Genomic DNA, 56,801 nt, shown 5'->3' on the forward strand with positions numbered 1-56,801 from the left:
CACGATCGACCATCCGAATCATCTCCCTCTCTTCCTTACCCCCGGAATCATCAATCCGATTCTGTGCAAAGGCCTCCAAGTGGGGGAGATGTCCGGCAGGACAGAGGGGGGCGCGAAGGATTGCCAACCTTTGAAAACTTCTTCTACCCCATGGCGTGGCGAATGGTCTTGGACAGACGGCTCAGGAATGCCGGTCTAGACGAGGCGTCGAGCTTCCACGACAGCACCGCCGTCGCCAGTTTCCGCGGCAGCACCCCGACCGACAGGAACCAGGCGGCAAGGACGGCGCGCCGGCGCAGGGACGCGGTCATTTCGAGGCTGGCGACGGCGCCCGCCGCCCCAAGCGCCAGCCGGGAATCATTGGCCACTGGGTGCCGGCGCCTGTCCGCGCACAGCGACGCCAGCCGCTCTTCCAGGTGGACCGGATCGTGGCGGACAGCCTCCGACGGGACGATGGTCAGGCCGATCCCGGAGGCTTGGTCCGACAGCGCCTGCATGCGGCGGAAGTCGTGGGTTACCCGCCAGCGTGCCCGCTCGGCGAGCTTTTCACCGAACACCGAATGGTTGGCGCCGTGGATCCGGTAGGCGCCGACGCATTCGTCGATGGACCGGACGTGTCCGTACATGGGCGCCAGCGTTACAAGGTAGCCATCGGCGCCCTGGCGGAACTCCGCCTCCGGTATAGGCATGATCGATTCGAGGGTTGTGCGATCAAAGGCCAGCCCGCTGGTCACAGTCGTCTGATAGCGGCCCTTGTGCAGGAGTTTCGGCATGACGTCACCGCTGTCGAAGGGCAGTTCGGGCGGCGGAAAGACGTCCTTGATGCATTGTCGTTCGTCGACGATATGCAGCCTTGACTGCACCTGGGCGGTTGCCGCATCCCAGGTGTCGACGATCCTGGAAACGGCGGCCGGATAAAGAAAATCGTCGGCGTCGAGGAACAGGACGATCTTGCCCGAGCTTGCCGCGAACCCGGTGTTGAACGCCGCCGCATGCCCGCCATTTTGCGCGCGCGGGCAGGCTTGGATCCTGTCCCCATATGATTTCATGATTGTCGTGGAATTGTCCTGCGAGGCATCATCGACGACGATGACTTCGACATCCGCGTAGTCCTGCTCGAGGGCGCTATCGATGCTGCGTTTGAGGAAACGCGCGTAATTGTAGTTCGGAATGATGATGGATACCGGAATCCTCGGGACAGACTGCATCGCATTTGACCTCGCATCTTGCTTTGGTTTCAGCAAACCCGCGCGCGGGCCTGGTTCCTCCTCAAGCGCGTCCCACGAATTCCTGGGAGAAGGCTCGTGCCTTTCGTCAGGACGGGTCACGTCTCTTGCTTTGCGACTTCATGCTGAGGCCGCCATTGCCTTCAAGAGCTGCCGCCGAGATCATGGTCGACGGCAGCAAGGGCTCCGACGGTTCGGCTCGGATGACACGACAACCGAGCCTGACGGAAAGGCTTGGGTCGCGATCAGGTCGGGACCGAAGCGGACAGGCACTTTGAAGGCATGGCGGATACTGACCCGCAAATGCGGCTGGAGCAAGCCCCGCGCCAAGACCAAAGGCTCACAAGCCTGTTACATCTCAGGCAGCAGCGTTGGAATGGCGCTGACATCCACTTCGCGCTCCGCGTGCCAGGCATCATACGCGGCTGCACCCTGAGCCAGATCGCGGCACCGTCGCCGAACATCTTTCCAAGGCGGGCGGCGACGGCCGGCGACACCGGCTTCTTCTCGCGGATGATGTCGTAAAGCTGCTGGCGCGAGATTCCGAGCAGATTGGCGATTTCCACCTTGGTCTTTCCGGTTGCCGGGATAATGTCGTCGAGCAGCGCTCCAGGGTGGGAGCGCTCCATCGGACGCGTCGGCTCATACACGCTCATATCCGATTTCTCCAATCGATCGCGCGGCAACCGGCAGGATACGACCTGCGACCATCGGCTTACAAGGCCGATGGTCTTTCCCGGAGCCGGCGAGCCGGCTCCGGGCCCTTGCGATGGGATAGCCTGAACGGTTCAGGCGGCCTGCAGCCCCGGCAGCGACAGATCGGCTTCCTCCGGCAAGTCGCCGGCCATCGCGGCAGCGAACCTGGTCTGGTCGAGTTCCCCTTCCCAGCGCGCCACGACCACGGTCGCCACCGCATTGCCGATGAAGTTGGTCAGCGCCCGGCATTCCGACATGAAGCGGTCGACGCCGAGGATCAGCGCCATGCCGGCGACCGGCACTGCCGGCACGACCGAGAGCGTCGCGGCCAGCGTGATGAAGCCGGCGCCGGTGATGCCGGCGGCGCCCTTGGAGCTCAGCATGGCGACGGCGAGCAGCAGGATCTGGTCGCCGAGGGTGAGCGGCGTGTCGGTCGCCTGGGCGATGAACAGCGCGGCCAGCGTCATGTAGATATTGGTGCCGTCGAGGTTGAAGGAATAGCCGGTCGGGACGACCAGCCCGACCACCGAGCGGTTGCAGCCGGCGCGCTCCATCTTGGCCATCAGGCCCGGCAGTGCCGCTTCCGAGGACGAGGTGCCGAGCACCAGCAGCAGCTCTTCCTTGACGTAGCGGATCAGCGCCAGGATCGAGAAGCCGTTGTAGCGGGCGACCGCGCCCAGCACCACCAGCACGAACAGCAGCGAGGTCAGGTAGAATGTGCCGATCAGCATGGCGAGGTTGGCGATCGAGCCGATGCCGTATTTGCCGATGGTGAAGGCCATGGCGCCGAAAGCGCCGATCGGCGCGGCCTTCATCAGGATGGCGACGAGGCGGAAGATCGGCGTGGTCAACGCCTGCAGGAAATCGACGACCGGGCGGCCGCGATCGCCGACCGCGGCAAGAGCGAGCCCGAACAGCACCGAAAAGAACAGCACCTGCAGGATGTCGCCCTTTGCGAAAGCGCCGGTGATCGTGTCGGGGATGATGTTCATCAGGAAACCGACGATGCTGGTGTCGTGCGCTTTTTCGGTGTAGGTCGCCACCTTTGTGGCATCGAGCGTGGCCGGATCGATATGCATGCCGGCGCCCGGCTGGACGACGTTCGAGACGACGAGGCCGACGACCAGCGCCAGCGTCGAGAATGCCAGGAAGTAGATCATCGCCTTGCCGGCGACGCGGCCCACCTTCTGCAGGTCGGAAACGCCGGCGATGCCGGTCGCCACCGTCAGGAAGATCACCGGCGCGATCACCATCTTCACCAGCTTGATGAAAGCGTCGCCGAACGGCTTCATCGCCTCACCGATTTCGGGATAGAAGTGGCCGAGCAGCACGCCGGCGGCGATCGCCGCCAGCACCTGCACATAGAGATGCCGGTAGAACGGAAGTTTGCCGCGCGGCGCGGCGGCAGCGAATGGTGTCTGCATGACGTCCTCCATTGTGCTCCGATCGAAAGCTCGACCTCCCGGAGCGTTTGCATTTGACCCAGCAGCCTCGTGACCGCTGAAGTCGTATTTGCAACTGCCGTGCCAGACTGCGCTTAAGAGGCTATCGATTTGATTTTGTTGGGTATCCTCAAACTCAAGCTTTTGGCTTTGCCCACACAGAGTGCGGATGTTCGCATGGTCGAATTGTGCTTTGTGCGAAATCATGCACAAATGGGCGATGCTGCAACGACCCGCCGCTGCCTTGCCGTCGACGCCCGAGCAACTCGGCAGGCGAGCGCGCCGTGCCTGGCTGCTGTTTGCGGTAATCGCCCTTGCGACGGCCACGGCCGCACTTTACGGCGCCGGTCTCTATGGCCGCATCACCGAGCTCGGGACACTGACGGCGCAGGGCCGCACCGACGCCAATCTGAAGGTCGCGCTATTGCGCGCCGTTCTGGAAAGCCCGCGCGCCCTGCCCCTGCTTTTGTCGGAAGACCAGCAGGTGCGCGATGCGCTGGCGCAGAAAAGTGCTGCTGCAATCGATGTGCTGAATCGCAAGCTTGAAGGGCTGGTCTCCGGCACCAAGGCCTCGGTGCTCTATGTCATCGGCAGCGACGGACTGGCGATCGCCTCCAGCAACTGGCGCGACCCGATCAGCTTTGTCGGCAACGACTACCGGTTCCGCGACTATTTCTCCGCGGCGATGCAATCTGGAACCGCCGAATATTTCGCGCTCGGCAATGTCAGCAAACGCCCAGGCCTCTACATCTCGCGACGCGTCGGCGATGCTGCCGCACCGCTCGGCGTCGTCGTCGTCAAGGCGGAGTTCGATCAGCTCGAAGCCGACTGGCACGAGGTGAACCGCCCGGCCTATGTCAGCGACGAGCGCGGTATCGTCCTGATCACCAGCGTGCGGTCCTGGCGCTTCATGACGACGGCGCCGCTTGCCGGGCCTGATCGTGCCGCGATCCAGAACAGCCAGCAGTTCGGCGATGCACCGCTGATGCCGTTGCCGATCACGCGCCCACAGGCGCTCAGCCCGGACACATCCATCGTCCACGCGGTGACGCCCGGCGGCAGCGACGCGGAATATCTCCGGCTTTCAGCCCCGGTTGCTTCGACCCCCTGGCGGCTCGACTATCTCCTCCCGGCCGAGACGCCGATCGCCGCCGCGGCCCGTGAAATGCGGCTCCTTGCGCTCGGCGTCTTGGTCCCGTTGCTCGGCCTTGCTGCGTATCTGTTGTGGCGCCGGCAGTCGGGACAAATGCGGATCGCCGCCGAACAGGCGGCGCGCACCGAACTCGAGCGCCGCGTCGTCGAACGAACCGAGGATCTGAGCCGTGCCCGCGATCGGCTGCAGGCGGAGATATCAGACCATCGCAGCACGGAAGCCAAGCTGCAGGTGGTGCAGCAGGATCTGGTCCAGGCCAACCGCCTCGCCATCCTCGGCCAGGTCGCCGCCGGCGTCGCCCATGAGATCAACCAGCCGGTTGCCACCATACGCGCCTATGCCGACAACGCCCGGGTCTTCCTCGACAGGAAGCAGACCGCGCCCGCCGAGGAAAACCTCGGCGCCATCGCAGCATTGACCGAGCGCATCGGCACCATCACCGAAGAATTGAAGGCCTTTGCCCGCAAGGGCCGCACCGCCGCCGAGCCTGTCGCATTGCGCGGTGTCATCGAGGGCGCCGTCGTGCTGTTGAGAAGCCGCTTTGCCGGCCGGCTCGACGCACTGGCGATCGACCTGCCACCGCCGAGCCTCAAGGTCATGGGCAACCGGGTCCGGCTCGAACAGGTGCTGATCAACCTCTTCCAGAACGCGCTTGAAGCGCTGGACGGCCGCAACGACGCTCATGTGCGGGTTTCGGTCGAGGAGACCGCGGACGGCGTGACGGTCGGCGTGTCCGATAACGGACCTGGCATTCCGCCAGGGATTCTCAAATCGCTGTTCACGCCGTTCAATACATCCAAGGAGAAAGGCCTCGGTCTTGGCCTTGTCATCTCGAAGGATATCGTCGCCGACTACGGCGGACGCGTCGAGGTTTCGAGCGACGGCAGCGGCACCCGCTTCACCATCCATCTCTTGAAAGCAGCATAGTGGCCAAGGCAGCATGACGAACGACGACGCAGCGCCGGTCATCTTGGTCGATGACGACAGCGATCTCCTCAAGGCCACCGCGCAGACGCTCGAGCTTGCCGGCTTTTCGGTCTCGGCTTTTTCGGTGGCGGCCGAGGCGCTGGCCAGGCTCGACACCGGTTTTGCCGGCGTGGTGGTGTCGGATATCCGCATGCCTGAGATTGACGGCTTGCAGCTTTTCGACCGCATCCTGCGGCTGGACCCGGACATCCCGGTCATCCTCGTCACCGGGCATGGCGACATCGCGGCTGCCGTCAAGGCGATCAAGGACGGTGCCTACGACTTCATCACCAAACCCTTCGCCGCCGACCGGCTGGTGCAGAGCGTGCGCCGCGCCGCGGAAAAGCGCCGCCTGGTGATGGAGAACCGCGCCTTGCGCGAGGCGGCCGGAGAGGCGCAGGACGGCCTGCCGCTGATCGGCCAGACGCCGGCGATGGAAAGGCTGCGCCGCACGCTGCGCCAGATCGCCGACACCGATGTCGATGTGCTGGTGACCGGCGAGACCGGTTCCGGCAAGGAAGTGGTGGCCAGCCTTTTGCATCGCTGGAGTCGCCGCGCCAAGGGCAATTTCGTCGCGCTGAATTGCGGCACGCTGCCCGAGACGGTCATCGAGAGCGAATTGTTCGGCCACGAGGCCGGCGCCTTCACCGGGGCGCAGAAGAAGCGGATCGGCCGTATCGAGCATGCCAGCGGCGGCACGCTGTTCCTCGACGAGATCGAAAGCATGCCGGTCTCGACACAGGTGCAGATGCTGCGCGTGCTGGAAATGCGCGAGGTCACCCCGCTCGGCACCAACGAAATGCGGCCCGTCGACCTGCGCGTCGTTGCGGCCGCCAAGGTCGATCTCGGCGATCCGCGCCAGCGCGGCGCTTTCCGCGAGGATCTCTATTACCGGCTCAACGTGGTGACGATCTCCATTCCGCCGCTGCGCGAGCGCCGCGACGACGTCGCACTGCTGTTCTTCTACTTCGCCGAGCGCGCCGCCGCCCGCTTCCGGCGTCCGCTGCCGGCGGTGCCGGCCGCGGTGCACCGCCATCTGAGCGACCATGACTGGCCGGGCAATGTGCGCGAGCTTGCGCATTTCGCCGAACGCTTTGTGCTTGGACTGGAGGAAGACGCAGGAGTGGCATCCCCCGCCCCAGCCCAGCCGGATGCCGCCATGAAACTGCCGGAACGGCTGGAGCGCTACGAGGCCGACATCATCCGCGAGACGCTTAACCGCAACGAGGGCGACGTCAGGCGCACCATCGAAGCGCTGGGGATTCCGCGCAAGACCTTTTATGACAAGCTGCAGCGCCACGGCATCGTGCGCAGCGAGTTTTCGAGGTAAGGGGGCCGATCGCTTGTGCTGCCCTTCGGGGCGGTCAGATCATCCCTGCCCGTTCGGCGCTGACGGACCCTGAGATTGACGACATCGTCGCCTTCCTCGGCACGCCGACGGATGCGGATCAGGCAAGGCAGTGAGGCGGCCACGCCAGCCGCCACTCGATGACCGATTCACGGCGCAACCAGTGATTGCTCTCTGAAATCGGTTGGTTAGAATGCGCCACGCGTCGCTTGCGGCGGCGCCGAGGGCTTCGATTGGCGGGGTGGTGAAATTGGTTCGAGTGTGGCTCAAGCCCTCATGGTGGGCGCTGGCCGCCGCAATCGTCCTGACGGTTTCGGCCTTCCCGGCGTTCGCGGCCAGCAGCGATTGCATCAGCGATGACGAGGTCGAACTGGCGGTGCGAATCGCCGCCTGCACGCGCATGATCGAGGATACGACGGAGCCGGCCGGCGATCGACAAATCGCGTATGGCAAGCGTGGCAACGCTCTGGTGGAACTTGGCGACTACGACCGCGCCATGGCGGATTTTGATCAGGCGATCAGCCTCGATCCGAACCAGGCCAGAGCCTACAATGGTCGAGGCTGGGTCTGGTTCAGCAGGGGCGACTATGACCGCGCTATCGCCGACTACAACACGGCGATCAAGCTCGAACCGAAAAAGGCGGCGATCTATGTCAATCGAGGACTCGTCTGGAAAAGCAAGGGCGACCTCGACCGTGCTATGGCCTATTTTGACCAGGCGATCCGTCTCGATCCGAAGCTCGCCAGTGCCTACATCGGTAGAGGCATAGCGGGGGCCGGCAAGGGGGACAATGACCTCGCCATGGTCGATTTCAACCAGGCGATCAGCCTCAATCCCAAAAATGTGGATGCCTACAACAGTCGAGGCGTCGTGTGGGCCAGGAAGGGTGACTTTGACCGTGCCATCGCCGACCATAGTCAAGCGATTGCCCTCGATCCCAAGAATACGCTCGCATATTCCAACCGAGGCCTCTCTTGGGCCGCCAAGGGTAATGAGGCGCTTGCGATAGCCGATTGCTCGCAGGCAATCAGCCTCAGTCCGAACGTCGGCCACACCTATGGAGACCGGGGGCTCGTGGAGTTGCTTTTCGGCTTGCTTGCGAAAGCACAGGCCGACATCGAAAAAGCTGCGGCGCTCGAGCCTGGAAATGCCTACCTCGCGATCTGGAGGCATATCCTGGAGCGCAGCAGTGGCGATGACGGCCATTTGCGCGAAGCAGCCAAAACGCTCGACATGACGAACTGGCCGGCACCGGTAGTGCATATGTTTCTTGGTGAACAAACCCCCGCCGAGGTACTGGCAGCGGCTGGCGGAGCGAGCATGGCCACGAAAATCGTACAGCGCTGTGAGGCGAATTTTTTCGTCGCCGAGTTCAACCGACTACAGGGACACACCGAAGGCGCATTGCCGCTTTACCGGCGCGCGGCCAGCGAATGCCCTCAGGACCACATCGAGCGCCATCTCGCCGCCGCCAGATTACGTGCGCTGGTCGTTATGCCGTGACAGAAGAATGAGTCCCAGCCGAGACTTGGGATCGGAAAGACAGACGCATCTCCTGCAAGGCGCGCAAGCGCATTGAAGTCCGGGCCGTGGTGCTTGCCTGGCACATTCTGTCACATTGGTTCAGGCTTGGCCGCCCATCTGTCAGGATGATCGCGCGACCAATTACAGTCTTCGCGGCCCTGCGCTAGACTGAGCAACCGCAACCGGACCACTCTCATGATTGTCCAGACCTGCATCAATGGCGCGCGCAGCGCCGATTTCCATCCGCAGCTGCCGCTTGACGCGGACGCCATGGCGCGTGACGGCGCGTCCTGCGTGGCCGCCGGTGCGGCCGAGCTGCATGTCCATGCACGCGGGCTCGACGGCCGCGAAAGCCTTGCCCCGGCGACGATGGACCGTACCATCCTGACGCTGCGCCGAGCCTGCCCGGGCACGCTGATCGGCGTGTCGACCGGCGCCTGGATCGAGAACGACGACGAGCGGACGCTTGCGGCGATCGCCGGCTGGAGCGAGCTGCCTGACTACGCCTCGGTCAATCTGAGCGAGAAAGCAGCGCCCGAGGTCATGCAAAGCCTGCGGCAGCGCGGCATCGGTATCGAGGCCGGGCTCGCCTCCGTCGCTGATGCCGAGCGCCTGGTCCGCCTAGACAATGGCAACCAGGTGCTGCGCATCCTGATCGAGATTTCCGAGCAGGAATTGGACGAGGCGCTGGAAGCCTGCGACGGCATCGCCGCCGTGCTCGACCGCGCCGGACTGCGTCGCGCCATCCTGCTGCACGGTGCCGACGCCACGGTGTGGCCGTTCGTGCACCGGGCGGCGGAACGCAACTGGTCGACGCGCGTCGGGCTGGAAGACGGCAAGGCGCTTCCGGACGGCACTACGGCGTCCGGCAATGCCGCACTGACGGCTGCTGCGGTTGCGATTTTCCGGGCCGGTCGTTGATTCATCCCGTAGGCTTCGGGCGCCTTGCCGATCTTCTCGGGATGCTGCGTCAGGCCACGTCCCGCAAAGTCGAACGCGGCGTAGCCGATTTCGCGGTTGCGCGATCCTCGTGAAGCGCGAACCCTGCTGCGCCCGGGTCGCCCAGCTCAGAGCGGAGCTGCATGCTCGGGATGTGGTAGTCGCCGCCATTCTGCTGCCGGTAGGGAATCGGTCGGGTTGTCTCGAGCGTCCGCATCCTTTCGCGCAGCCGCTCCGCGACAGGCTCGAAATCGGCCTCGCCGAAACGATCCACTCTGTAGACGACGAAAGGCGGAAGCACGTCATAGCCCGGATAGTAAAGGATCCCGTGATTGATCGGGAACAGCAGGTCGTCGATCGGGCCGTTGACGCCGCGGGCGGAGTAATGCTCCTCCCAGCCGCCGGCGGTCACGATCAGCATCGCGCGCTTGCCGGCGAGCGTTCCCTCGCCAAAGCGGTCACCCCACCGCTTGTCGCTATGCTCGCCGACACCATAGGCGAAGCCGTAGGCGTACACCCGGTCGACCCAGCCCTTGAGGATTGCCGGCATGGCATACCACCACAGCGGGAATTGGACGTGTCGGCCCACAGCAGCTTGTCGATCTCTGCTTTAACATCTTCGGTTAGCGTGTTGGTCCCAAATGCTTTTTTGGATGCCACAGCCGGCAGGAAGCGTTCTTCGGGCGGCCACGACGGAAAGTCGGCACGGTCCACCTCGGATTTCCAGCCATCGGCATAGAGGTCCGATATCAGCACTTCATGGCCCTGGGCCTCGAGTTCCCTGATGGCGACGTCACGCAGTGCTCCGTTGAGCGAACGCGGTTCAGGATGAGCAAAAACAAGCAGGACTTTCATGGGGCCACTCCGAAGAAGGATGATGGCACTGAAGGTAGCTAGGCCAGAGATGATCCGCTACATCTGAGCAATGCATAAGATTATGCCGAATAATGGATAGATCTGATGTGACCCTCGAGCGCATGCGCACCTTCGTTCGCGTCGCCGAGCGCGGCAGCCTGTCGGCGGTGGCGCGCGAACTCGGGGTTGGGCAGTCGACGGTCACACGGCATTTGCGCGAGCTCGAAGACGCCGTCGGGGTGCCCTTGATCAGCAGGACCACCCGGCGTGTCACGATGACCGATGAAGGCAGCCGTTACTATGCCGACAGTGTCCAGATCCTGCGCCTCGTCGAGCAGGCCGGCGACGAGGCGCGGGGCACGCGCGGCGCGTCGGCCGGCACGATCCGGATATCCTGCACGGCGGCGCTCGGGGTCTTGCACGTCAGCCGGCTGATCTTCGCCTTTCGGACCGCTATCCCGACATCGGTGTCGATCTCAGCCTCACCGACGAGCGCATCGACCTTGTGCGGGAGGGCGTCGACATCGCGCTTCGCCTCGGTCCGCTCACCGACAGCTCGATGAAACTTCGGGCGCTCGGTCAGTCCCGGCGTCTGCTGGTGGCGGCACCGGCCTATCTGGCGGCGCGGGGCAGACCGGCCGTCCCACAGGACCTGCCTGGCCAGGAAGGCATCCGGATGTCGAACATCGCGGGAAGCGACACGCTCGCCCTGGAGGGGCCGGGCGGCGAACGCCACGCGGTGCCTTTTGGCGGCCGGTTTCGGGTCGACCATGGGCTTGCCGTGCGCGAAGCCCTCGTCGCCGGGCGCGGTATTGCACCTGCCCATCACTGGCTTGTCGACGATCTCCTCGCCGCCGGCCGGCTGGAAGTGATCCTGCCGGACTACGCCCCGCCTCCCATTCCGCTGAGCATGCTGATCGTCCCGGAGCGCGCCGGCATTGCCAGGGTCCGGCTGCTGGTCGATTTTCTCGCCGAGCGGATCGGCGGCATTCCAGGGATCGAGAAACCGCGTTAGTCGGCATGCCCTCGGTCGGCTGCGGCTGGCAAAACCCTCCCGTCTTCCGGGATGCGGCCTTGTTGACAGCGCCGAACGCTCTTGCGATTTAAAAAGATACACCCTAAGTTGTTTTCATATCAGAAAGAAAATTCGATAAATTCTTTCCATTTATGAAAGCCTGAGTTTTTGCGGGAACATCTCGATCAGACCGACCGGCGACTGGTCAAGCTGCTGTCGCAGGATGCGCAGCTTGGCGTCAATCGCCTCGCCGAGAAGATGGCCGTCTCGGTGCCCACGGTGCGCATGCGGCTGCGCAACCTGCTTGACCGCAACCTGCTCAAGATCGTCGGGCTGCTCAACCTGACCGAGCGCCCAGAATTGATCTCGGCGATCGTCGGCATCAATGCGCAGGGGCGCGGCCGCGCCCGGGAACTGGCGCAGCGCATCGCCGAACTGCCTTTCGTGAACTCAGCCTCGGTGGTCACCGGACGTTTCGACATCATCGTCGACGTGACGGTGGCCGGCGATGTCGCCGATCTCTATCGCGTTACCAGCGAACTGATCCCCGGCGCCGGCGAGCCGGGCGAAGTCGTGCGCAGCGAGACGTTCGTCGTCATGGCCTCCTGCAACAAATGGGTCAGCCTGCCGGAAGGCTGCTGGTCGGACGAGATCAAGCGCGACGAAACCGGGCGCGACGAAACTGGGCGCGACGAAACTGGGCGAAAGGAAACACCATGAAGATCGCGGTTCTCGGCGGCCTCGGCCTGCAAGGCCGGGCGGCGATCGCCGATCTTGTCGCCAGCGCCGGTGTCGAAGAAGTCGTCTGCGTCGATACCGCCCGGGATGGCGCAGCCCGGCTTGGCGGCCTGACCGACCTTGCCCGCGTGCGTTTCGTCGTGCCCGAAGGCGCGATCGCCCCTGTGTTGGCGAATGTGCTGGCGGGTGTCGACGCCGCCATCGATCTGTTGCCGCAGCCGCTGATGCGCGAGGCGGTGCAGGCCGCGATCGCGACGCGCACGCCGCTGGTCACCACCAATTACGGCAAGACGATCGCCGACCTTGCCCCCGCAGCGGAAGCGGCCGGCGTTTCGATCATGACCGAATGCGGGCTCGACCCCGGCATCGACCTTGTGCTCTACGCGCGCGCCGCCCGTCAGTTCGACGCCATCACGGCGATTGATTCCTATTGCGGCGGTATCCCCGAGCCGAGGGCGATGGCCAAGCCGCTGTGCTACAAGGTGAGCTGGAATTTTGACATGGTTCTGATGAGCCAGAACCGCGACAGCGTGCTGGTCGAGAACGGCAAGCGGGTCGATGTGCCGGCCGGCCAGCAACATGAAAATCGCTTTATCCACGAGATCGAGATCGCGGGGCTCGGCAGGCTGGAAGCCTTCCCCAATGGCGACGCGCCGCATTATGCCGGCATGCTTGCCGCCGCCAAGGGGTTGCAGCGCTCCGGCCGCTATTCGTTGCGCTGGCCGGGTTGGTCGGCGTTCTGGGCGCCGCTGAAGGAGCTTGGCTTCCTTTCCGAAGACAAGGTGCCCGGCGTTGGCGCCAGCCCACGCGAATTTCTCGGCCGGCTGCTCGGCCCGCAACTGCAATACGGCGCCGGCGAGAAGGACCTTTGCGTGATGCGCAATGTCTTTACCGGCACCCAAGATGGCCGCCGCAAGACGATGATGTCGGACCTGGTCATCGAACGCGACCTCGCCTCCGGCCTGTTCGGCATGAGCCTCGGCGTCGGCTATCCCGCCAGCATCGTGGCGCAGATGCTGGCGCGGGGCGAAATTGCCGAGCCCGGCCTGCTCAACCCGCTGTTGCATGTGCCGGACGGCCGCTTTCTCGATGAACTGGCCAGACGCGGTATACGGGTATCCGAAACGATCGACTGGGACTGAAAGATTTTCGAACGGTGGTCGCCGCCGGCAACGGCGCTGCCGCTCAAAAAGCACCCCAAAGGGGTGGAACAACAAAGTGAAAATAACAAACGACAACAAGGAGGAATGCCCAATGACCATTGCCAAGCTTTTCATCGCCGGCCTTGCGCTCGCCGGTCTCACTGCCGCGGCCAGTGCCGGAACGCTCGACGAGATCACCAAGCGCGGCGAGTTGCGCGTTGCCGTGCAGACGCAGGGACCGCCCTTCTCGCTGGTCGGCGCTGCCGGCGAGCGCACCGGCAGTTCGGTCGAACTTGCCGAACTGATGGCCAAGGAAATGGGCGTCAAGATCACCTTTTTGGATTTCGATTGGGACGGCCTGATCCCGGCCCTGCTGTCGGGCAAGGCCGATCTTCTGGTCGCCGACATGACGCCGACGCTGGCACGGGCGATGAAGGTCGCCTTCACCAAGCCCTATATGTACACGGGCAGCACCGTCTTCACCAAGGCCGACGGCAAGTTCAAATCCACCGAGGATTGCAAGGCCAAGGGTACCAAGATCGCCGTGCTGCTCGGCGCCACCGGCGAGAAGGAGGCCAAGAAGGCTTTCCCGGACGCCGACATCAAGAGCTACAAGGGCGGCGGCCCGCTGCTGCTTGACGCCGTCAACAACGGCCAGGCCGATTGCGGCGTCAACGACGTCTCGGCGGTCAAGGGCCAGTCGACCGCCTACCCGGCCGGCAGCTTCACCATCATGCCGGACATGCTGTCGAAGGAGCCGCTGGCCTTCGCCACGCGCTATGACGAGCAGGACCTGCTGACCTGGATGAACCTGTTCCTCGACCAGGTCAGCCTCGACGGCCGCCTGCAGAAGAACCTCGACTACTGGGTCAATTCCGACGACTGGAAGAAGGATCACTGAGTAGAGTGAGTAGTGAGTAGTGAGTAGTGAGTAGTGAGTAGTGAGTAGTGAATAGCCTCTAGGCACTATTCGCTATTCACATTCGCTATTCGCTATTCGCTACTCCCTACTCCCTACTCCCTAACTATTAACCATTCACTATTCACCATTCACCGCCCACCCATGCTCGAAAATTTCAGCTTCCGCACCATTGTCGAATATCTGCCCCTGTTCGGGCAGGGCCTCGTCACGACCGTGTGGCTGTCTGTCCTCGCCTTTGCCGGGGCGCTCGCCGTCGGCATCGTGCTCGCCGCCATGAACCTTCAGCGCGGCTGGCTGTTCCGCATCCCGGCCAAGGCCTATATCGACGCGGTGCGCGCCACGCCCTTGCTGGCGCAGCTTTATTTCCTCTATTTCGGCCTGCCGCGGCTCGGCATCATCCTGCCTGAGCTCGTCGTCGGCATCCTTGCTCTGTCGCTGAACAGCGGCGCCTATGTCGCCGAGATCATCCGCGCCGGCATCCTGTCGATCCCGCGCGGCCAGGTCGAGGCCGGCGTCGCCTCCGGCATGACCTACATCCAGCGCATGCGCCTGGTCATCCTGCCGCAGGCGTTCAAGGTGACGATCCCGCCGCTGCTCGGCCAAGCGATCGTGCTGGTCAAGGATTCCGCCCTGCTGTCGCTGATCGCGGTCGCCGAACTGACGCGCGCCGGGCAATTGCTCGCCTCCGACCGCTTCATGCCGGCGGAAGGTTTTATCACCATCGCCGCCTTCTACCTCCTGCTCTATTACGGGCTGAAGGGACTGGCGGCGCTGTCCGGGCGCTGGCTCGGCCTCGCGGGGGCACGGACATGATCTGGCAGCAGCTGCAAAGCCTCGCCGGCAGCTATCCCCTCGCCTTGCGCGGCCTCGGCATGACCGTGATGCTGTCGCTGGTCAGCCTGGTGCTGGGCACGCTGATCGGCTTTGGCCTCGGCATTCTGCGGACCGGCGGCAACCGGCTGATCAGCGTTGCGATCGGCGCCTGGGTCGACCTGATCCGCGGCACGCCGTTCCTGGTGCAGATCTTCCTGATCTTCTTCATCCTGCCGGAACTCGGCATCGAGCTCGACGCCTTCACTGCCGGCATCATCGCGCTGACCAATCTGGCCGCCTGCTTCATCTGCGAGATCGTCGTCGCCGGCATTCGCTCGGTGCCGACCGGCCAGGTCGAGGCGGCGCTGGCGTCCGGTCTGTCGCGCTGGCAGCGCATGCGCCAGGTGGTGCTGCCGCAGGCGATGCGCATCGTGCTGCCGCCGCTGGTCGGGCAATATGTGCTGCTGATCAAGGATTCCTCCGTCGTTTCGGCCATCGGGCTCACCGATCTCACCCGCGTCGGCTGGCTGGTGGTGCAGCGCGTGCCGAACGGGCTGCTGGTCTTCTTCCTCGTCGGCATCGGCTATTTCATCGTCTGCTATCCGCTGATCCTGCTGGCGCGCCGGCTTGAGCAACGCATGGGTGCGGCCCATGGCGAGGTGCAGTTGTGACGTTGAACCTCAGCAAAAATGGTACCGGCATGATCGAGTTTCGCGGCGTCAACAAATGGTTCGGCACGCTCAATGTGCTGAAGGACATCAAGCTCAGCGTCGAGCCACGCGAAGTGGTCGTCGTCTGCGGCCCGAGCGGCTCGGGCAAGAGCACGCTGATCCGCTGCATCAACGGACTGGAGACGATCCGCGACGGCGACCTGGTGGTCGACGGCCAGCGCCTCGGCGACCCCGCCACCAACATGACGCGGCTGCGCACCGAGATCGGCTTCGTCTTCCAGTCCTTCAACCTCTATCCGCACAAGACCGCGCTCGAGAACGTGACGCTGGCGCCGATCCATGTCCGCAAGATCCCGCGCGCCGAGGCCGAGAAGGCCGGGCGCGAGCTGCTTGCCAACGTCGGCCTTGCCGACAAGGTCAATGCCTATCCCGCACAACTCTCCGGCGGCCAGCAGCAGCGCGTCGCGATCGCCCGCTGCCTCGGTATGCGCCCCAAGATCATGCTATTCGACGAGCCGACCTCGGCGCTCGACCCTGAGATGATCTCGGAAGTGCTCGACGTCATGGTCGCGGTCGCCGAGGAGGGCATGACCATGATGGTGGTGACCCACGAAATGGGCTTTGCCCGCAAGGTCGCCCAGCGCGTGGTGTTCATGGATGCCGGCGCCATCGTCGAGAGCGGCACGCCGGATGAATTCTTCTCGCACCCCAAGACCGACCGCAGCCGCGCCTTCCTGAGCAAGATTCTGCGGCATTAGAGTCAAAACTCAACCAGCTGGCTGTCGCCAATGGCCGAGACGGGTGGAATGCTGCCATCCGTCTCGTCGATGGGAACGAGCAATTAGCGCCATGTTCAGACATTCGGGAACGGCGTGACCCCCATGCGATGAAACGGCGGTAGGCCGCCGCTCCGAATTTGAGCGGCCCGTCCGGCAACGCTATAATTGACCGGCAGGGGACGTTATCGATGATGCAAATCAGAGCCATGACTGAGCAGGACGTGCCGTCGGTATCGCTGCTCATTGGAGAGTCTTGGCGCAGGACGTACTCGCCAATCATGGGTGCCGAGACCGCGGCCCTGATTTCGGATGAAGATCACACGCTGCAGCGGATTGCGGCGGAACTGACAGACACCAACAAAATGTCGTTCGTGGCAGAACGGCCAGACGGCTCGATTGCCGGCTACGCGATGGCTAAGGTGAATGAAGCCGGCGACGTCATGCTTGACCGGCTCCACATCGATCAAAGCGAGTACGGCACCGGGCTAGCCGCTAATATATTGCACGCTGACTTTGCCGCCCATTCCGGCATCCTGAGCATCGCACTCGAAGTGCTCGAGGGAAACGACCGGGCAATGGCCTTTTACCGCAAACATGGTTCGAAGTGGCCGCGTTGCACGGTGCAGAAGGCCATGCATCGTTGATTATGCGCAAACTGCTATCGCGCGCCTAGTCGGAACTCGCGCATCGAACAGTACATCACGTCTTCCGTCCCCAGCGCACCGGCGGCCTCCCCGTTCGCAATCCAAATAGACGTCTTTCAGCTGTTTGATTGGCATGTCAGCGTGAGCGAGCGCGAGGGACTTAACAACTGACATGATCATTTTGAGATCCTCCCCAGTTCCCGTCGGTCAACATTCAGTACTTGGGGTCGCAGGTGTAGTGCCGTTCGAAGGTCCCGTCCGCGCGCCGCTGCTTGTCGAAGCCGCGATGTAAGGCTCGATCGCGCGCTCGTGGACCAGCCAAAGGGGATCTCGGCCGAGGCGTAGCTACTGCCGGCGGCCAACCGTTTCGGGATCGAGGCCGAAGCGATCCTGGTGCGCTCGACCGTCGTGCCGGCCGCGCCTGCCTCCGCATGACGGATGGCGCGGCTTCGCAAAGCGCATATGATTTCGTCACGTGAGATGCCGATGTCGCCAAGAACGTCATCGGGTAAACGGCTCAACTGGTCCGTTGCCGACAAGAGAGCTTTTCGCTCGGCGCGGAGGCGTAACCACCTGCGAAATGGACCGATGGCGGCAGCATGAATTATAACCATGATCAGATCGTACCTTCATTGATCTGAATTGACCGGTACGGAACGGCGCGAACGGCACTCCGGGCGAGAGCTTCAGCCGTCCGCGAGGCAAGTTAGGCGTGGTCGATGGATTGGTTTTGCCGCGGCGTGCCCATACGGCGGGCGGTGGCTGGCCCCGGGCCACGCATGTAATAAAGCTCCGGGCGGTAGCGCGGCGCGACGAATTTGCGAAACCCCGCAGCAAGTTTTGTGACGGGAGCCAAGAATTTCATGACCGTTCCCTTTCCCTTCGCCGGCTTGAACACGAGCCGGCGGGCCTGGATGTTGCAAACAAGGATATGCCAGTCGAACCAGGCTCGGCTGTGGGAATTCCCACACCGGGGAAAACATTGGAAAAATCCGCTCCCAGTTTTGCTTTCCGGAAAGCGGGGCCTGCGGCCATCAAATTTCCTTGGATAGGGAGTAAGGTGAAGTACACCTGATTGAACAAGAGGCTGTTGTGACAGGCTCTCCGGCCTTCATCTCAAGACTTTGCGATGCCGACCTCGCCGCGCTGACCAAACGGTGGCACGAGCGCAGCTATCGACACAACGAGCTGATCATTTCCCACGGCGACACTGGTCGCGATGTCTTCTTCCTGCTGGAAGGACGGGCTCGCGTGACACTGGTTTCAGCGGACGGCAGGGAGATAGCGTATCGCGATGTCGAACCGGGTGACATTTTCGGGGAGCTCGGAGGCATTGACGGGATTGCACGCTCTGCCAGCGTAGTCGCGCTGGAGGCAACCCGCGCTGCACGGCTGTCCGGCACAGCATTCCGGGATATCGTGATGACCCACCCGACTTTTGCCTGGATGCTGCTTGAGCATCTGTCTGCCCAGCTCCGGCGCATGACCGAGCGGGTATTCGAATACAGCACTCTGGTCGTGCGAAAACGGCTGATCGTCGAGCTCCTGCATCGGGCGGAGAAAGCCGCACTCGTGGACGGCGAGGTGTCCATAGGTCCGGCACCGACGCATTCCGAGCTGGCGGCAACGATGAGCACGCACAGGGAAGCGGTTTCGCGCGAAATGAGCGACCTCGCCAAGAGAGGCCTGATCGAAAAGCGCGGCAGCAGGTTATTGCTGCATGACGTCTCGGCACTACGGGCGCTGGTCGACAAGAAGGAATAGCGAAGGCTGTTGCTGCGGCGGGGGGGCACCGCACGTTTCATACTCCTCGGCCGCAAGTGATTATTCCTTCCGGCAAACCGGGCAGCCTAGCGTGCCAGCGCGCGGGTCGGGCTTGATCGCTTCACCCCTTGCAAGAATCATGACTCGGCTTCTTAGAAGTTCTCCGAACGAAGGGCAGACAAGGATTGAACTCGGTCGTTCAGAGTGATTGGATTCTGCCCTAGTCTGGAAAGAGCCGGCCGGCGTCTTCAGCCGAATGTCGCCAGAGTCTCAGTGCGAACCTCAACCCACTTGCCGTCCTAGTTGGCCTGCTAGCCGGCCTGCCTGCATCCCTCAGAGCGTTGCCAGCCGCGAATTTGTCATGGCCGTTCCATAGGCTTGCCGCAGCGTCCGCTTCTCCTCCAGCGCAATGATGACGCTTGTGGCAAAATCCGTCTTGTACATGACGGCGAGCCGTGTCAGCCCGCCTGGCGTGAAGACGTTGATCTCCAGAAGCTTGTCCCCGACGATGTCAAGCCCAACCAGAAACATGCCGTCATTGATCAATTTGGGGCGCACCATCTCGGCAATGCCCAACATCGTGCCTGTTACCTTGACTTTGCGGGCTGTTCCGGCGGCATGGATATTGGACCGGACGTCGCCCTTGGCTGGAAGGCGGCGAAAGGCTGCGTAATTGCCGTCGCGCACCAGCGGCAGACCGTTCATGAGGAAAAGACGCACGTCACCAGCCTTGGCCTCCGGGATGTAGACCTGCGCGATGAGATAGCCGTCACCGCTGGCCGCTTCGAAAATCTGGTTGAGGTTGGAATCGGTGGGCGTTGCAATATGGAAGACGTTCTTGCCACCCGATCCTTGGAGTGGCTTGACGATGCAGCCCTTCGAGTGTTTGTCGATAAATGCGCGGATCTCGGTAATGCTGCGCGATATCAGGGTAGCCGGCCTGACCGCCTCGGGAAAAGACTGAAGGTAGAGCTTGCTCTGCGCCTGTCCCAGGCCATCCGGATCGTTGACGACAATCGCGCCGCGAGCCGCCGCGAGCCGCCCGAACATAACGCCTGCGTTGGCGGCCCATGGCCGATCGGTGGCGTCCAGCGATGGATCGTTGCGCAGAAACACAATGTCGATATCGCTTATCGCCAACGTCTTTTTCTGCTTCGCTGCATCCTTCAGGGCAGCATGCAGTCTGTCGGACGTCTTGTAGGAAGCATCCGGCAGAACCGCTACGCTGACAGCCAGACCGTCATCCGGACGCAATATGAAGTCGCCTGGTTCAACATAGACAACGGAATGGCCGCGCTGGACGGCGGCCAGCGCCAACGCTGTCGTCGTGTAGGCGGGCGTCTCGCTCTCAATGGAATTGACAAAGAACGCAATGCGCATCGAGGAGACTCCGCTCAAGTTTCAACCATATCGATCGGACCGATTCCCGCCATCGCTTTCTTGAGACGCGGACGCGCCGCGTCGGAAGAGAGGAACGCGGGCTCGAGGCGCGGCGCCCGCAGCAAGCCGCGCGCGTTGAGTTCCTGGATCGCTCCGAAGTGCGCGGCGGAGATCTTGCCGATCCAGAACGGCGTGAGGCTGCCGCCGTCCTTCAGATGATCGAGGATCTGCACCATGCCCCGCAGATAGATGGCGTCCTTTGCAAGGCCCCCGCCTCGATAGACACGCAGAACGACGTTGAAGGCGCCGCGATCGTCGAAACCGAAATCCCTGTGGAGGATGCGGAAGGTCTCCTCGAATGTTGCTCCGTCGAGCATCGCCTGACAGGCGATAACCCTGGCCGCGATCAGCCTCAACCGCGCTGCGGTCATGCCGCCGACCAGATATTCCGCCAGCACGGCCAGTCCCTCCTGCATGCCCTCATAGCCGGCGAGTCCGTTGCGGAAAATGGCGAGCCCCTGCGCATCGCCGTTGAAATAGGTCAGCAGATGGACACCGATCTCGTGACTGAGCAGCGCAGTCAGACGCTCCGGTGGAAGGTTGGTATCGCGTGAAACCAGCAGCCGGTTTCGAGAGACGAGGAGGCCGGCCGGCAGGTCGCCGCGGATCTCCACGGAGGCATCGAATTCGGGATAGGCTGCCCGGTAGCCGGCGATCATGTCTCGCGCGGCCGCGGCGACAGCGTCGGCGCCCAGGCCCTTCTGCCGGGTGGCCGACGCAACGCTAGGCGCCTTTTCGAGAATGGCGCGTGCTCGCGCCGCCAGGCTCGGCTCGACGCTACCATAGAGAGCTCGTCCGAGTTCGACGAAGCGAGGCGTTTCGCGCGCCGCGAGCATCGACAGCTGGAGATCGAGTTCCTGCTGCTTTTGCGAGAGCAGCGTGGTCAGCAGCGGATCTTCCAGATGATCGAGCGAGACCGAATAGAGCTTCCGTTTCTGGCCGGCGACCTCGAACTCGAGCGGCCTGTAGAGCAGCACGGGCACACGCTCGAAGGCGCCTGCCTGGAATTCCAGCCAGGCTGGTTCGGCATTGATCGGTGTGACGGCAAGCAGGAAATCGAATGTCGACGCGACGTTGTCGATCGCCCGATCAGCGCGCACCACTGCGTCGATGTAGGCGCGCCGCCCCAGCGAACGATGGGTTGCCGGCTGTTCCACCCTTGATGCCTTCAGGAAGGCGCTGACGGCCTGAAGCGCGGAATCGACCATGTTGGCGACGACAAGGTCGTGGAGTTCGGGGTAGACGCGCTTGGTGCCAGGCACCCGGTAAATCGGTGCGAAACGTACCGTCAAGCACGCCGCATCGCCGAGATCATCCAGAAGCCGTGCTTCGGCGCGTGTCGTGGGGTTGAGTTCGTCGACGCGGGGCGTGCGGTATTTTGCTTCGCGTGCGGACGCAGCGGTGGCGAAGCGCTTCAGTGCCGCCTTCTCCGCCGCCGTGTCACCGCAGGCCAGCGCAATCTCGAAGGGCGGCAAAAACGGAACATCTTCGGTCAGGAACCGGTCTTCGGCCAACTCGCCGATGTCCAGCATGAGGAAGGCGCCGCAGTGATCGCGCAGCCTTCGCACCACCAGCCGCGCGGCCTCGCGGGCGAGGCCGATGTCGGCCGCGATCAGATAGGACGCGTTGGCGGAGACGGCATGGAATGCCGCATCCTGATGCGACCCAACATGGACACACAGAAAGGGCAGCGGCCGATCCATGTGCAAACGGTTGCCATTGCCGAAATCGCGGCGGATTGGCTTGCCGTCTCGCAAAAGCGCGTCCAGGTCCGATTCGATTTGCGCCAATAGAGGCGCGAGCTCAACGAGCTTGGGCTTCATCGCATGGCCCGCAGCGCCGATTCCAGGACGGGCACCGTAGACGCCAGCATGGCGCGCAGCCGCTCGATTGTTCCCCAGTCGGGTTCGCCACTCCATTCGTCCATGAAAATCTTCTTGAACTCGACGGCGATGGCACACCCGGTTTCCGGAAAATTGGCATGGACGAAACGGGTCTGTTCGCCCTTGCCCTGGAAGGACACATTCTCGCGCACATCGATCGGCTCGCCGTTGAGACGCTGGCCGCGAAGCGTCTCGATGAAAGCGTCGACGACCGGTGCCCAGCGCTCGCGGTCCATGGAAGACGTACCGATGTTGATGTCGGGCGCGACGTCACGGGATGTAGGCATAGCCTCCCGTCCGTCGCGCCGGTGATTATAACTATGGACGTCGATGAGAACGAACCTGCCATGGCGCTTCTCGATACCGGCAAGGACACGGTTCAGCTCACTGTAGAAGGCGTCGTGAAAGGAGAGAGACTCCGTAACGATGTCCTCGTCCGGCTGCTCTCGCCAGACTTTCAGGCCCCAGGACTGGTCCGGCGACCGGTAGACCGCAGCGTCTCGCGCACGGTTCAGATCCACTTGGAAGCGTGACCGATGAACGATGATCTGGGTAGGAAAATCGGCGATGAAACGCTCGGTGAACGGGTCCTCTTCTCGACGCCGGTCGGGATCGGAGAGACACATGAGCGATCGACAAGCCCTGCCAACGTCGGTGCCGCTGTGGATAGCTGTACCGACTATAGGCGACTCTCCGAGCTTGATCGTCCAGCCTGCCGGTGATCCACCCGGATCATTGTTGCCCGGATCATTGTTGGAAGTCATCGTGTTCACAGTCCATCGAATGCGTGGAGGGTGTGGACGGTTCCAGTTCATCGAACAAGCGATCGTTGGCTCGCCCTGGATCAGAAGGCTGAACCGTCCAAAAACGTCAGCCGAAGGTGGCCGACGGCTTCAGCCGAACGTCGCCAGAGGCTCAGTGCGGACCTCGACCCACTCGCAGCGCCGGCTGTCGTGATAGAAGGACAGGAAGGGCGGCGGGAACGATGGGTCGGCGAAAGCCCCCACCGGAATGGCGATCAGATCGGGCTGGACATCGATCCGGTAATGGACAGTGGTGCCGCAATCCGGGCAGAAACTGTAGATGACACGGCCGCCTTCGTCGCCAACGCGCGTGAACTCCGCCGCTCGTCCCTGGATCGACACATCATTCTCCGCAAACCGCGCATTGAAGCTGAACGCGCTGCCGGTGCGCCGCTTGCAAGCCAGGCAATGGCAGACAGAGACGCGTACAGGCTCACCCGAACAGGTGGCTGACAGCTGACCGCAGGAACATTGGGCGCGGCGCGTGACCATGGCTGGCCCCTTTCAGCGAACATCAATGGGTTTCGGCATGGGTCCTCAGCTCAGCCCTCTTCTCGTCGGAGACGACGGCAAGGTCGAGCACCTTCTGCAATTCGGCCGCGTGGCGGAACGACGGCTCGGCTTGAACGCCGCTGCGCACCGCATCGACAAAGCGCTGGTAGTTGGTCGGCACCGTTCCGGTATCGAGGACCTGCCATTTGGCGTTCTCGATGTTCTCGCCCATGCACACCTTCAGCTCCGAGCCGTTCAGATTGTGCACGACTTCGATGCCGCCCTTGTCGCCATAGATGCGCAGCCGCAATTCGTTGAGATGGCCGGTTGCCCAGCGGCTGGCATGGACGACCCCAAAAGCGCCGTTGCTGAAATCCAGCGCCATGGTGAAGCTGTCGTTGGCGTCGAGCTCGTACTCGCCGATCCGGTTGCCGGGCGCCTTGTCGAAGGACCTGAGGCGGCAGAACACATGGTCGATGTCGAGCGCCGCGCCATAGCTGGCAAAATCGAGGATATGGATGCCGACATCGCCCAGCACGCCATTGGAGCCGTGGCCGCGTGACAGCCGCCACAGCCATTTCGGGTCAGTACGCCAGTCGCCCCAGAACTTGGAGACCAGCCAGCTCTGCAGATAGGACGCTTCGACGTGCCTGACCTGGCCGATCTCGCCGGCAAGCACCATGGTGCGTGCCCGCTGCAGCGGGGCGACGTTGCGATAGGTCAGGTTGACCATGTTGATGATGCCGGCTTGCTCGGCGGCGTCGGCCATCTCGCTGGCCCGCTGGTAATTTTCGGCCAACGGTTTCTCGCACAGCACCGGCTTGCCCGCCGCGATCAGCATCATGGTCGTCGGATGGTGGATGCGGTCTGGCGTCACGTTCGCCACCGCGTCGAACTTGTCCCATGCGAGCGCGTCTTCCAGCGACGCGAACCGGTTGGGGATTCTGTAGCTATCCGAAAACTTGTCGACACGCGCGCGGTCGAGATCGACGGCGCCGACCAGCTCGACGCCTTCGATCCTGCTGAACTGCCTGGCATGCTCTTCCGCCATCCAGCCGGTGCCGAGTATTAAATGACGCATGATTCTTATCCTTAGGATGAGGCCTTATCTTATTGTTCGACCGTGGATTTTCCGAACCGAAGGTTCTGGATCATGGTCTAGCGATAGCCGGGTTCGCCCGCGGCATGGAGTTTTCCGCCGCGCTCGACGATCGGCTCGAGCGCCTTTTCCACCGGCACGTTCGGCGCATCGAGGATGGCTGGATGCGCGCCCTGCGGGTTGTGCGCCCATTTCACCGCATTGCGCAGCACCTTTTGGACATTCGCGTCGTGATAGGTCGGATAGGTCTCGTGGCCGGGCCTGAAATAGAAGATGTTGCCGGCGCCGCGGCGATAGGTCAGCCCCGACCGGAACACTTCGCCGCCCTGGAACCAGGAGATGAAAACCGTTTCCAGCGGTTCCGGCACGGCGAACTGCTCGCCATACATCTCCTCGTTCTCGAGCTCGAAACACTCGCTGATCCCGGCAGCGATCGGGTGGTTGGGGCTCGTCACCCAGAGCCGCTCGCGCTCGCCGGCCTCGCGCCATTTCAGCGTGCAGGGCGTGCCCATCAGCGTCTTGAAGATCTTCGAGAAATGGCCGGAATGAAGCACGATCAATCCCATGCCTTGCCAGACGCGGCGCGCCACGCGCTCGACGACTTCGTCGGCGACGGCGCCATGGTCCTTGTGTCCCCACCACACGAGCACATCGGTTTGCGCCAAACGGTCGGCCGGCAGGCCATGCTCCGGTTGCTCAAGCGTTGCCCACGACACGGAAATTTCGGGGTCGAGCCTCAGCGCATCGGCGATCGTTGCGTGCATGCCCTCGGGGTAGATCCCTGCCACCACCTCATTGGTCCGCTCATGGATATTCTCGCCCCAAACGACAGCGCGTATCGTCATGACATCCTCTTGATCGGTTGAAGCCGCCGCCCCGGTCAGGTCAGTCATAGTGTCATCGGCCGGGAATGAAAACGGTTTCGAGGCTGGCTGCTGACAATTGGGTGGAATTCCGGAGATGTCGGCGGGATAGCGCCCCCATCTGTGCCGGACATCTCCCCCCACTTGGGGGGAGATGGATGTCACGCCGGCTCGGGCTAGCCGCGCACGACGAGGCGTTTGATCTTGCCCTTCTTGAACGCGGCGAGGAAGCTGGCGTAGTCCTTGAAGACGACGCAGCCGCTCGATTCCCCGCGGCGGCCGCGCAGCAGGTAGGTGTGCGCAAGAAAGCCGTCACGGCCATATTTGTTCTTGCCGTCGATAGGAGTGAGACGCAGCGCCTCCACCCCATGGAAACGCGATTCGCGCAGCCTCAGATCGTAGGTGTGGGGCGGTGTCGGGCCGGCATTCTTGCGATTGGCGTAGCGAGGCTGGTCGGCCATCGAGCCCAGTCCCGAATGCGCCTCGAGCCGCGAGCCGTCCGGCATATAGACGGTTTTCGCCGAGATGTCGTAGACGGCGACGCCGCTGCCGGGCTTGGTGAACAGGTTGCCGAAGACCCCGCCGCCGCCCGCCGGGCTGTCTGGTTTGGCATAGGCCAGCATGTCTGCGGCCTTCGATGGCTTGGCCGGCTTGCCCGGCTTGCCCGGGCTGCCCTGCATGTCCTCTTGCATGCCTGGTTTCGCCGCCGGTGACGAACTCCTCGGCGACAAGGCTGGCGCCCGGGGCATCTCGACCTGCGGCGCGGCGGCGGTCTCCACCCTGTTGGCTTTGGACGGCTGAGACTGGGCCTTGGCGGCCCTCGATGCCTGGACCTTGGGCGCATTGGCCTTGGGTGCCCTAACCTCGGGCGCCTCGTCTGACTGGTCGATGTCCGCCTGCGGACGCCAAGTCGGCAAGGGAACGCTGCTGGGCATTCCGTCCTGCGGCGGCAGCGACGCCATCTGCACCTCGCCCTCTTGCGTGGCAGCAGGATCGGCCGTCGTCGCCTGCGGCAGCACGTCGATCATCGCTTCCGGCAATGCATTCGCAAGCGCCAGCGCCAGCGCCAGCCGGGAGGATCGGTCGATTTCCGCAATCTCGGGCCCGAAGCGCACGGACGCAGGACCATGCTGATCGGCCAGGCGCACCGGCTCCGCAAAGCGCTGGCCCGTCGGCAGACTGACGACCGCAAACGGCGCGGCCCCGCCGGAGGCGCGGGCAAAGGCAGCAGCAATCTTTTGCGGCGACTGCGCCGCTTTCGCCACCACGCTGTCGAAGCGCGATTGCGGTGAGATTTCGGCGACACGCTGCACAGCATCCGGCCGCGCTAACGGCTTGAGACGCCCTACCTTGCCTTCATGCTCGAAGCTCGCGGCGGCCTGCGCGCAGCCGGCATTGCATCGGCCGAGCAGCGACGCCTCACGCTGCCGGCTTGCCAGTGACGGCGCCCACGTATTGGCCCGTGGATTGACAAGTGTGTGTCGGGGATCGGCGAGCGCCATGGAGCGCGGCGCGAGCAGGTTTTGCGGAAGACTGCTGGAGGCGGCGGTGAGCGACGTTCCCACCGAATGGAGGCCGGCCACGGTCGCAGCCGACCACAGTGCGATCGCAGCGCCAACAACGGGAATCGCGACCCAGCGCAGGCCGGGCCTCATCGAGGGCAATCCACTATCAGGATTGTCACCCCGGTTATTCAAACGCATCAACGCCATACAACCAAACCTCAATCGGCCTTGCGGCATGCGGACTCGCAGCCGTCACAATCACAGTCGCCTGGTGCCCCCCGGCACGCTTCACGTCTGTTGCCGATTGAATCAAAAGATGGACAAACTTGGTTAACCAATCCCTCTACCGATCGCCGATCAGGCGAAGGTCAGTGTCAAAAAAGGCTCCCTCCAAAACTATGCAAATAGCGGAAATGCCCTCCATGCCAGGCTTTGCTGCCCGTTTTTGCAGGCCGAGTCAACAAAGCGAAAGGATTAGACCTTGCCTGGGCGGCGTCAGCTAAAGGCCGACACCTGCCAGCGCATGATCCGAAACGAGGCCCGCGTCCTCCGTTGGAGGCGCGGCCTTGTCATGCCTGCGCAGACTATGCGGCACGCTGCGCTTCCATCGGCCGCAAATTCTGGTTCATGCGGAACAGGTTCAGCGGATCATATCGCTGCTTGATTTCCAGCAGCCGCCGATAGTTGCCGCCATAGGCTGCTTCGACCCTGTCGACCTCGTCCCCGGGCATGAAGTTCACATAGGCCGTGCCGGCGGCATAGGGCTTGGCTGCTTCATAGAGACCCCGCGCCCAGTCGATGCAGGCCTGGTCCATTTCCGGTTCGCGCCAGCGGGCGTGGACATTCATGACGTAGTGCGCGCTGCGTTGCGGAAACGCCGTTGCATCCGCTGTCACCCGGCCCGCGGCACCGCCGACATGGCCGATGAAAATCTCGCATTCAGGCCCTGGAAGCCCGGGTATCGCCGCCGTGACGACCTCGATCGCGCTGTCGGAAAGCTCGGTGAAGTCATGGCTCTTCCAATAGTTGCGGGCGCCAGGCGTCAGCAACGGATCGAATGCCTGCTGCCAGCCGGTGAACGGGTTGGGACCGACCACGTCTGCAATCGGTGTGCCGATGGCGCGAAGCCTCTGTGTCGCCTTCTCACCCTCCTGAAGGTCGCCGCAATAGCACATGGCCAGTACCAGCACCTCCTTGCCATGCCATTCGGCCGGCAGGAACGGCAGCGGCGGCGCCTGCCGCATGACCGCCCAGCAGGTCAGCTCATTGGGCGCTGCTTCGAGCGCCGCTCGGTATTCCCGCAACACGTTTTCGGCATCGGCGAAGGGATGAACGACAAGCCCCGACAGCACCTGCGGACCGACTTGGTGGAGCTTGAACTCGAAAGCCGTGACGATGCCGAAATTGCCGCCGCCACCGCGCAGCGCCCAGAACAGATCCGGATTTTCGGTCTGGCTGGCGCGCAGCAGCTTGCCGTCGGCGGTAACCACATCGGCGCAGAGAAGATTGTCGATGGTCAGGCCGAATTTCCGCGTGATCCAGCCGAAGCCGCCGCCCAGCGTCAGGCCCGAAATGCCGGTGGTCGAGTTGATTCCGGTCGGCACCGCCAGTCTGAAGGCCTGTGTCTCCGCGTCGACATCGGCGAGCGTCGCGCCAGGTTCCACCCATGCCCGCCGCGTCGCCGGATCGACCCGCACCGACTTCATCGGCGACAGATCGATCATCAGGCCGCCGTCGCAGACGCCGCTGCCGGCTATGTTGTGGCCGCCGCCGCGAACCGCGACGAGCAGCCTGTTTTCCCTGGCAAAATTGACGGCGGCGACAACGTCGGCGGCACCGGCGCAGCGCACGATCAGCCCGGGTCGCCGGTCGATCATGGCGTTCCAGATGCTGCGTGCCTCGTCATAGGCGGCATCGCCTTCCCTCAGCACGGTGCCGCGCAATTGTGCCGAAAGCGCCTCCAGGGCCGCGGCATCGACCGTCGTCTTGCCGCGATCAAGCGTAATGAGGCTCATGCTATCCATGGCTTTCCTCCCGATTGTTTTTGAGCCGTTTTCCCTCCACCCGTTTCCAAGTCTGCCTTTATATTAGAAGTCGCGCAAGTTCATGATCGCTCGCTGGCCGGCATTGCGCAACCCGCATAACGGTCAGCTCTTATTGAGGTAAAAAGCCGCCGGCAGGCCGAGCCGAGATGAGCGCTGGATCGCTGTAGACGATCTCGTCGGTTCGATCGGAGGAACTACGCAGCGGTCCGCGGAGTTAGGCATATGAGCAACCAATGCAGAGGAGAGCTCTGATGGCACCGCGCAGAAAACCCGACGATCCATCCGAAGGCCCGACCATCGAACAGCAGGATTGGGACGCGATCAAAGGCAGTAAAATTCTACCAGGCAGCGTGCCGGGAAACGGCGACATCCGTTACGACCTCGAGAAAGAGGCTGAACTGCCCGAGGAAGACGACGACAATCCGTACCAGGAGAGCGACGAGGCGCTGCCGGACGACGAAGAGGAACGCGCCCTCTCGCGCAACCCCTCGAAGCAGGACATCGACGAGCCGTGAGCGGGGCTGATCTGGAGCGACCGTAGCGTCACGAGGTGCAGAACCTTTGATGGCGGCGGGACAGCGCCCAGGACAGCGCCCCCTCTGTTCTGCCGGACCATCTCCCCCACAAGGGGGGAGATTGGCCAAGGCGCTCGTTCGCTGCTTCGCCAGCATTGCTGCTGGATTGCCATCGGCTCCACTCTATTAATCACGATTTCTGTCCGATGGAACAACTCCAAAAAACGCTCGTTGGGTAATCATCGCAACCAGCGATGCAACTCTAATGGAGACCGACCGTGATGAAAAAAATTCTCTCCGCAGCCGCACTCAGCATCGCCCTCGCCACTTCGGCGGTGGCGCAATCAAACGGTACTGGATCCGGCACCAACAATCCGGGAGCGGCCACCGGGACAGACACTGGCACCATGGCTCCCGGCACCGATAATGCAACTCCTGCCGATCCGAACGTAACCGGTTCAACCACCGACGGCGCCGACGGCATGGGCGATCGGTGCAAGGAAACCGCAGGCGCCGATGCGAATACAAACTCCGCCAGTGGCACTGCAACTTCGGACATGGAGAACTGCCCCAAGTGAGCTAGCGCCGGTGAGGTCGCTACTTCCCGTGGGAGCGCACGAACGCGCCGCGCCACCAGTCAGACAAAGCCGGGAACCGGCTTTGTCTTGCCGCTAAGTTGCGCACCGAACGTTAGCGCTTGCGGGAAATTCCGGATAATTGCCGCCATCAAGGTGGCGCTGCCTGGACTAACGGCAATCCCGGCAAGTGCGGCGGCGGCGTAGACCCGAGTTGAAAACAGACTTTTCCACGCCGCCTCGTAGCGTCTGCCGGCCGTCTCGCGCCCTGCGCGGCCGCGTGGCGCGCATGAGAGTTCGCAAGCCAGCAGCCAGCCGGACTGAAGCGCCATCGAGATGCCCTCGGCGATGACAGGATGAGACTCTCCGGCTGCATTGCCGACGCGAAAGATGTCGCGTTCGTAGCAGGAGCGAACTCCTGGCCGGATCGGACCTGCGGCAAGCCACGGCCCGTCGGCGTCAGCTGACTCTAGCGCATCCCTCACGCCCCGACATGATTCCATCAGATGACGGGAGACCGCCTGGGCGGCCGACAAATGGCTCTGGTGTCTGGGGTGTTTGCGCAACTGTGCGAGCATATCGCGCCGAATGCAGCAGGAGATCGACAGCCGGCCATGATCCGCCGAAACCATGCCGCCATAACCGCCAGGAAACACCAGCAGGGGCATCAAATCAGGCGCCAGGGACGACCCGGTGAAATGCGCCTTGAAGCCGAACAGGTCCGAAGGGCGGTTGGTCTTTCCGAGCTGGCTGGGCAGCGGTCCTGGCTCCCAGGAGCCGTGTGCGGCGACAATCACCGGCGCGCGCAGCATCGTCGTTTCGGTTCCGGCTTGAATTCGCACCAATTGCGCCTCGCCATCTGGGTCGATGGCCACGGCGCGGCAAGGCTGAAAGGTTTCGACGCCCGCCGATCGCGCCGCCTGCAAAAGCAGACAGTCGAAAACATCCCGGCCAAGCGCCCGGCCGAAACCATCTTTTTTCTCGCGGGGCCTATCTTTTGCAGGAGGCCCATCTTTTGCGGGAGGCCCATCTTTTGCGGGAGGCCCATCTTTTGCAGGAGGCATTGCCGCCTCGGCGCAGGTCTCGCCGGAAAACAAGCCGACGCGGCGGATTTCGGGGCCGGCATTGGCACGCCACGCTTCGCCGATCTCCAGCTGGTCCAGAAGCGCAAGATTGCTTGCCGATATATATTCGCCGCAGACCTTGCGGCGCGGGAACACGCTCTTTTCCACAATAGCCACGGCCCATCCGCGCCGGGCCAGCGTCAGCGCGACGGACGTGCCCGCCGGGCCGGCGCCTATGACGATCGCGTCATGGGTCGACAATCGAGTCATAGGTCATGACCGGCGCTGGTGCCGACGAAAATGTGGGAAAAAAGGCCGGCGCGCCGTTCCTCGACCGGTTTGCCGTTTGCCGCGAGCCAGAGACCGGAAAGCTCGTTGCCGCGAAAGCCGGCACGCACGCTTTGAGCCGCGTCGTTTCGTGTGACGTCATTGGCGCCGATCGCCGGGAGAAGGCGGGTCGCGGCCAATGCCAGTCTGGTCCGCAACGGCTCTGTCGCCAACAGCAGCGGGGCCTTGGGCGCCATCAGCGAAAACAAACGCACGATCTTGCCATCGTCGAAATGATGCAGAAACAGATTGACGGTGATCGCGTCGAACCGCGTACCCTCGTTCTTTCTCGCCCAGTCGAAGACATCGGCGGTGACGCCTTCGACTGTCCATCCCAGCCTGGCGAAATCACCACGCAATTGCGCGGTGATGAGGTCGACGCGGTCGAGCATTACCAGTTCGACCCCAGGCCAATGCCCGGCCATGCGCCGCGCCAACGCCAGCATGAAGGAGCCATCGCCGGCGCCGATCTCCAGAATCCGGCGCGGCGGCCCTGGCACGAATTTCTGCAGCAGCGATGCCATGATCCTGGCCTGAAACATCAGCGCGTTGATGCGACGGAGGTCACAACGCGCCGCAAGCGCTCGCGGATCGTCGGCCGCAAGTCCGTCGAGGATTTCCGGCGCAAGCTGGCGGTGCTCCAGGCTGCTCATGACGCCGTTCGGAAAAGCATGGTTTCGGCCGCCAGCCCGGGTCCGAACGACATGCCGCAGCCGAGCATGCCTGGTGGCGCCTTCAACATCTCTTTCATCACGAACATGACGGTCGCCGATGACATGTTTCCATATCGGCGCAACACCTCGCGCGATGGCTCCAGCGCGGTGGGCGCGAGTTCCAAGGCCCGTTCGACGGCGTCGAGCACCGAACGTCCCCCCGGGTGCACGGCCCAGAGGTCGATCGCCTCTGTCGGCCGACCGCCGAGGATGGCGTTGTGATTGCTCCGCAACGCTTCCTGGATTGCTGCCGGGACCTGGCCGGAAAGAACCATTTCGAAGCCGTGGTTACTAATGCTCCAGCTCATCAGATCCCGCCGCGCGTCCGCCACGATGCCGTAAAAGCTTTCGAGCTCGATGCCGTGCGGCTCGGCGGTGACGAGCGCAGCCGCACAGCCATCGCCCCAGAGGCAGAACGACAGCAGCTTTTCCAGTTCGCTGGTTTCCCGCAGATGCATCGTGCAGAGTTCGATATTGACCAGCAGGACCCTGGCCTGCGGGTCGGAGCGGACGATGTGGCGGGCAAGCTTGAGGCCGTTGATCGCCGCGTAGCAGCCCATGAAACCGATCATCGTGCGTTCGACCCTGTCCGGCAGGCCGCATCGCGCAACCAGCTCAAGGTCAATGCCCGGCGCTGAAAACCCGGTGCAGGTGGTAACGATGAGATGGGTGATGCGGGAAGCGCCGCCACCAAGCTCCAATCCATCGACGCCTTTTTGCGCCAGAACAGGTGCGGCATGACAGAACATTGCCATTCTCTCGGCCGTTCCAGGAAAGGCGCCCCGAATGAACTTCCCGGCCAAATCTGCTGATGGTCCTTCGGGGTCGCCGGCAGGTGCAAAGCAGGAATAGCGGTGCTCGATGCCGGCAACGTCAACCATGCGTTCGAAAATTCTTCGACGATCGGCCGCAAGCATGGAGGCGGCGAAACGCAGATAGAATTGATGAACCTCGTGCTCCGGCACTGCTGTCGCGATCCGGTTAATATACGTTTTGGCCGGCATATTCGGTCTCCTCGGCATCGCGCACGGTATTTCTAAGGACCACGGCCGGAGGTTGTTTGCGCGCCAGGTGAAGGATGGCAGGTTGTGAGTGCTGTTGATGAACGTTTCCGAGAATTGACTTCATCCCACCTGGTTGCCAGGCGATGCTGCGGTTCGCCGGCATTAGGAACATAGGCTCCATTGCCGAGGCGTCCACCGAAGCGCCTGCGCTTCGGGCCGAGGCGCCATTGCTTCCGGCCCTCGCTGGGCGCGGTATTCTTCTGAGCGATGGAACATTAGCGCATACTAACAGTTGTAGGGTGACAGCGGATATCTCCCGGATGTTGGCTGCTGAACCGGGGCCCGTACCCCGGTCGGCCCGCGCTCCTCCAGAGGCGCGGGCCTCCGGTTCAAAGACTAGTTGGCGGCTCTTAAGGCTCAGTTTTGGAACGAGAATGCCGTGAAGGCGTTGGCCATAATTATCGCGAGCTGCCGCCAGGCTCGCGGCAAAGAAAAGGAGAGCTGTCATGAACAATATCATCTGGCTGGTCGGGGCCGTCGTTATCGTAATTGCGATACTCAGTTTCCTTGGCCTTCGTTAGGTTTCGCCTTTAGCGACGCCTACCGAGTAATTGTTCTTTTGCGGTCGTCTCTGGAACCTTGAGGTTTTCAGGCGCAGCAGCAACTGGCGCTAGCGAAACGACCCCGCTCTTTCCCCGGCGAAGTTCCCTGCCCGATCCATATTCTCCCAGACCCAGCGCTCTCATCTGACGCCGCGTCTCCTGCCTTGAGTGGTGACGTCCGCGTCCGCTCGACCTGGCGCCGGCCCGCGAGATTTGCTGCAGGACCAGATCGCGACCGGCCGGGTGCAGCGCCGATTGACGTTGCGGTGGCTTTTCTTCATTCTTCCTGTTGCTGCCTGCTCCGAGATTCAGCAATGAAGCGCAGTCTCGCTTTCGGTGTGATTGTCATCGCCTTCGTCGGTCTGCTGGGCGGCGCCGCACTTTTGGTTGCCGGCCAGTCAAGAGTTTCGCAAGGCGCAATCCAGTCGTCGGTTACCCGCACCGCTGAATTGATCGACAGCGCCTGGAAGTTGCCCGTGGCTGCTACCTTCAGTGCCGACGTCACATGGCAATCGAACGGATCAAGGTGCGGCCCGGCAAGCGTCGCAAACACGTTCCGCTCCATCGGCGAGGAGGAGAGAACCGAAGCCGAAGTCCTCGCGGGAACCGGAAAATGCTGGACCGGTTTTTGCGTCATTGGCCTCACGCTGGACGAGCTTGCCGAGGTCGCTCGAACGAACACCCAGCGTAAAGTCTCCGTGCTTCGGAATCTGAGCGCCGATGCGTTTCGCGAGCACATGAAGCGCGCCAACGATCCCGGCCGCCGTTACATCGTCAACTTTACCCGCGAGAAGATTTTCGGCGCCGGCGCTGGCCATTTCTCCCCGGTCGGCGGATATCTGGAAGCCGAGGACATGGTCTTCGTCCTCGATGTAAACGAGGACTACAAGCCTTGGCTGGTCGAGCGTGAGCGCCTGTTCTCAGCCATGGACACAATCGATAGCGATGGCGACAAGAAGCGCGGCTTGCTGCTGATCGAGTAGCAATGTCGCAAGCAGTTTCGATTGCCTTGCCTTCAATCGACCAACACGGCGACCACGGCGGTGCAGTCGCCCGCCTTGACCAGTCCGGGGAAATGGCGGGCGGCCAATAGACCCGACATCCTTGCCCTGATCTCCTGAGGTGCTGCACCAGTGCGGCCGATGGAGTGGATGCGCGCCAGGACCTGGCCCTCTTCGACAGGCTCGCCGAGATCGATCATCGTCTCGATCATCCCATCGTCCTCGGCGAACGAGAAGCAATCGCCCGACGGCATGTCGAGCCAGCGGGTCGGCTGCATCTCGACCGCACCGGCGACAATGCCGGCATGACGCAGCACATTGAGCACGCCGCGACGGGCGATCCGCACCGTTTCCGCGCGGGAGGTGCCACCGCCGCCAAGCTCCGTGGTGATGAACAGCTTCCCCATCTCTTCGGCGGCAGTGTCGAACATACCGACCGCATCGATCTCCAGCATCTTCATCGACCACGGCGCCGAGAACGCTTCGACCGCCGCGAACCCCTTCGCCTCCAGCACTTTGTCAGGTCGGATATGGGCGGCGCAGAACGGCACGAAGTCGAGCGTCTTGCCGCCGGAATGGAAGTCGATCGCGATGTCTGCGCGGGGGAGCAACTCTCGTTGAAAATAGTCCGCGATCTTCTCGGTCACCGTGCCGTCGGGCCGGCCGGGAAAGCTGCGGTTGAGATTGCCCTTGTCGATCGGCGAGGTGCGGGTGCCGGCACGGAACGCCGGATAGTTCATTGCCGGCACCATGATGACCGTGCCGATGACTTGCTTGGGATCGAGCGTGCGGGCGAGATCGTAGAGCGCCAGCGGCCCCTCATATTCGTCGCCATGATTGCCGCCGGTGAGCAATGCGCTTGGCCCGCTGCCGTTGCGGATCACGCAGATCGGGATCATCACCGATCCCCAGGCCGAATCGTCACGGCTGTAAGGCAGCCGCAAGAAGCCGTGCTGCACGCCGTCGCGGTCGAAATCGACGGTCGGCGTGATCGGCGATGGACGAAGGCTGGACATCGGGCTCAATTCTTCACCACCAGCTTGCGCGGCACATTGGCCAGGCACTCGACCCCGGTCTCGGTGATCAGGATGGACTCGGTGATCTCGAGCCCCATCGTCTCCAGCCACAGGCCGGTCATGAAATGGAAGGTCATGCCGGGCTTCAGCTCGGTGCGGTCGCCGGGGCGCAGGCTCATCGTGCGCTCGCCCCAGTCCGGCGGATAGGAAAGCCCGATCGGATAGCCGGTGCGGTTGTCCTTGACGATGCCGTATCTCTTCAGCACCGCGAAGAAGGCGTTGGCGATGTCCTCGCATGTATTGCCGGGCTTTGCCGCCGCAAGCCCGGCCTCCATGCCTTCCAGCGTCGCCTTTTCGGCATCGAGGAATTCCTGCGTCGGCTTGCCGAGGAACACAGTCCGCGAAAGCGGACAATGGTAGCGGTTGTAGCAGCCGGCGATCTCGAAGAAGGTGCCCTCGCCCGACTTCATCGGCCGGTCGTCCCAGGTCAGATGCGGCGCCGACGCATCGGCGCCCGACGGCAGCAGCGGCACGATCGCCGGGTAGTCGCCGCCAATCTTTCCCTCTGGCCCGTCGACGCCGCGCGTGCCGGCATCATAGATCTCGGCGACCAGGTCGCATTTGCGCATGCCGACTTCGATCTTGTCGACGATGCGCTGGTGCATCGCTTCGACGATGCGGGCTGCCTTGCGCATGTAATCGATCTCGGTCGGGCTCTTCACCGCGCGCTGCCAGTTGACGAGTGCCGTGGCGTCGACGAAGCGGGCATTGGGCAGATGTTTCTGCAGCGAAGCGAAGGCAGCGGCCGAGAACCAGTAATTGTCCATCTCGACGCCGATGCTGAGCTTGCCCCAGCCGCGATCGGCCAGCACCTGCGACAGAAAATCCATCGGGTGGCGTTCGGTCGACTGCACATAATGGTCGGCATAGCCGACGATGTTGTCGTGCGCGAGATAGGCGGTGCGCTTGGCGCCGTTGGCGTCCTGGCCGCGCCCGTACCACACCGGTTCGCCCGACGGCGGCACGATGACGGCCTGGTGCACATAGAACGACCAGCCATCATAGCCGGTCAGCCAGGCCATATTGGACGAATCGCTGACAACAAGCAGATCGACGCCCTTGGCTGCCATGGCCTTCCGGGTCTTGGCGAGGCGATCCGCATATTCGCCGCGCGAGAATTTCAAATTGGGCTGCATTGTTCTTGGTCCTCGTTTGTTGGGCCTTGCGGCCGGCATCAGCTTTCGAAAATCGTACCCGTCTTGGCCGCCCGCGCACGGTCGCGGGCGAGCGTGGCGATCGCGGTGTCCTGCACGCCGGTGCCGGTGAGGTCGGCGATGGTGATGTCGCTGTCCGAACGGCGGCCATGTCTATCGCCGGCGATGATCTGGCCGAGCTCTGTGATCTCGGCATCGGCTGCCACCACCCCCGTCGTGATGGCATGATGCAATTCGCCCAGCAGCCGCGTCTGCTTGGCGCTGTCGGCGACATAGAGATCGGCCATGCGCAGGATCGCCGGCGCGATCTCGTTCTTGTGCTCGGCGTCCGAGCCCATCGCGGTGATGTGCTGACCGGCGGAGACGAAGCCGGCCTTGATCAGCGGTTCGGTCGACGGCGTCGTGGTGACGATGATGTCGGCGCCGGCCGCCGCCTTTGCCGCGTCGGGTTCAGCGTGCACGACGATGCCCAGGTTTTCGCGCAATGCATCCGCTGCGGCTTCGGCCTTGGCTGCATCCCTCGCCCAGATCCGCGCTTCAGCGATCGGCCGCACCAGCATAAGCGCCTCGAGCTGCAGTCCAGCCTGGACGCCGGCGCCGAAGATCGCGGCGATCGAAGCGTCGGCTCGCGAAAGATGTTTCGCTGCGACCGCTCCGGCCGCCGCCGTGCGGACATCGGTCAAATAACCGTTGTCGAGCAGCACCGCCTCGACCAGCCCGGTTTTTGACGACAGCAGCACCATCATGCCGTTGACGCTGGGCAGGCCGAGCTTCGGATTGTCGAAGAAGCCGGGACTGATCTTGATGGCAAAACCGTCGATGCCAGGCACATAGGCGGTTTTGACGTCGACCTCGCCACGATGCTCGGGAATGTCGAGCCGCAGGATCGGCGGCATCGCCACCGGCAAGGTGGCAAGCGCGCGGAACGCATTTTCGACGCAGGCGACGGCATCGAGATCGAGCTTCACGATCGCGCGCAATTCGGCTTCGGTCAGTATCGTCATCCGGCTCATGCGGCGCTCTCCTTAAATGCTTCGCCACAAATGACTTTCCTGTGCAGCGTCATGTCGATATTGCGGCCCGACAGAATGAGCACAGTGGGGCCGCTCGCCCTGACCTTGCCGGCAAGCACGGCGGCGATGCAAACCGCGCCGGCGCCTTCGACGATCTCGCGCTCCTGTTCATAGGCGTGGCGGATGCCGGCGGCGATCTCGTCCTCGCTGAGCAGGATAACATCGTCGAGCAGGTCGCAGCACATCGAGAAGGTCAGCCGGTTGTCGAGGCCGACGCCGCCGCCGAGCGAGTCCGCCAGCGTCGGCAGTTCCTCGACCAAAACCGGATGTCCGGCATCGAGGCTTGCCTTCATCGCCGCGCCCCGCGCCATCGAAACGCCGATGACCTTCGTGCCGGGGCTGACGCCCTTCACGGCAGCGGCGACACCCGCCGCCAGCCCGCCGCCGGACAGCGGCACCAGCACCAGGGCAGCGTCCGCAACCTGCTCGATGATTTCCAGCCCGAGCGTGCCTTGCCCGGCGATGATATCAGGATGGTCGAAGGGCGGCAGCATGATCAGACCGTCTTCCGCGACCAGCCGGTCGACCTCCTGCTGCGCATCGTCCTGGCTGTTGCCGACGATGCGGATCTCGGCGCCGAGCCGGCGGATTTCGTCGAGCTTGTTCTGCGGCACCAGTCGCGACATGCAGATCGTCGCGCGCATGCCTTCAAGCTTTGCCGCATGAGCCAGCGCCCGGCCGTGATTGCCGGTCGAGGCGGCGACCACGCCGCGGGCCTTCTCCTCGGCGTCCAGCGACGCGATGGCGTTCGAGGCGCCACGCAGCTTGAAGCTGCCGGTGGTCTGCCGATGTTCGAGCTTGAGATAAACAGGCGCGCCCAAGTGCCCGGAAAGATACGGGGAAAGCACGGTCGGCGTGCGCTCGACCTTGCCGGCGATGCGCTCGCAGGCGGCGCGGATATCGGCGGGGGTGATGGGCGCAGGTGTCATGGCCTCATTGTCCCAAAGGCAGCGTCATCAGACGGCCGAATTCAGGGCGCGGCTCCTCGTCGCCGCAAAGCCGCAGGCAGTTCCAGGCGGTTGCCTGGTTGCTGGTCACCACCGGACGGCCGATCGCCTCTTCCATGCCGACGACGGCAAGTGCTGCCCGCAGCGCCGTGCAGGAGACGAACAGCGCGTCCGCTTGCGCATCAGTCGCCTCGCGCGCCAGATCGACCAGCGTGGCCGGTGCAATCCGCGCCATCTCGCGGTCGTCGTCGAAGCCGAGACAGGTAAAACTGGCGATCTCGAAACCGTGCGCCGCAAAATAGACGGACATCGGCCGGCTGGTCTCGACCGTATAAGGAGTAAGAATACTGATCGTCCTGGCGCCCAGCGCTTTCAAGCCGCGCACCCCTGCCATCGGCGGCGTAACCACGGGTACGCCGGGCTTGGCCGCCTGCACCGCCGCCTCGATCTCGGCATCGCCGATGACGACCGAGGCCGAGGTGCAGGAATAGCAGACCGCGTCGAGCGGCTCATCGGGCAGGACGAGTGCGGCGCCCGCCGTCAGCGACGGCTGCATCTTGCGCAAATTGTCCGGCGTCGTCGGATTGGCATAGGGGATGCGCGCGACATAGACGCCGATCCGGTCGCTTGCCACCATGCGGCGAAAATCCGGTTCGGTCGTATGGTCGGTGGCAAGGATGATCAGGCCGACGCGCTTTTCCAGCGGACGCGCGTCGAGCGCCGGCCGTGTCGAGTGCAGGCGGATGTCGACTGGAGCGGTCACCACGCGCTCCTTGCTAACGATTTGGTCGAAGGAACTGTCATTTTTCAATGCGCCCGTAGCGGCGTTCCAGCCAGCGCAGCAGCACGACCGAGAACAGGCTGATGACGAGGAAGAAGGCGCCGACCAGGGTCATCGGCTCGACATAGCGGTAATAGGTATTGGCGACGCTCTTGGCCTGGTTCATCAGTTCCAGCACGGTGATCGCCGACAGCAGCGGCGTCTCCTTGAACATGGCGATGAAGTAGTTGGCAAGCGCCGGGATCATCGGCGGGATAGCCTGCGGCATGATGATGTGGGTCCAGGTCTGCCTGGCGTTGAGATTGCAGGCCTTGGCGGCTTCCCACTGACCGCGCGGCACATTGTCGATGCCGGCGCGATAGACCTCGGCCGTGTAGGTGCCGTAATGCAGCCCGAGGCCGATGACGCCCGCCACCAGCGGCGGCAGCAGGATACCGATATCCGGCAGCACGTAGAAGATGAAGTAGAGCTGCACCAAGAGCGGCGTGCCGCGAATGAACTCGGCGAGGAAGCCGACGCTGCGCGACAAGCCCTTGTTCGGCGAGCGCCGCGCCAGCGCGATGGCCAACCCCACGATCGCGGCCAGGACCGAGCCGAGCAGCGTCGCCAGGATGGTGATCTTCACGCCCTCGATCAGGGTCGGCATGATCTCCCAGACGAAAGTCCAATCCCACTCCATTACGAGGCCCGATCCATCAGACGCGCACCCCGTCGAGGCCGCGCGCCATGCGGCGTTCCAGCGAACGCACACCCCACGAAATGATCAGCGCAAGGGCGAAATAGATGACGAGAATGGTGGTGAACGGCACCAGCGTATTGCCGGTCTGCGAGCGCACGACCTGGGCCTGGAAGGTCAGGTCGGTGAGCGAGATCAGCGAAACTACGGCGGTGGCCTTGAGCAATTCGATGGCGTTATTGCCGAAGGTCGGCAGCATCACCAGCAGCGCCTGCGGCAGGATGACATGGCGCATGGCTTGCCAGCGGCCGAGATTCACCGCGGTGCAGGCCTCGTACTGTTCGCGGCCGATCGACTGGACGGCGCCGCGCACCACCTCCGCGCCGTAGGCGCCGACATTGAGGCCAAGCGCCAGCACGCCGGCCTGCAGCGGCGTCAGCGAAATGCCGATGAACGGCAGCACGAAATAGGCCCAGAACAGCTGCACGAAGATCGAGGTGCCGCGGAAGAATTCGATATAGGCGGTGGCCAGCGCCCGAATTGCGAAAAAACGCGACAGCCGCCCCAGCCCGGCGAGAAAGGCCATGATCAGGGCAAGCACCGACCCCATCAGCGTCAGCTCGATGGTAACAAGCGCTCCCTGCAATATCAGGCCGAAATAGCCGGACCATTGGGTCATGAACTAAGCATTTCTCCGCTTGGCGATTATTACAGAGGGTCGGCGCTGCCCCTCATCCGCCTGCCGGCACCTTCTCCCCGTATAGGGACGGGGAGAAGGGTGAGGCTCCAGCGTTCGCGCCCCCCTCTCCCCGTTCTTCACGGGGAGAGGGTAAGGGTGAGGGGCAACTTTTTACTTTACCGAGCAGAGCTTGTCGCGGCTCGTCGACATCGCCGCCGCGGCCGAAAAACCGTAGGGCTCGATGATCTTGGCGAATTCGCCGGACTCCTTCAGCTTGGCCAATTCGACGTCATAGGCGTCGCGCAGCGCCTCATCGCCCTTCTTGAACGCCGCGCCGTCGCAATAGACCGGCGCGCCGACCACCGGGGCGACGACTTCGAGATTCGGATCGTTGGCCTTCTTGACCAGATCGTTGATCGACAGCACCGGCAGCGAATAGGCGTCGATGCGGCCGTCCTGCAGCATCTTCAGGCCGCTCTGGCCATCCGGCACGACGATGACGCGGTCACGCGGCACGCCGGCAGTGAGCGCCAGCTTCTCCTCGGTGCCGCCGCCCGGCGCCCCGATCGTTGCGGTGGCATCCTTGGCGACATCCTCATAGCTCTTGAAGCCCTTCGGGTTGCCCTTCTTGACCAGCATAGCCTCGGCGTCGCACAGCACCGGCTCCGAATAGGCGACCGCCGCGCAGCGCTCCGGTTTCATGAACAGGCCGGCGGTGACGACGTCAAAACGGCCGGCCTGCAGGCCGGGGATCATCGCGCCATATTCCGAGATCGAGGCGACGATGTCGTTGACACCAAGACGCTTGAATATTTCACGGGCCACATCGGGCGCCGCACCCGAGACCTTGCCGTCGGCAGCAACCGCCGTATAGGGCGGCTCGTTGGCGATGGCGACACGGGCGAAGCCCTGTGCCTTGAGCTCTTCGAGCTTGCTGTCGTCGGCCGATCCCGCGGTCGAAGCGGCCAGAATTGCGGTCAGTGCAACACCGGCGACGCCGGCCAGAATGCCAAGTCTCTTCATTGTTCCCAACTCCTTGTTTCTCTTTTGGTTTGGTCGTTGTACGGGACGGCTTCGCCGCCCTGGGAGGACGGCGTTGCCGCCCGGGGCATGGCAGTCAGACGCGATGTCCGGCCGCGATGATCTTCTTCAGGAAGCCTTGCGTGCGCTCCTGCTTGGGGTTGCGGAAAATCTCGTCCGGCTTGCCTTCCTCGACGATCTTGCCGCGGTCGAAGAACAGAACCCGGTCGGCGAAATCATGGGCAAAACCCATTTCGTGGGTGACCAGCAGCATGGTCATGTCGGTCTCCGAGCAGAGCCGCCACAACACGTTCAGCACCTCCTCGACCAGTTCCGGATCGAGCGCCGATGTCACCTCGTCGAACAGCATGATCCTGGGCTGCAGCGCCAAGGCGCGAGCGATGGCAACGCGCTGCTTCTGGCCGCCGGAAAGCTGCGCCGGCATCGCTTTCGCCTTGTCGGCCATGCCGACCATGTCGAGCAGTTCCATCGCCCGTTTTTCGGCGGCGGCTCGCGGCATGCCCTTGGTCAGGATCGGCGCCAGCGTGACGTTGTCGATGACGCTCTTGTGCGGAAACAGGTTGAACAGCTGGAAGACCATGCCGATCTTCTGGCGCATTCTTGCCAGATGCCGTTCGTCGGCGGGCAGCAACTGGCCGTTGCGCTCCATGTGGTAAAGCTGCTCGCCGTCGATCTGGATGTGGCCGCTGTCGATCCTCTCCAGCGTCATCAGGATGCGCAGGATCGTCGTCTTGCCGGATCCGGATGGGCCGATCAGCGCCAGCTTCTCGCGCGGCATGACCTGCATCGACAGTCCGTCCAGCACCTTGAAGGTACCGAAGCTTTTCGAAATGGCGTCGATCTTGATGATAGGCGCGGACAAAGAATTCCCCCGTGCTGGAGAAGCTGTGCCTTAACGATGCTGAACGCGCCAAATCATGTCAATCAGGAAAATAAACTCATGACAATGTTTCTGGCTCCGCAGAATTTCGCGGCAATGTCTGCCTAGATCGCCAGCAGCAGATGCTCCGGGTCGCCGAGCAGAAGCTTGGTGACAACGCTGAGGCCGGCGCGCAGTTCCCCCTCGGTTGTCGATCCCAGCGAGATGCGCACTGCCGGTTGCCAGGGCGCCGCCGAGATGCGGAACGATGTGCCTGGTGCGATCGCCACGCCCTGCAGGCGGGCCTGTGAGACGAAGCCCTCCTCGACGCGGTCGTCTGGCAGTTCCAGCCACAGATGCAGCCCGTCGCGATGGACGCGGTAGTCGACCCCGGCAAGCACCTGGGCGGCGATCTCCTGCCGCCGCCGCAGCGCCGACCGTTGCCAGCGGACGAGTCCCATCGCCGTGCCGTCGGTCACCCATTTTGTCGCAATCTCCGCCACCATCGGCGTTGCCATCCAGTTGGAGACGAGATGCCGGTTGGCGACGGCAGCGACATAGCGGTCGGGCGCCGCGAGATAACCGATGCGCAGGCCTGGCAGCACGATCTTGGTGAAGGAGGTGACGTAGAGCGTGCGCTCGGGCGCGAAGGCGGCGACCGGCGGCGGACGGCCCTCGACGAGCGGCCCGAGCACGTCGTTCTCGATGATGGCGATGTCGTGCCTGCGCGCCACCGCAGCGATCTGCTCGCGCCGCGCGGCATTCATTAATGTTGCAGTCGGATTGATCACCGAGGGCTGCACGAACACGGCGCGGATGTCGGAAAGCCGGCACGCCTCGTCGAGCGCCTCCGGGATCAGGCCGTTGTCGTCGATCGGCAGACCCTCGAGGTTGAAGCCGAGATAGCGCGCCAGCGGGATCAGCGTGTGATGGCCGATCGCCTCGGTGGCCACGGTCGAACCCGGCGGCGCCACGCTCATCAGCGCCACCGTCATGCCGGCCGTGGCGCCGTTGGTCAGGCTGACATTCTGCGCCGACACGTCGAGACCGCACAGCCGCAGCCATTCGACCGCCACTGCACGGTGGCGCGGAAACACCATGTTCGGCCGGAACGACAGCGCCGAGGTCGACGGCAGGTTCTCGGCGAGCCAGCCTAGCGCCTGCTTCAGCCGCTCCAGATGCATCGGCTCGCAGACCGGCTTCAGGATCGACAGGTCGATGACCTCGCCAAGGCGCTCCGGCAGATAGGGCGGTTCCGGCTCGCGGCGCTGCGTCTGCACGAAGCTGCCGCGGCCGATCTCGCCGGAGACCAGGCCCCGGCGGATCAGTTCCTCATAGGCGCGGCTGACTGTCTGCACCGAAAGCTTCAAATCGTCGGCCAGCCGGCGATGCGTCGGCAGCCGCGCGCCGTTGGCCAGCCGTCCGTCATGAATGGCGCGCGCGAACTGGTCGGCGAGCGATTGATAGGCCGGCCGCCGGATAAGCGCGGGATCTGGACGCCACAATGTCATGACATATTAGAGATCGAAATCAGTGCAATTGACAATCGAAATAATGCGCCGTCATGGTGTCGCGGAAAAAAGTGGACGCTCATGGCCGCATTGAAACTGGATCAGATCGATCTGAAAATCCTCGACGCGGTTCAGCGCGACGGGCGCATCACCAAGCTGGCGCTCGCCGACAAGGTCGGCCTGTCGCCGACGCCGTGCTGGATGCGGTTGCGCAAGCTGGAAAAGGCCGGCATCGTCTCCGGCTATCACGCCAGGGTTGCAATGCGCGCCGTCGCGCCGGTCGCCACCGTCCTGATGGAGGTGACGCTGGCCAGCCACCGCCAGGCCGATTTCGACCGTTTTGAGCGCGTCATCCGCGACGTCCCCGAAATCGTCGCCTGCTGGTCGGTGGGCGGCGGCGTCGACTATCTGCTGAAAGTGATGGCGCGCGACATCGACGCCTATCAGCGGCTGGTCGACGCCCTGCTCGAACGCGAGATCGGCATCGACCGTTATTTCACCTACATCGTCACCAAGACGGTGAAGGAGGAGGTCGCCTTGCCGGTGGCCGACCTGCTGCCGGCGCTGTCGTGAGGCCTGAGCAAATCGCAAAGAGCCCCCTCATCCGGCCGCTTCGCGGCCACCTTCTCCCCGGCGGGGAGAAGAAAGGTGCCGGCGCTGCGATCTCCTCTCCCCTCGGGGGAGAGGTCGGATTGCCCCGAATTACCCTTTGCAATTCGGTTGGCAATCCGGGTGAGGGGGCACTTCCTCGATGAGATAGCCCAGCCTATAAGCTGAACAGATTGTCCGCCCGAGCAGCCCAATAGAGACAATCTCTCTACGCGTGCGCTCCGAAACAGCCTCTCTGTCTGCGCCGCGCGCATAGTCTCTCCGCATCACTCCGAAACCGGGAGACCTCGAACATGTCCGCGCATTTTGCCCGCCCACAACGCCACGAAGCGCTTGACCGGCTCGCCGACCGCCGGCTGCTGCGCCAACTCGCCTATGTCGACGGCCACTGGACGGCGAGTGAAGCCGCCGAGAGTTTTGGGGTGGCCGACCCTGCTACGGGCGCCACCGTTGCCTGGGTTGCCGCGCTCGATGCCAGGCAGACGAGCAAGGCGATCGACGCGGCGTCGCGCGCCTTTCCCGCCTGGCGCGCGGCTCTCCCACAGGAACGCGCAAGAATCCTGCGAAAATGGTTCGATCTGATCATCGCCGCCAAGGACGATCTGGCGCTGTTGATGACGCTCGAACAGGGCAAGCCTCTTAGGGAAGCGCTTGGCGAGATCGACTACGCCGCCTCCTTCGTCGAATGGTACGCCGAGGAGGCAAAGCGCCTCAATGCCGAAAGCGTCACCAGCCATTTGCCAAACGCCGAGATGATGGTGCGGCGCGAACCGCTCGGCGTCGTCGGCGTCGTCACGCCGTGGAATTTTCCCGCAGCCATGCTGACCCGCAAGGCGGCGGCCGCCCTTGCCGCCGGCTGCACCATCGTCGCGCATCCTTCGTCGGAAACGCCGCTGTCGGCACTGGCGCTGGCCGAGCTCGGCGAACGCGCCGGCCTGCCGGCTGGCGTCTTCAACGTTCTCACCGGCAAGGCCTCGACCATCGTTGGGCGGATGTGCGAAGATCCGCGCGTCCGCGCCATGAGCTTCACCGGCTCGACCGAGATCGGCAGGCTTATCGCCGCGCAAAGTGCGCCCACGATGAAGCGGCTGGTCATGGAGCTTGGCGGCCACGCGCCGCTGATCGTCTTTGCCGACGCCGATCTCGACAAGGCGGTGAGCATCGCCGTCGACGCCAAATTCGCCACTTCCGGCCAGGATTGCCTTGCCGCCAACCGCATCTATGTCCAGCGCCCGATTTATGATCGTTTCTGCGCCGCCTTCGCCAGGCGCATCGAGGCACTGCGGACCGGCAATGGCCTGGCCGATGACATCGACATCGGGCCGTTGATGCACGAGCGCGGCGTCAAGAAGGTCGAGGAGCAGGTCGCCGATGCGCTCGCCCATGGCGCGCGCTGCCTAACCGGCGGCGGCAGACATCCGGCCGGACCGCTGTTCTACCGGCCGACCCTGCTCGCCGATGTCACCGACGATGCGCTGATCATGCGCGAGGAAACTTTTGGTCCGGTCGCCGCGGTGACGCCTTTCGACAGCGAGGACGAGGTCATTGCCCGCGCCAACGCCACCGAATACGGGCTCGTCGCCTATGTCGTCACCGAGAACGGCGGCCGCCAATTGCGCATGGGCCGTGCACTCGACTACGGTATGGTCGCCATCAACCGCGTCAAGATCACCGGCGCGCCGATTCCGTTCGGCGGCGTCAAACAGTCCGGCATCGGCCGCGAGGGCTCGCGCCACGGGCTCGACGCCTTTACCGATCTTAAATATCTCTGCCTGGACGTAGCGTAAGCCGCGCCGGAGACATTTCCTTAGGAGTAAAAAAATGCTCGACCAGTCCAACGAACTCGCCGCCTGGGACCGCGACCACTTCTTCCATCCCTCGACCCACATGGGCACGCATGCGCGGGGTGAATCGCCGACCCGCATCATCGCCGGCGGCGAGGGCGTCACCATCTGGGACAATAACGGCCGCAAGAGCATCGATGCCTTCGCCGGGCTCTATTGCGTCAATGTCGGCTATGGCCGCCAGAAGATATCAGACGCCATCGCCGCCCAGGCCAGGAACCTTGCCTATTACCACGCCTATGTCGGCCACGGCACCGAAGCGTCGATCACGCTTTCCAAGATGATCATCGACCGCGCCCCGCAAGGCATGTCGAGGGTCTATTTCGGCCTCTCCGGTTCCGACGCCAACGAAACCAACATCAAGCTGATCTGGTACTACAACAACGTGCTCGGTCGTCCCGAGAAGAAGAAGATCATCTCACGCTGGCGCGGCTATCACGGCTCCGGTGTCATGACCGGATCGCTGACCGGGCTCGACCTGTTCCACAACGCCTTCGACCTGCCGCGTGCGCCGATCCTGCACACCGAGGCGCCCTACTATTTCCGCCGCGCCGACCGCTCGATGAGCGAGGAACAGTTTTCCCAGCACTGCGCCGACAAGCTCGAAGAGATGATCCTGACCGAGGGCCCCGACACGGTCGCCGCCTTCATCGGCGAGCCGATCCTCGGCACCGGCGGCATTGTGCCGCCGCCCGCTCTGTACTGGGAAAACATCCAGGCGGTTCTGAACAAATACGACGTGCTGCTGGTCGCCGACGAAGTGGTCACCGGCTTCGGCCGGCTGGGCACCATGTTCGGCTCCGACCATTACGGCATCAAACCCGACCTGATCACCATCGCCAAGGGCCTGACCTCGGCCTATGCGCCGCTGTCGGGCGTCATCGTCTCGGATAAGGTCTGGCAGGTGCTGGTGCAGGGCTCCGACAAACTCGGCAGCTTGGGCCATGGCTGGACCTATTCTGCGCATCCGATCTGCGTTGCCGCCGGTGTCGCCAACCTGGAACTGATCGACGAGATGGACCTGGTGACCAACGCCGGTGAGACCGGCGCCTATTTCCGCGCCGAACTGGCGAAAGCCATCGGCGGCCACAAGAATGTCGGCGAGGTGCGCGGCGACGGCATGCTGGCGGCAATCGAATTCGTCGCCGACCGGGACGACCGCGTGTTCTTCGATGCCGCGCAAAAAATCGGGCCTCAGGTCGCGACCGCGCTTGCCGAGCTTGGCGTCATCGGCCGCGCCATGCCGCAAGGCGACATCCTCGGCTTCGCGCCGCCGCTATGCCTCACCCGCGAAGAGGCCGACATCGTCGTGTCGAAGACGGCCGATGCGGTGAATGGCGTGTTTGCCAGCATCTAATTATCGACCTTGGTGCCGCCCCTCATCCGCCTGTCGGCACCTTCTCCCCGTGAACGACGGGGAGAAGGGACAAGCTCCAGCGCTGGCGACCCCCTCCCCCCGTTGTTCACGGGGAGAGGGTAAGGGTGAGGGACCGCGCCAACCTGGAATATCTGGAAGCAACATCAATGACCTCCAAAGCCCTCCCCGCCACCATGGCCGCCGTGCAGCTGACCGGCCACGGCGGACCGGAAAAGCTCGTCTACCGCACCGACGTGAAAGTGCCCTGGCCCGCCCCAAGTGAAGTGCTGGTCAAGGTCACCGCTTGCGGCATGAACAACACCGATGTCTGGGTGCGCCAGGGCGCCTACGGCACGGAGGAAGATGCTGCCGCCGTGTCGACCTGGCGGCGTCAGGGCAATACGCTGACCTTCCCGCGTATCCAGGGCACCGACACGGTCGGCAACATCGTTGCCGTCGGCGAGGGTGTTTCTTCGGCCCGCATCGGCGAGCGGGTGATGGTCGATTTCTCGATCTACAACCGCGACGATGATTCACTCGCCGACATCGACTATATGGGCCATGGCCGCGACGGCGGCTATGCCGAGTACCAGACCGTGCCGGCCGAGAATGCCCATGTCGTCGCCACCGACCTGACCGACGTCGAACTCGCCACCTTCTGCTGCGCTTATCTTACCGGCGAACAGATGCTCGAACGCGCCGCATTGAAGGCCGGCGAGCGTGTGCTGGTCACCGGCGCGTCGGGCGGCGTCGGCTCCGGCATCGTGCAGTTGGCGCGGGCGCGCGGCGCCATTCCCTATGCCGTCCTCGGCAAGGGCAAGGAACAGGCGGTGCTCGACATCGGCGCCGAGGCGGTGATCACCCGCGGCGTCGCCGATCTGCCCGCCGCCGTGAATAACGCGACCGGCGGCCAGCCGATCGACGTGGTTGCCGACCTCGTGGGCGGCGGCATCTTCAATGACCTGTTGCGCATCCTTCGGCCCGAAGGCCGCTACACCACCGCCGGCGCGATTGCCGGCCCGGTCGTGCAGCTCGATCTGCGCACCATGTATCTCAAGCAATTGCAGCTGCACGGCTCCAGCCAGGGCACGCGACACGACTTCCGCCGTATCGTCCGCTACATCGAGGAGAAGAAGATCCGGCCGCTGGTCGGCGGTGTCTACAAGCTCTCCGATTTCCACCGCGCCCAGGCGGATTTCATCGCCAAGGATTTTGTCGGCAAGCTGGTGGTCGTTCCGAACGCGGTTGCGGATCGCCGATAAGATGAACCACGTAGTCTCTGCATAGAGAATTTGGTTCTTTGACTGAGCCTGAAAAGGCCGTGCGTGGTCGCTGCCCGACCAGACTGCAGCCAATCTCCAACGCTGGCGATTGGCATAAGCCACCACGACTTCGCATCCCAGCTAGTTTCCGCCATAGTGCTGCGGCTCAGAATAAAAGCGCTCTGTAGCGATCCTTCGCGCCCCCCTCTGTCCTGTCTCTGTCCTGCCGGACATCTCCCCCGCTTGGGGGGAGATTAGCAGCTTCGCGGACAGCGTCCCTTTTTGCAGAACTTGACGCACACAACCCTCTCCTGCGGCGTTATAGGTTTTTCGCAACTTTCTTATAACGCCGCTTGCGGTCGACCGTCTTCATGTCAGGCGGCTCCAGTTAGCGGCTCCAGTTATAAGAAAAATGCGGTTCTCTTATAACGGCGTGATCTCGAGCGACGCGCGCCAATTACGGGACCTGCTTGACCGCGGCTTCAAGCGATCTTTCAAACGCGTCGATCACCTGATCGACCTGGGGCTCGGTGATGATCAGCGGCGGGCAGAAGGCCAGGGCATCGCCCATGTTGCGCGAGATGACGCCGTTCTGCTGCATGAAACCGTTGACGAGCCCGCCCAGCGCGCCGGCCGTCTCCCACGGCGTCTTGTTCGCCTTGTCGCCGACCAGTTCGACCGCCGCGATCAGGCCGACGCCGCGCACCTCGCCGACGAGCGGGTGCGAAGCGAGCTTGCGCAGCCGCTTCTGCATATGCGCGCCGACCGTGCGCGCATTGCCGACGAGATCGCGCTCCTCGATCAGCTTCAGGTTCTCCAGCGCGACCGCCGCCGCAACGGGATGGCCGCCGCCGGTGAAGCCGTGGCCGAAGGTGCCGATGCGATTGCTTTCGTCGGCAATCGGCTCGAAAACCTTCTCGTTGATCAGCAAGGCCGAGATCGGCAGGTAGGACGAAGAGATCTGCTTCGACAGCACCATGATGTCGGGCCTGATGCCGAAGGTCTGCGAGCCGAACATTTCGCCGGTTCGGCCAAAGCCGCAGATCACCTCGTCGGCGACGAGCAGGATGTCGTATTTCGACAGCACCGCCTGGATCTTCTCCCAGTAGCCGGCCGGCGGCACGATGACGCCGCCAGCGCCCATGATCGGCTCGCCGAAGAAGGCAGCGATGGTTTCCGGTCCTTCGGCCAGGATCAGCTTTTCCAAGTCGTCAGCAAGCCGGCTCGAAAACTCTCCTTCGCTCTCATTTGGCAGCGCCTCGCGCCAGTGATGCGGCGTCGAAGTGTGCAGCACATTGGCGATCGGCAGGTCGAAGGAAATGTGGTTGTTGGGCAGCCCGGTCAGGCTCGCCGAGGCAATGGTGACGCCGTGATAGCCACGAATGCGGCTGATGATCTTCTTGCGCGCAGGCTGGCCGAGCGCATTCGACCGGTACCAGATCATCTTCATGGCCGTATCGTTGGCCTCGGAGCCGGAATTGGTGAAGTACGCCTTGCTCATCGGCACCGGCGCCATCTGCACCAGCTTCTCGGCGAGATCGATCAGCGGCGAATGCGATTTGGAACCGAAGTCGTGATAGTAAGGCAGCCTGGACATCTGGCGCACCGCAGCGTCGACCAGCCGCTTCTCGGAGAAGCCGACCGCGACACTCCAAAGCCCGGCCATCGCCTCGATATAGCGGTTGCCGGCGAGATCCTCGACATAGATGCCGTCGCCCTTCTCGATGACCAGCGGCCCTGCCTCTTCATGCTTGCGGGCATTGGTGTAGCCGTGCATGTGGTAGCTGATGTCGCGGGCTTCGGGGGAATTCGGTCGAGCGTCCATGATGGCTCCTGTCCTGCATGCCGGGACGTGCGTCCTGCCGCCGTTCGGCGCGCGCATCGGCCTCTGGATTAATGCTGTTTGCTGCATCCGTTTCTTGTAAGGGTGTCAAGCCCTTTCGGAAGGGCCGGCGGATGGACGGAAGACATGCAGAATTTCAGCTTCGAGGCTGCTGAACGCCGGATCCTGCGCCAAGCCAGCGGTGCGCGTAGCCAAGACTTGATCCCCGAACCGGTCACCAGCAGGCACAACAACAAGGCTGAGGTGGCCTGATCGTGGACCATGTCGACTGCATCGTTGCCGGCGCCGGCGTCATTGGCCTCGCGATCGCGCGAGAGATGGCGCGGCGTGGCATGGACACCCTGATCCTCGAGGCCGAGAACGCCATCGGCACCGGGACGAGTTCGCGTAATTCCGAGGTCATCCATGCCGGCATCTACTATCCGGTCGGATCGCTGAAGGCCCGGCTCTGCGTGGCAGGCCGCGAAAGGCTCTACCGTTATTGCCAGGAGCGGGCGGTGCCGCATGCGCGCTGCGGCAAGCTCATCGTTGCAACAAATGCCGAACAGGAGCCGATGCTCGCTTCGATCCTGACCAACGCCGCTGCTTGCGGCGCGGGCGATTTGACGCCCTTGACCGCAGCAGAGGCGCGCAGGCTGGAGCCCAAGCTGCGCGGCACGGCCGCGCTTTTGTCTCCCGCCACCGGCATCATCGACAGCCACGCGCTGATGCTTGCGCTGCTGGGCGACGCCGAGGAGCACGGGGCGGCGCTCAGCCTCAACACCCGCATCGCCTCGGGCCGCATTGAAGGTGGACGCATCGTGCTCGACACGATCGACAGCACCAGCGGCGAACGCTTTGAAATCGCCACCGCGCGCTTCGTCAACGCCGCCGGGCTTGGCGCCACGGCACTTGCCGGCTCGCTTGACGGGTTCGACCAGCAATTCGTGCCAGAACTTCGCTACGCCAAGGGCAATTATTTTTCGGTCGCCGGCCGGGCGCCGTTCTCGCGGCTGGTCTATCCCGTGCCCGAGCCCGGCGGGCTCGGCGTCCATCTGACGCTCGACCTCGACGGCGTCGCCCGCTTCGGGCCTGACGTCGAATGGACCGATCAACTCGACTATCGCGTCGATCCAATACGTGGCGAGCGCTTCTACGACGAGATCCGCAAATACTGGCCGGACCTGGCCGATGGCAGCCTGCAGCCGGCCTATAGCGGTATCCGGCCGAAGCTCTCCGGTCCCGGCGAAGCCAATGCCGACTTCGTCGTCCAGGACGCGGCGGTGCACGGCGTGGAGGGCCTGGTCAATCTGTTCGGCATCGAGAGCCCTGGCCTGACCTCAAGCCTGGCGATCGCCGACCATGTCGCGCAGCGCCTCGCGCCGAACGCAAACTAGCCGAGGCGACATCGAGCGAGCGCCCGCTGCCAAAAGCATAATCCAAAATGCCCGTAAGCCATCCGTAAGCCCGGGTCGCAGAACCTCGGTCCGTCGATCACCGGGGCCATCGATATGAAGATCCGTTTCGAAGCCATACCGAACCCAAGCTGCCGGTTCGAGATCTGGGACAATGAGACCGGCGAGCCTGTCGTCCATCACGATCGGCTGCTCACCTTCGCCTCGGCGAAATCGGCGGCAAGAATCGCCGACTTCCTCAACGACAGCCACCGGCGCCGCGCCGGCGCCGCCGAATGGCGCGTTGCGGATCGCGATCTCGGCTGGGGAGGATGATCGCCAGGCTGCTCCACCTTGCGATCAGCATGGCGGAGCTTCCGCGGCTCGTCTTCCAACGAAACTTGGCGCAGGATCGAACGCTTTGCTACCGAGCGTCGGAGGAGTTTCGCCATGACTGATGAAGCAAGCCGCGAGCCGGCGCGTGATCCCCAGGATCTGGAGCGCCTGCTGATCTCCCGGCAGTGGGTGGGAGACATCGACGGCATGGCCGCGCTTTTTGAGCCGCATGCCGTCGTCGACAGCGGTGACGGGCGACTGACGCGTGGCCGCGAAGCGATCCGGGCACTCTTCGCCGACATCACCGCAACGGGCCAAAAATTTGCCGCCGGAAATCAGGCCCCGGCTGTTGTCAGCGGAGATCTGGCACTGACGTCAGCCCGTCTTCCCGATGGCACCGTAACCACCGAGGTCGCCCGCCGCCAGGGCGACGGGACATGGCTGTGGGTCATCGATCGATTCTCCGTTGCGTAGCGTCGGCCCGGATGACCCCGGAAATCGATTTTCGCTAGGTGCTCGCGCCTCCGGGCGTGCGGCCCTGTAGCGCAAAGGGGTGACTCCAGTACGGTTGTGGATTCGAAGTTCCTGAACGCCGATGCCGTCGATCAAGCAGGAACTTCAAATCTGTTTATGATGCATCAATGCTCCGTCTGCGAATGGTCGCCGCCCGGCTGCGAGATGCCGCCCAGCGCTTCGCCGGCCCATGCGGGTTCGCCATTCGTGGCGAGGTCGCCGAGCGAGACAATGCCAACCAGCCGCCGATCGCGGCTGATCACCGGCATTCGCCGCACTTTGAGTTCGCGCATATTCTGAAGAACATCGCCGACTTCCTGGTCGTCAAAGCAGCATTGTACCTCCGCGCTCATCACATCCCTGATCTTGGTGTCGGGACCTCTGCCCTCCGCGATGCCACGGACGGCAATGTCGCGGTCCGTGATCATGCCGACCAGCCGCTCATTCTCACCCACGGGCAGAACACCGGCGTCAAGATCGGCCATGACTCGTGCGGCATCCCACAAGGACTGGTCCGGACTGGCAACCTGAACTTTCCGTGTCATGCACTCGCTGATTCTCATGGCTTTCTCCTCGAGCTGCAGCGCCCCGCCGATCCTGTGATGAAGGTGTGATCAGGGGAGAATGAACGCCTGTCGGAATCGTTCGATCGTTCGACCGCTCGCGCCAGGATAGGCTCCACCATGGCCATATCCGTGACGGACGGGAACCATAATCCGGGACAATGGTTGTGTGGTCACCAGGTGATCCTCCTCGAGCCAAACGAAAAACGGAAGGAACGATCATGCGCATGTTGACGACAATTGCCGCCCTTTCGGGATTGGCCCTGGCGCAGCCAATTCACGCGCAATCCACCGACCCGCAGCTTCCCCAGATCGCACCTCCGGCTCCGGAAGGCCTGCCCGATCCAAGCTCGCCCAACCAAACGCCTGACCAGGCCCTGCCTGACCAAGCCCTGCCTGATCAAGGTTTCACCGACCAGAATTTTACTGGCATTGCCATTGTCGCCCTCGAGGATTTGCCGCCGGAACTCAAGACGCAAGCCGAGGCCGTGATCACCCAGACCAGCGTTGAAGATCTGCTTACCCTGCAGAGCTCGATCGATGCCTCGCCACAGGCGGCCTCGGTGCTGGCGGCGAACGGGCTGGATTCGTCGCAGGTTGTTGCTGCCAACATCGACGGCGACGGCATGCTGACTCTGATCATCCAGACAACCACGTGATTGGCGGGCACGTGATTGGCGGGCACGTGATTGGCGGGCACGTGATTGGCGGGCACCTGATCGGTGGTCCGGGCGTGGCGGGCCGGAGCACTCGGCTTCGGCCCTGAAACCCGGTACAGCGGAGCAGCGTCATGGTCGAAGCCGCAGTTCGCAACTTCACCCTCAACTTCGGACCGCAGCATCCCTCTGCTCACGGCGTGCTGCGGCTGGTGCTGGAACTGGACGGCGAGGTCGTCGATCGCGCCGATCCCCATATCGGCCTGCTCCACCGCGGCACTGAAAAACTGATCGAGTACAAGAACTATCTGCAGGCCCTGCCCTATTTCGACCGGCTCGACTATGTCGCGCCGATGAACCAGGAGCATGCGTTCTGCCTCGCCGCCGAGAAGTTGTTGGAAATCTCGGTCCCGAAGCGCGGACAACTCATCCGTGTTCTGTTTTGCGAAATCGGCCGGCTCTTGTCGCATCTCCTCAACGTCACGACACAGGCCATGGATATCGGGGCGCTGACCCCGCCGCTCTGGGGTTTCGCCGAGCGCGAGAAGCTGATGGTGTTTTACGAGCGCGCCTCCGGCGCCCGCATGCATGCGAATTATTTCAGGGTCGGCGGCGTGCACCAGGACCTGCCTGAGAAGCTGCTGGACGACATCTGGGCTTTCTGCGATCCGTTCCTCAAGGTCTGCGGCAACCTCGACGAATTGCTCACCGAAAACCGTATTTTCAAGCAGCGCAATGTCGACATCGGCACAATCGGGCTGGAAGACGCCTGGGCCTGGGGCTTCTCCGGCGTGATGGTGCGCGGGTCGGGCGCGGCGTGGGACTTGCGCAAGGCACAGCCATATGAATGCTACCCCGAGATGGATTTCGACATTCCCGTCGGCAAGCAAGGCGACTGCTACGATCGCTACCTGGTCCGCATGGAGGAAATGCGCCAGTCGGTGCGGATTATGAAGCAGTGTCTGGAGAAATTGCGATCGCCCGAAGGCCAAGGGCCGGTGGCAATTCCGAACCACAAGATCACGCCGCCGCCGCGGGCGACGATGAAACGCTCGATGGAAGCGACCATCCACCATTTCAAACTCTACACGGAGGGCGTTCGCGTGCCCGCCGGAGAGGTCTACGCCGCGGTGGAGGCGCCGAAGGGCGAGTTCGGCGTCTATCTGGTTTCGAACGGCAGCAATACTCCCTATCGGTGCAAGATCCGCGCGCCGTCCTTTGCCCATCTGCAGGCGATGGATTTTCTGTCGCGAGGGCACATGATCGCCGATGTCGCCGCGATCATCGGATCGCTCGATATCGTGTTCGGCGAGATCGATCGCTGACGAGGCGCGGGTGTTTCAGATTTCGAGCAGGGCGTAGGGACGGCCGGTCGGCTTCGCCACGTGCATGGCGACGTTATACACCGGGGCGCCGCCGGGCGTGCGTCCTTCATAGACGCCGCGATGCGCGTGGCCATGCACCACGGCGCTGACCTTGAACCGATCGATCGTCTCCGCCAGCCGCGACGAGCCCAGGAACGGAAAAATCTCCAATGGCTCGCCGGCGACCGTCTCGACCACCGGAGCGTAGTGCAGGACGACGAGCGTGCGCTCGGTGCGAACCTGCCGCATCGCGTTTTCGAGCCGCATCGACTCGCTGACGCTTTCGGCGACCATCGCCTTGATCGCCGGCTCGCCGAAGGAGCCGAGCATGCGCGATCCAAAACCGCCAATGAACCCCTTCACGCCGACAAAGCCGACGTCCTTGATTTCCGTGGTCTGGCCGTCAAGAAGATGGACGCCCGCCTGCCGAAGGATGTGGCCGACGTCCTCGACCGCGCCGGATTCATAGTCATGGTTGCCGAGCACGGCGACGACCGGGATTGCGCAGGCGCGCAAATCCTCCGCAAGGATTTCGGCCTCACGCGGCTTGCCGAGATTGGTGAGGTCGCCAGTGAGCACGAGGACGTCCGCTTCGTGCGAGACTTCGCCGAAGAGATCACGGCAGGAGGCCTGCGCGTCTTCCCGCACATGCAGGTCGCCGACAGCCGCAATCCTCACGGTGCCGCCGTTCTCAACCTTTGCCGTAGCAGCTTTG

General features: G+C 63.4%; 51 protein-coding genes and 3 pseudogenes (1 of these 54 running past the window's edge). 26 read left to right on the plus strand and 28 right to left on the minus strand.

The window, feature by feature from the left end:
- Positions 1-143 precede the first annotated feature (143 nt).
- From AC0L3H_RS14315 to AC0L3H_RS14325, 3 genes and pseudogenes are all read right to left on the minus strand, one after another.
- Positions 144-1,208 carry a glycosyltransferase family 2 protein gene (locus AC0L3H_RS14315; RefSeq protein WP_473585889.1) on the minus strand — a complete coding sequence of 355 codons (1,065 nt, stop codon included), beginning with the start codon at positions 1,206-1,208 and terminating at the stop codon, positions 144-146.
- 369 nt (positions 1,209-1,577) lie between these two features.
- Positions 1,578-1,882: pseudogene (locus AC0L3H_RS14320) on the minus strand (HigA family addiction module antitoxin).
- Between the two features lie 132 nt (positions 1,883-2,014).
- On the minus strand, positions 2,015-3,346 hold the full coding sequence (locus AC0L3H_RS14325) for a dicarboxylate/amino acid:cation symporter (protein WP_473585890.1): 1,332 nt from the start codon (positions 3,344-3,346) through the stop codon (positions 2,015-2,017).
- A 223-nt stretch (positions 3,347-3,569) separates the two neighbouring features.
- On the opposite strand from AC0L3H_RS14325, the gene AC0L3H_RS14330 reads away from it, so the two are divergent.
- From AC0L3H_RS14330 to AC0L3H_RS14345, 4 genes are all read left to right on the plus strand, one after another.
- Positions 3,570-5,444 carry a sensor histidine kinase gene (locus tag AC0L3H_RS14330; protein ID WP_473585891.1) on the plus strand — a complete coding sequence of 625 codons (1,875 nt, stop codon included), beginning with the start codon at positions 3,570-3,572 and terminating at the stop codon, positions 5,442-5,444.
- Between the two features lie 13 nt (positions 5,445-5,457).
- Positions 5,458-6,813, plus strand: coding sequence for a sigma-54-dependent transcriptional regulator (locus AC0L3H_RS14335; RefSeq protein WP_473585892.1), 1,356 nt, complete (start codon positions 5,458-5,460; stop codon positions 6,811-6,813).
- Positions 6,814-7,024: 211 nt separating this feature from the next.
- Complete coding sequence (locus AC0L3H_RS14340; RefSeq protein ID WP_473585893.1) at positions 7,025-8,335, plus strand: tetratricopeptide repeat protein; 1,311 nt, start codon at positions 7,025-7,027, stop codon at positions 8,333-8,335.
- A gap of 216 nt (positions 8,336-8,551) precedes the next feature.
- Positions 8,552-9,277: a 3-keto-5-aminohexanoate cleavage protein gene (locus AC0L3H_RS14345; RefSeq protein ID WP_473585894.1), complete on the plus strand. Its 726-nt coding sequence runs from the start codon at positions 8,552-8,554 to the stop codon at positions 9,275-9,277.
- Positions 9,278-9,326: 49 nt separating this feature from the next.
- Here the strand turns inward: AC0L3H_RS14345 and AC0L3H_RS14350 are convergent.
- Positions 9,327-10,150, minus strand: a pseudogene (locus tag AC0L3H_RS14350) (NAD(P)H-dependent oxidoreductase).
- A 92-nt stretch (positions 10,151-10,242) separates the two neighbouring features.
- Between AC0L3H_RS14350 and AC0L3H_RS14355 the strand changes: the two are divergent.
- The 9 genes and pseudogenes from AC0L3H_RS14355 (at position 10,243) to AC0L3H_RS14395 (ending at position 18,638) form a co-directional block, all read left to right on the plus strand.
- Positions 10,243-11,165, plus strand: a pseudogene (locus AC0L3H_RS14355) (LysR family transcriptional regulator).
- A gap of 168 nt (positions 11,166-11,333) precedes the next feature.
- Positions 11,334-11,885 carry an Lrp/AsnC family transcriptional regulator gene (locus tag AC0L3H_RS14360; protein ID WP_473585895.1) on the plus strand — a complete coding sequence of 184 codons (552 nt, stop codon included), beginning with the start codon at positions 11,334-11,336 and terminating at the stop codon, positions 11,883-11,885.
- Entirely contained in the window at positions 11,882-13,045 is a 1,164-nt protein-coding gene (locus AC0L3H_RS14365) for a saccharopine dehydrogenase family protein (RefSeq protein ID WP_473585896.1), read from the plus strand. The genes AC0L3H_RS14360 and AC0L3H_RS14365 overlap by 4 nt, the downstream gene beginning before the upstream one ends.
- A gap of 112 nt (positions 13,046-13,157) precedes the next feature.
- Positions 13,158-13,946 (plus strand): ABC transporter substrate-binding protein, encoded by a 789-nt coding sequence (locus tag AC0L3H_RS14370; protein ID WP_023799181.1) that lies wholly within the window; start codon positions 13,158-13,160, stop codon positions 13,944-13,946.
- Between the two features lie 162 nt (positions 13,947-14,108).
- A complete protein-coding gene (locus tag AC0L3H_RS14375) occupies positions 14,109-14,780 on the plus strand; it encodes an amino acid ABC transporter permease (RefSeq protein WP_287238615.1) in 672 nt (223 codons plus the stop codon).
- Entirely contained in the window at positions 14,777-15,451 is a 675-nt protein-coding gene (locus AC0L3H_RS14380; protein WP_473585897.1) for an amino acid ABC transporter permease, read from the plus strand. Before AC0L3H_RS14375 ends, AC0L3H_RS14380 begins: the two co-directional genes overlap by 4 nt.
- Before the next feature lie 29 nt (positions 15,452-15,480).
- Entirely contained in the window at positions 15,481-16,209 is a 729-nt protein-coding gene (locus AC0L3H_RS14385; protein ID WP_473585982.1) for an amino acid ABC transporter ATP-binding protein, read from the plus strand.
- A gap of 209 nt (positions 16,210-16,418) precedes the next feature.
- Entirely contained in the window at positions 16,419-16,874 is a 456-nt protein-coding gene (locus tag AC0L3H_RS14390; protein WP_473585898.1) for a GNAT family N-acetyltransferase, read from the plus strand.
- Positions 16,875-17,966: 1,092 nt separating this feature from the next.
- Positions 17,967-18,638: a Crp/Fnr family transcriptional regulator gene (locus AC0L3H_RS14395; protein WP_473585899.1), complete on the plus strand. Its 672-nt coding sequence runs from the start codon at positions 17,967-17,969 to the stop codon at positions 18,636-18,638.
- Positions 18,639-18,971: 333 nt separating this feature from the next.
- On the opposite strand, the gene AC0L3H_RS14400 is transcribed toward AC0L3H_RS14395, so the two are convergent.
- The 8 genes from AC0L3H_RS14400 to AC0L3H_RS14435 form a co-directional block, all read right to left on the minus strand.
- Entirely contained in the window at positions 18,972-20,018 is a 1,047-nt protein-coding gene (locus tag AC0L3H_RS14400) for a glutathione synthetase (protein ID WP_287174071.1), read from the minus strand.
- A 14-nt stretch (positions 20,019-20,032) separates the two neighbouring features.
- Positions 20,033-21,901, minus strand: coding sequence for a flavohemoglobin expression-modulating QEGLA motif protein (locus tag AC0L3H_RS14405; RefSeq protein ID WP_473585900.1), 1,869 nt, complete (start codon positions 21,899-21,901; stop codon positions 20,033-20,035).
- The gene (locus AC0L3H_RS14410; RefSeq protein ID WP_436798455.1) at positions 21,898-22,725 is read right to left on the minus strand and encodes an N-formylglutamate amidohydrolase; all 828 of its coding nucleotides are present in this window, start codon (positions 22,723-22,725) and stop codon (positions 21,898-21,900) included. The genes AC0L3H_RS14405 and AC0L3H_RS14410 overlap by 4 nt, the downstream gene beginning before the upstream one ends.
- A 129-nt stretch (positions 22,726-22,854) precedes the next feature.
- On the minus strand, positions 22,855-23,256 hold the full coding sequence (locus AC0L3H_RS14415; protein ID WP_473585901.1) for a GFA family protein: 402 nt from the start codon (positions 23,254-23,256) through the stop codon (positions 22,855-22,857).
- Positions 23,257-23,278: 22 nt separating this feature from the next.
- Positions 23,279-24,337, minus strand: a complete 1,059-nt coding sequence (locus tag AC0L3H_RS14420) for a Gfo/Idh/MocA family protein (RefSeq protein WP_473585902.1) — start codon at positions 24,335-24,337, stop codon at positions 23,279-23,281.
- Positions 24,338-24,414: 77 nt separating this feature from the next.
- Positions 24,415-25,200 (minus strand): ThuA domain-containing protein, encoded by a 786-nt coding sequence (locus AC0L3H_RS14425; protein ID WP_473585903.1) that lies wholly within the window; start codon positions 25,198-25,200, stop codon positions 24,415-24,417.
- Positions 25,201-25,394: 194 nt separating this feature from the next.
- Positions 25,395-26,873, minus strand: a complete 1,479-nt coding sequence (locus AC0L3H_RS14430) for a DUF2778 domain-containing protein (RefSeq protein ID WP_473585904.1) — start codon at positions 26,871-26,873, stop codon at positions 25,395-25,397.
- A 434-nt stretch (positions 26,874-27,307) separates the two neighbouring features.
- A complete protein-coding gene (locus AC0L3H_RS14435; protein ID WP_473585905.1) occupies positions 27,308-28,747 on the minus strand; it encodes an FAD-binding oxidoreductase in 1,440 nt (479 codons plus the stop codon).
- Between the two features lie 272 nt (positions 28,748-29,019).
- On the opposite strand from AC0L3H_RS14435, the gene AC0L3H_RS14440 reads away from it, so the two are divergent.
- Positions 29,020-29,283, plus strand: a complete 264-nt coding sequence (locus AC0L3H_RS14440) for a hypothetical protein (RefSeq protein WP_473585906.1) — start codon at positions 29,020-29,022, stop codon at positions 29,281-29,283.
- A gap of 281 nt (positions 29,284-29,564) precedes the next feature.
- Positions 29,565-29,861 (plus strand): hypothetical protein, encoded by a 297-nt coding sequence (locus AC0L3H_RS14445; RefSeq protein WP_473510677.1) that lies wholly within the window; start codon positions 29,565-29,567, stop codon positions 29,859-29,861.
- Between the two features lie 59 nt (positions 29,862-29,920).
- Here the strand turns inward: AC0L3H_RS14445 and AC0L3H_RS14450 are convergent, their stop codons facing one another.
- The 3 genes from AC0L3H_RS14450 to AC0L3H_RS14460 are packed head-to-tail and all read right to left on the minus strand — an operon-like array spanning position 29,921 to position 32,966.
- Positions 29,921-31,192, minus strand: coding sequence for an NAD(P)/FAD-dependent oxidoreductase (locus AC0L3H_RS14450; RefSeq protein WP_473585907.1), 1,272 nt, complete (start codon positions 31,190-31,192; stop codon positions 29,921-29,923).
- The gene (locus AC0L3H_RS14455; protein ID WP_473585908.1) at positions 31,189-31,902 is read right to left on the minus strand and encodes a methyltransferase domain-containing protein; all 714 of its coding nucleotides are present in this window, start codon (positions 31,900-31,902) and stop codon (positions 31,189-31,191) included. The genes AC0L3H_RS14450 and AC0L3H_RS14455 overlap by 4 nt, the downstream gene beginning before the upstream one ends.
- Complete coding sequence (locus AC0L3H_RS14460; protein ID WP_473585909.1) at positions 31,899-32,966, minus strand: type III polyketide synthase; 1,068 nt, start codon at positions 32,964-32,966, stop codon at positions 31,899-31,901. Before AC0L3H_RS14460 ends, AC0L3H_RS14455 begins: the two co-directional genes overlap by 4 nt.
- A 916-nt stretch (positions 32,967-33,882) precedes the next feature.
- Between AC0L3H_RS14460 and AC0L3H_RS14465 the strand changes: the two genes are divergently transcribed.
- Complete coding sequence (locus AC0L3H_RS14465; RefSeq protein ID WP_473585910.1) at positions 33,883-34,551, plus strand: phytochelatin synthase family protein; 669 nt, start codon at positions 33,883-33,885, stop codon at positions 34,549-34,551.
- Positions 34,552-34,583: 32 nt separating this feature from the next.
- Here AC0L3H_RS14465 and doeB read toward each other — a convergent pair whose 3' ends face one another.
- From doeB to ehuR, 10 genes are all read right to left on the minus strand, one after another.
- Positions 34,584-35,585, minus strand: a complete 1,002-nt coding sequence (gene doeB / locus AC0L3H_RS14470; protein ID WP_473585911.1) for a N(2)-acetyl-L-2,4-diaminobutanoate deacetylase DoeB — start codon at positions 35,583-35,585, stop codon at positions 34,584-34,586.
- Between the two features lie 5 nt (positions 35,586-35,590).
- A complete protein-coding gene (gene doeA, locus AC0L3H_RS14475) occupies positions 35,591-36,781 on the minus strand; it encodes an ectoine hydrolase DoeA (protein WP_473585912.1) in 1,191 nt (396 codons plus the stop codon).
- Positions 36,782-36,819: 38 nt separating this feature from the next.
- Positions 36,820-37,812 carry a cyclodeaminase gene (locus tag AC0L3H_RS14480; protein WP_473585913.1) on the minus strand — a complete coding sequence of 331 codons (993 nt, stop codon included), beginning with the start codon at positions 37,810-37,812 and terminating at the stop codon, positions 36,820-36,822.
- The gene (eutB, locus tag AC0L3H_RS14485) at positions 37,809-38,801 is read right to left on the minus strand and encodes a hydroxyectoine utilization dehydratase EutB (protein WP_473585914.1); all 993 of its coding nucleotides are present in this window, start codon (positions 38,799-38,801) and stop codon (positions 37,809-37,811) included. Before eutB ends, AC0L3H_RS14480 begins: the two co-directional genes overlap by 4 nt.
- A gap of 4 nt (positions 38,802-38,805) precedes the next feature.
- Positions 38,806-39,582 carry an ectoine utilization protein EutA gene (gene eutA / locus AC0L3H_RS14490; protein WP_473585915.1) on the minus strand — a complete coding sequence of 259 codons (777 nt, stop codon included), beginning with the start codon at positions 39,580-39,582 and terminating at the stop codon, positions 38,806-38,808.
- Between the two features lie 37 nt (positions 39,583-39,619).
- On the minus strand, positions 39,620-40,279 hold the full coding sequence (gene ehuD, locus AC0L3H_RS14495; protein WP_473585916.1) for an ectoine/hydroxyectoine ABC transporter permease subunit EhuD: 660 nt from the start codon (positions 40,277-40,279) through the stop codon (positions 39,620-39,622).
- A gap of 16 nt (positions 40,280-40,295) precedes the next feature.
- Positions 40,296-40,955, minus strand: a complete 660-nt coding sequence (gene ehuC / locus AC0L3H_RS14500; protein WP_473585917.1) for an ectoine/hydroxyectoine ABC transporter permease subunit EhuC — start codon at positions 40,953-40,955, stop codon at positions 40,296-40,298.
- 171 nt (positions 40,956-41,126) lie between these two features.
- On the minus strand, positions 41,127-41,978 hold the full coding sequence (ehuB, locus tag AC0L3H_RS14505; RefSeq protein WP_473585918.1) for an ectoine/hydroxyectoine ABC transporter substrate-binding protein EhuB: 852 nt from the start codon (positions 41,976-41,978) through the stop codon (positions 41,127-41,129).
- A 94-nt stretch (positions 41,979-42,072) separates the two neighbouring features.
- Complete coding sequence (ehuA, locus tag AC0L3H_RS14510) at positions 42,073-42,858, minus strand: ectoine/hydroxyectoine ABC transporter ATP-binding protein EhuA (protein WP_287238644.1); 786 nt, start codon at positions 42,856-42,858, stop codon at positions 42,073-42,075.
- 122 nt (positions 42,859-42,980) lie between these two features.
- Complete coding sequence (ehuR, locus tag AC0L3H_RS14515) at positions 42,981-44,366, minus strand: MocR-like ectoine utilization transcription factor EhuR (protein ID WP_473585919.1); 1,386 nt, start codon at positions 44,364-44,366, stop codon at positions 42,981-42,983.
- A 90-nt stretch (positions 44,367-44,456) separates the two neighbouring features.
- Here ehuR and AC0L3H_RS14520 point away from each other — a divergent pair, with 90 nt between their 5' ends.
- The 4 genes from AC0L3H_RS14520 to AC0L3H_RS14535 all read left to right on the plus strand — a co-directional run bounded on the left by AC0L3H_RS14520 (position 44,457) and on the right by AC0L3H_RS14535 (position 49,438).
- Positions 44,457-44,939, plus strand: a complete 483-nt coding sequence (locus AC0L3H_RS14520) for an Lrp/AsnC family transcriptional regulator (protein ID WP_473490922.1) — start codon at positions 44,457-44,459, stop codon at positions 44,937-44,939.
- Positions 44,940-45,268: 329 nt separating this feature from the next.
- Positions 45,269-46,762: an NAD-dependent succinate-semialdehyde dehydrogenase gene (locus AC0L3H_RS14525; RefSeq protein ID WP_473585920.1), complete on the plus strand. Its 1,494-nt coding sequence runs from the start codon at positions 45,269-45,271 to the stop codon at positions 46,760-46,762.
- A gap of 34 nt (positions 46,763-46,796) precedes the next feature.
- Positions 46,797-48,176: an aminotransferase gene (locus tag AC0L3H_RS14530; RefSeq protein ID WP_473585921.1), complete on the plus strand. Its 1,380-nt coding sequence runs from the start codon at positions 46,797-46,799 to the stop codon at positions 48,174-48,176.
- A gap of 167 nt (positions 48,177-48,343) precedes the next feature.
- Positions 48,344-49,438 carry an alcohol dehydrogenase family protein gene (locus tag AC0L3H_RS14535; protein WP_473585922.1) on the plus strand — a complete coding sequence of 365 codons (1,095 nt, stop codon included), beginning with the start codon at positions 48,344-48,346 and terminating at the stop codon, positions 49,436-49,438.
- Between the two features lie 457 nt (positions 49,439-49,895).
- Here the strand turns inward: AC0L3H_RS14535 and AC0L3H_RS14540 are convergent, their stop codons facing one another.
- Entirely contained in the window at positions 49,896-51,263 is a 1,368-nt protein-coding gene (locus AC0L3H_RS14540) for an aspartate aminotransferase family protein (protein ID WP_473585923.1), read from the minus strand.
- Positions 51,264-51,407: 144 nt separating this feature from the next.
- On the opposite strand from AC0L3H_RS14540, the gene AC0L3H_RS14545 reads away from it, so the two are divergent.
- The 4 genes from AC0L3H_RS14545 to AC0L3H_RS14560 all read left to right on the plus strand — a co-directional run bounded on the left by AC0L3H_RS14545 (position 51,408) and on the right by AC0L3H_RS14560 (position 53,464).
- Positions 51,408-51,533, plus strand: coding sequence for a hypothetical protein (locus tag AC0L3H_RS14545; RefSeq protein ID WP_473585924.1), 126 nt, complete (start codon positions 51,408-51,410; stop codon positions 51,531-51,533).
- A 2-nt stretch (positions 51,534-51,535) separates the two neighbouring features.
- Entirely contained in the window at positions 51,536-52,657 is a 1,122-nt protein-coding gene (locus tag AC0L3H_RS14550) for an NAD(P)/FAD-dependent oxidoreductase (protein ID WP_473585925.1), read from the plus strand.
- Positions 52,658-52,771: 114 nt separating this feature from the next.
- Positions 52,772-52,990, plus strand: a complete 219-nt coding sequence (locus AC0L3H_RS14555; RefSeq protein WP_473510416.1) for a hypothetical protein — start codon at positions 52,772-52,774, stop codon at positions 52,988-52,990.
- Between the two features lie 114 nt (positions 52,991-53,104).
- Positions 53,105-53,464, plus strand: coding sequence for a YybH family protein (locus AC0L3H_RS14560; RefSeq protein WP_473585926.1), 360 nt, complete (start codon positions 53,105-53,107; stop codon positions 53,462-53,464).
- A gap of 164 nt (positions 53,465-53,628) precedes the next feature.
- On the opposite strand, the gene AC0L3H_RS14565 is transcribed toward AC0L3H_RS14560, so the two are convergent.
- Entirely contained in the window at positions 53,629-54,066 is a 438-nt protein-coding gene (locus AC0L3H_RS14565; RefSeq protein WP_473585927.1) for a CBS domain-containing protein, read from the minus strand.
- A 161-nt stretch (positions 54,067-54,227) separates the two neighbouring features.
- Between AC0L3H_RS14565 and AC0L3H_RS14570 the strand changes: the two genes are divergently transcribed.
- Together AC0L3H_RS14570 and AC0L3H_RS14575 are read left to right on the plus strand one after the other, a co-directional pair.
- The gene (locus AC0L3H_RS14570) at positions 54,228-54,725 is read left to right on the plus strand and encodes a hypothetical protein (protein WP_473585928.1); all 498 of its coding nucleotides are present in this window, start codon (positions 54,228-54,230) and stop codon (positions 54,723-54,725) included.
- A gap of 131 nt (positions 54,726-54,856) precedes the next feature.
- Complete coding sequence (locus AC0L3H_RS14575) at positions 54,857-56,047, plus strand: NADH-quinone oxidoreductase subunit D (protein WP_128246168.1); 1,191 nt, start codon at positions 54,857-54,859, stop codon at positions 56,045-56,047.
- Positions 56,048-56,062: 15 nt separating this feature from the next.
- Here the strand turns inward: AC0L3H_RS14575 and AC0L3H_RS14580 are convergent, their stop codons facing one another.
- Positions 56,063-56,801: the 3' portion of a metallophosphoesterase family protein gene (locus AC0L3H_RS14580; RefSeq protein WP_128246169.1), read on the minus strand. 14 nt of this gene lie beyond the right edge of the window; only the last 739 of its 753 coding nucleotides appear in the window; its start codon lies beyond the right edge, outside the window; the stop codon is at positions 56,063-56,065.

This window comes from Mesorhizobium sp. WSM4816, assembly GCF_055811535.1.

Coding starts and splice junctions, on each gene's coding strand:
- AC0L3H_RS14545 (WP_473585924.1), top strand. CDS start 51,408: ATGCAGAATTTCAGCTTCGAGGCTGCTGAACGCCGGATCCTGCGCCAA.
- AC0L3H_RS14565 (WP_473585927.1), bottom strand. CDS start 54,066: ATGAGAATCAGCGAGTGCATGACACGGAAAGTTCAGGTTGCCAGTCCG.
- AC0L3H_RS14465 (WP_473585910.1), top strand. CDS start 33,883: ATGAAGCGCAGTCTCGCTTTCGGTGTGATTGTCATCGCCTTCGTCGGT.
- AC0L3H_RS14535 (WP_473585922.1), top strand. CDS start 48,344: ATGACCTCCAAAGCCCTCCCCGCCACCATGGCCGCCGTGCAGCTGACC.
- AC0L3H_RS14525 (WP_473585920.1), top strand. CDS start 45,269: ATGTCCGCGCATTTTGCCCGCCCACAACGCCACGAAGCGCTTGACCGG.
- AC0L3H_RS14540 (WP_473585923.1), bottom strand. CDS start 51,263: ATGGACGCTCGACCGAATTCCCCCGAAGCCCGCGACATCAGCTACCAC.
- AC0L3H_RS14455 (WP_473585908.1), bottom strand. CDS start 31,902: ATGAGCAGCCTGGAGCACCGCCAGCTTGCGCCGGAAATCCTCGACGGA.
- AC0L3H_RS14440 (WP_473585906.1), top strand. CDS start 29,020: ATGGCACCGCGCAGAAAACCCGACGATCCATCCGAAGGCCCGACCATC.
- ehuB (WP_473585918.1), bottom strand. CDS start 41,978: ATGAAGAGACTTGGCATTCTGGCCGGCGTCGCCGGTGTTGCACTGACC.
- AC0L3H_RS14430 (WP_473585904.1), bottom strand. CDS start 26,873: ATGAGGCCCGGCCTGCGCTGGGTCGCGATTCCCGTTGTTGGCGCTGCG.
- ehuD (WP_473585916.1), bottom strand. CDS start 40,279: ATGGAGTGGGATTGGACTTTCGTCTGGGAGATCATGCCGACCCTGATC.
- AC0L3H_RS14575 (WP_128246168.1), top strand. CDS start 54,857: ATGGTCGAAGCCGCAGTTCGCAACTTCACCCTCAACTTCGGACCGCAG.
- AC0L3H_RS14555 (WP_473510416.1), top strand. CDS start 52,772: ATGAAGATCCGTTTCGAAGCCATACCGAACCCAAGCTGCCGGTTCGAG.
- AC0L3H_RS14530 (WP_473585921.1), top strand. CDS start 46,797: ATGCTCGACCAGTCCAACGAACTCGCCGCCTGGGACCGCGACCACTTC.
- AC0L3H_RS14560 (WP_473585926.1), top strand. CDS start 53,105: ATGACTGATGAAGCAAGCCGCGAGCCGGCGCGTGATCCCCAGGATCTG.
- AC0L3H_RS14410 (WP_436798455.1), bottom strand. CDS start 22,725: ATGACTTCCAACAATGATCCGGGCAACAATGATCCGGGTGGATCACCG.
- AC0L3H_RS14405 (WP_473585900.1), bottom strand. CDS start 21,901: ATGAAGCCCAAGCTCGTTGAGCTCGCGCCTCTATTGGCGCAAATCGAA.
- AC0L3H_RS14480 (WP_473585913.1), bottom strand. CDS start 37,812: ATGAGCCGGATGACGATACTGACCGAAGCCGAATTGCGCGCGATCGTG.
- AC0L3H_RS14340 (WP_473585893.1), top strand. CDS start 7,025: ATGCGCCACGCGTCGCTTGCGGCGGCGCCGAGGGCTTCGATTGGCGGG.
- AC0L3H_RS14375 (WP_287238615.1), top strand. CDS start 14,109: ATGCTCGAAAATTTCAGCTTCCGCACCATTGTCGAATATCTGCCCCTG.
- AC0L3H_RS14370 (WP_023799181.1), top strand. CDS start 13,158: ATGACCATTGCCAAGCTTTTCATCGCCGGCCTTGCGCTCGCCGGTCTC.
- AC0L3H_RS14570 (WP_473585928.1), top strand. CDS start 54,228: ATGGTTGTGTGGTCACCAGGTGATCCTCCTCGAGCCAAACGAAAAACG.
- AC0L3H_RS14345 (WP_473585894.1), top strand. CDS start 8,552: ATGATTGTCCAGACCTGCATCAATGGCGCGCGCAGCGCCGATTTCCAT.
- AC0L3H_RS14385 (WP_473585982.1), top strand. CDS start 15,481: ATGATCGAGTTTCGCGGCGTCAACAAATGGTTCGGCACGCTCAATGTG.
- ehuC (WP_473585917.1), bottom strand. CDS start 40,955: ATGACCCAATGGTCCGGCTATTTCGGCCTGATATTGCAGGGAGCGCTT.
- doeB (WP_473585911.1), bottom strand. CDS start 35,585: ATGTCCAGCCTTCGTCCATCGCCGATCACGCCGACCGTCGATTTCGAC.
- AC0L3H_RS14390 (WP_473585898.1), top strand. CDS start 16,419: ATGATGCAAATCAGAGCCATGACTGAGCAGGACGTGCCGTCGGTATCG.
- AC0L3H_RS14325 (WP_473585890.1), bottom strand. CDS start 3,346: ATGCAGACACCATTCGCTGCCGCCGCGCCGCGCGGCAAACTTCCGTTC.
- AC0L3H_RS14335 (WP_473585892.1), top strand. CDS start 5,458: ATGACGAACGACGACGCAGCGCCGGTCATCTTGGTCGATGACGACAGC.
- ehuR (WP_473585919.1), bottom strand. CDS start 44,366: ATGACATTGTGGCGTCCAGATCCCGCGCTTATCCGGCGGCCGGCCTAT.
- AC0L3H_RS14420 (WP_473585902.1), bottom strand. CDS start 24,337: ATGCGTCATTTAATACTCGGCACCGGCTGGATGGCGGAAGAGCATGCC.
- AC0L3H_RS14330 (WP_473585891.1), top strand. CDS start 3,570: ATGCACAAATGGGCGATGCTGCAACGACCCGCCGCTGCCTTGCCGTCG.
- doeA (WP_473585912.1), bottom strand. CDS start 36,781: ATGCAGCCCAATTTGAAATTCTCGCGCGGCGAATATGCGGATCGCCTC.
- AC0L3H_RS14425 (WP_473585903.1), bottom strand. CDS start 25,200: ATGACGATACGCGCTGTCGTTTGGGGCGAGAATATCCATGAGCGGACC.
- AC0L3H_RS14415 (WP_473585901.1), bottom strand. CDS start 23,256: ATGGTCACGCGCCGCGCCCAATGTTCCTGCGGTCAGCTGTCAGCCACC.
- AC0L3H_RS14435 (WP_473585905.1), bottom strand. CDS start 28,747: ATGGATAGCATGAGCCTCATTACGCTTGATCGCGGCAAGACGACGGTC.
- AC0L3H_RS14380 (WP_473585897.1), top strand. CDS start 14,777: ATGATCTGGCAGCAGCTGCAAAGCCTCGCCGGCAGCTATCCCCTCGCC.
- AC0L3H_RS14445 (WP_473510677.1), top strand. CDS start 29,565: ATGAAAAAAATTCTCTCCGCAGCCGCACTCAGCATCGCCCTCGCCACT.
- AC0L3H_RS14400 (WP_287174071.1), bottom strand. CDS start 20,018: ATGCGCATTGCGTTCTTTGTCAATTCCATTGAGAGCGAGACGCCCGCC.
- AC0L3H_RS14315 (WP_473585889.1), bottom strand. CDS start 1,208: ATGCAGTCTGTCCCGAGGATTCCGGTATCCATCATCATTCCGAACTAC.
- eutB (WP_473585914.1), bottom strand. CDS start 38,801: ATGACACCTGCGCCCATCACCCCCGCCGATATCCGCGCCGCCTGCGAG.
- AC0L3H_RS14450 (WP_473585907.1), bottom strand. CDS start 31,192: ATGACTCGATTGTCGACCCATGACGCGATCGTCATAGGCGCCGGCCCG.
- AC0L3H_RS14365 (WP_473585896.1), top strand. CDS start 11,882: ATGAAGATCGCGGTTCTCGGCGGCCTCGGCCTGCAAGGCCGGGCGGCG.
- AC0L3H_RS14460 (WP_473585909.1), bottom strand. CDS start 32,966: ATGCCGGCCAAAACGTATATTAACCGGATCGCGACAGCAGTGCCGGAG.